Source organism: Streptomyces sedi (assembly GCF_006335015.1).
Lineage (GTDB): Bacteria > Actinomycetota > Actinomycetes > Streptomycetales > Streptomycetaceae > Streptomyces > Streptomyces sedi.
The window spans coordinates 1-56,289 of record NZ_VDGT01000001.1; the positions used below are offsets into that span (position 1 = coordinate 1).

Annotated in this window: 53 protein-coding genes, 1 tRNA gene and 2 pseudogenes (1 of these 56 only partly in view); 20 read left to right on the top strand and 36 right to left on the bottom strand. The window is 72.0% G+C overall.

The window, feature by feature from the left end; all coding sequences use genetic code 11:
- The 8 genes and pseudogenes from FH715_RS27990 to FH715_RS00035 all read left to right on the top strand — a co-directional run.
- Nucleotides 1–851: pseudogene (locus FH715_RS27990) on the top strand (hypothetical protein); the annotation flags it as partial.
- Nucleotides 852–1,091: 240 nt separating this feature from the next.
- On the top strand, nucleotides 1,092–2,042 hold the full coding sequence (locus FH715_RS00005) for a coiled-coil domain-containing protein (RefSeq protein ID WP_139639896.1): 951 nt from the start codon (nucleotides 1,092–1,094) through the stop codon (nucleotides 2,040–2,042).
- Between the two features lie 78 nt (nucleotides 2,043–2,120).
- A complete protein-coding gene (locus FH715_RS00010; protein WP_139639897.1) occupies nucleotides 2,121–3,053 on the top strand; it encodes an ATP-binding cassette domain-containing protein in 933 nt (310 codons plus the stop codon).
- 12 nt (nucleotides 3,054–3,065) lie between these two features.
- Nucleotides 3,066–3,824: an ABC transporter permease gene (locus tag FH715_RS00015; RefSeq protein WP_139640356.1), complete on the top strand. Its 759-nt coding sequence runs from the start codon at nucleotides 3,066–3,068 to the stop codon at nucleotides 3,822–3,824.
- 156 nt (nucleotides 3,825–3,980) lie between these two features.
- Nucleotides 3,981–4,409 (top strand): DUF7718 family protein, encoded by a 429-nt coding sequence (locus tag FH715_RS00020; RefSeq protein WP_139639898.1) that lies wholly within the window; start codon nucleotides 3,981–3,983, stop codon nucleotides 4,407–4,409.
- Nucleotides 4,399–4,812, top strand: a complete 414-nt coding sequence (locus tag FH715_RS00025) for a hypothetical protein (protein WP_139639899.1) — start codon at nucleotides 4,399–4,401, stop codon at nucleotides 4,810–4,812. Before FH715_RS00020 ends, FH715_RS00025 begins: the two co-directional genes overlap by 11 nt.
- A 210-nt stretch (nucleotides 4,813–5,022) precedes the next feature.
- Nucleotides 5,023–6,141 (top strand): ABC transporter ATP-binding protein, encoded by a 1,119-nt coding sequence (locus FH715_RS00030; RefSeq protein ID WP_139639900.1) that lies wholly within the window; start codon nucleotides 5,023–5,025, stop codon nucleotides 6,139–6,141.
- The gene (locus FH715_RS00035; RefSeq protein WP_139639901.1) at nucleotides 6,138–7,205 is read left to right on the top strand and encodes an ABC transporter permease; all 1,068 of its coding nucleotides are present in this window, start codon (nucleotides 6,138–6,140) and stop codon (nucleotides 7,203–7,205) included. The genes FH715_RS00030 and FH715_RS00035 overlap by 4 nt, the downstream gene beginning before the upstream one ends.
- 31 nt (nucleotides 7,206–7,236) lie before the next feature.
- On the opposite strand, the gene FH715_RS00040 is transcribed toward FH715_RS00035, so the two are convergent.
- A complete protein-coding gene (locus FH715_RS00040) occupies nucleotides 7,237–7,557 on the bottom strand; it encodes an ATP/GTP-binding protein (protein ID WP_139639902.1) in 321 nt (106 codons plus the stop codon).
- Nucleotides 7,558–7,842: 285 nt separating this feature from the next.
- Here FH715_RS00040 and FH715_RS00045 point away from each other — a divergent pair, with 285 nt between their 5' ends.
- Entirely contained in the window at nucleotides 7,843–8,937 is a 1,095-nt protein-coding gene (locus FH715_RS00045) for an LLM class flavin-dependent oxidoreductase (protein ID WP_139640357.1), read from the top strand.
- Here FH715_RS00045 and FH715_RS00050 read toward each other — a convergent pair.
- The 3 genes from FH715_RS00050 to FH715_RS00060 all read right to left on the bottom strand — a co-directional run bounded on the left by FH715_RS00050 (nucleotide 8,906) and on the right by FH715_RS00060 (nucleotide 11,969).
- On the bottom strand, nucleotides 8,906–9,298 hold the full coding sequence (locus FH715_RS00050) for an SCO5389 family protein (RefSeq protein ID WP_139639903.1): 393 nt from the start codon (nucleotides 9,296–9,298) through the stop codon (nucleotides 8,906–8,908). The genes FH715_RS00045 and FH715_RS00050 overlap by 32 nt on opposite strands.
- Before the next feature lie 299 nt (nucleotides 9,299–9,597).
- Complete coding sequence (locus FH715_RS00055; protein WP_139639904.1) at nucleotides 9,598–10,320, bottom strand: response regulator; 723 nt, start codon at nucleotides 10,318–10,320, stop codon at nucleotides 9,598–9,600.
- The gene (locus FH715_RS00060) at nucleotides 10,317–11,969 is read right to left on the bottom strand and encodes an ATP-binding protein (protein ID WP_139639905.1); all 1,653 of its coding nucleotides are present in this window, start codon (nucleotides 11,967–11,969) and stop codon (nucleotides 10,317–10,319) included. Before FH715_RS00060 ends, FH715_RS00055 begins: the two co-directional genes overlap by 4 nt.
- A gap of 186 nt (nucleotides 11,970–12,155) precedes the next feature.
- Here FH715_RS00060 and FH715_RS00065 point away from each other — a divergent pair, with 186 nt between their 5' ends.
- Nucleotides 12,156–13,625, top strand: coding sequence for a cation:dicarboxylate symporter family transporter (locus FH715_RS00065; RefSeq protein ID WP_139639906.1), 1,470 nt, complete (start codon nucleotides 12,156–12,158; stop codon nucleotides 13,623–13,625).
- Nucleotides 13,626–13,850: 225 nt separating this feature from the next.
- Nucleotides 13,851–14,525: an endonuclease NucS gene (gene nucS, locus FH715_RS00070; RefSeq protein WP_139639907.1), complete on the top strand. Its 675-nt coding sequence runs from the start codon at nucleotides 13,851–13,853 to the stop codon at nucleotides 14,523–14,525.
- Nucleotides 14,526–14,756: 231 nt separating this feature from the next.
- Here the strand turns inward: nucS and FH715_RS00075 are convergent, their stop codons facing one another.
- The 4 genes from FH715_RS00075 to FH715_RS00090 all read right to left on the bottom strand — a co-directional run bounded on the left by FH715_RS00075 (nucleotide 14,757) and on the right by FH715_RS00090 (nucleotide 19,572).
- Nucleotides 14,757–17,084, bottom strand: a complete 2,328-nt coding sequence (locus FH715_RS00075) for an ATP-binding protein (protein ID WP_139639908.1) — start codon at nucleotides 17,082–17,084, stop codon at nucleotides 14,757–14,759.
- A gap of 209 nt (nucleotides 17,085–17,293) precedes the next feature.
- Complete coding sequence (locus FH715_RS00080; protein WP_139640358.1) at nucleotides 17,294–17,587, bottom strand: STAS domain-containing protein; 294 nt, start codon at nucleotides 17,585–17,587, stop codon at nucleotides 17,294–17,296.
- Between the two features lie 307 nt (nucleotides 17,588–17,894).
- On the bottom strand, nucleotides 17,895–18,743 hold the full coding sequence (locus tag FH715_RS00085; protein WP_139639909.1) for a 3-hydroxyacyl-CoA dehydrogenase family protein: 849 nt from the start codon (nucleotides 18,741–18,743) through the stop codon (nucleotides 17,895–17,897).
- 112 nt (nucleotides 18,744–18,855) lie between these two features.
- Complete coding sequence (locus FH715_RS00090; RefSeq protein ID WP_139639910.1) at nucleotides 18,856–19,572, bottom strand: TetR/AcrR family transcriptional regulator; 717 nt, start codon at nucleotides 19,570–19,572, stop codon at nucleotides 18,856–18,858.
- A gap of 81 nt (nucleotides 19,573–19,653) precedes the next feature.
- Between FH715_RS00090 and FH715_RS00095 the strand changes: the two genes are divergently transcribed.
- From FH715_RS00095 to FH715_RS00105, 3 genes are all read left to right on the top strand, one after another.
- Nucleotides 19,654–20,436, top strand: coding sequence for an ABC transporter ATP-binding protein (locus FH715_RS00095; RefSeq protein ID WP_139639911.1), 783 nt, complete (start codon nucleotides 19,654–19,656; stop codon nucleotides 20,434–20,436).
- An 81-nt stretch (nucleotides 20,437–20,517) separates the two neighbouring features.
- Nucleotides 20,518–21,273: an ABC transporter permease gene (locus FH715_RS00100; RefSeq protein ID WP_139639912.1), complete on the top strand. Its 756-nt coding sequence runs from the start codon at nucleotides 20,518–20,520 to the stop codon at nucleotides 21,271–21,273.
- Between the two features lie 22 nt (nucleotides 21,274–21,295).
- Nucleotides 21,296–21,868, top strand: coding sequence for a cob(I)yrinic acid a,c-diamide adenosyltransferase (locus FH715_RS00105; RefSeq protein ID WP_139639913.1), 573 nt, complete (start codon nucleotides 21,296–21,298; stop codon nucleotides 21,866–21,868).
- A gap of 48 nt (nucleotides 21,869–21,916) precedes the next feature.
- Here FH715_RS00105 and FH715_RS00110 read toward each other — a convergent pair whose 3' ends face one another.
- Nucleotides 21,917–22,633, bottom strand: a complete 717-nt coding sequence (locus tag FH715_RS00110) for a hypothetical protein (protein WP_246108456.1) — start codon at nucleotides 22,631–22,633, stop codon at nucleotides 21,917–21,919.
- Nucleotides 22,634–22,805: 172 nt separating this feature from the next.
- Here FH715_RS00110 and FH715_RS00115 point away from each other — a divergent pair, with 172 nt between their 5' ends.
- From FH715_RS00115 to FH715_RS00125, 3 genes are all read left to right on the top strand, one after another.
- Complete coding sequence (locus FH715_RS00115; protein ID WP_139639915.1) at nucleotides 22,806–24,071, top strand: sensor histidine kinase; 1,266 nt, start codon at nucleotides 22,806–22,808, stop codon at nucleotides 24,069–24,071.
- Nucleotides 24,068–24,754, top strand: coding sequence for a response regulator (locus FH715_RS00120; RefSeq protein ID WP_139639916.1), 687 nt, complete (start codon nucleotides 24,068–24,070; stop codon nucleotides 24,752–24,754). Before FH715_RS00115 ends, FH715_RS00120 begins: the two co-directional genes overlap by 4 nt.
- A 243-nt stretch (nucleotides 24,755–24,997) precedes the next feature.
- Complete coding sequence (locus FH715_RS00125; RefSeq protein ID WP_246108457.1) at nucleotides 24,998–26,287, top strand: glycoside hydrolase family 18 protein; 1,290 nt, start codon at nucleotides 24,998–25,000, stop codon at nucleotides 26,285–26,287.
- 303 nt (nucleotides 26,288–26,590) lie between these two features.
- On the opposite strand, the gene FH715_RS00130 is transcribed toward FH715_RS00125, so the two are convergent.
- The 24 genes from FH715_RS00130 to FH715_RS00245 all read right to left on the bottom strand — a co-directional run bounded on the left by FH715_RS00130 (nucleotide 26,591) and on the right by FH715_RS00245 (nucleotide 51,272).
- Nucleotides 26,591–27,037 (bottom strand): DUF2550 domain-containing protein, encoded by a 447-nt coding sequence (locus FH715_RS00130; protein WP_097229330.1) that lies wholly within the window; start codon nucleotides 27,035–27,037, stop codon nucleotides 26,591–26,593.
- Between the two features lie 68 nt (nucleotides 27,038–27,105).
- Nucleotides 27,106–27,489 (bottom strand): F0F1 ATP synthase subunit epsilon, encoded by a 384-nt coding sequence (locus FH715_RS00135; protein ID WP_139639917.1) that lies wholly within the window; start codon nucleotides 27,487–27,489, stop codon nucleotides 27,106–27,108.
- Between the two features lie 222 nt (nucleotides 27,490–27,711).
- Nucleotides 27,712–29,166: a F0F1 ATP synthase subunit beta gene (atpD, locus tag FH715_RS00140; RefSeq protein WP_139639918.1), complete on the bottom strand. Its 1,455-nt coding sequence runs from the start codon at nucleotides 29,164–29,166 to the stop codon at nucleotides 27,712–27,714.
- 2 nt (nucleotides 29,167–29,168) lie between these two features.
- Complete coding sequence (locus tag FH715_RS00145) at nucleotides 29,169–30,098, bottom strand: F0F1 ATP synthase subunit gamma (RefSeq protein ID WP_139639919.1); 930 nt, start codon at nucleotides 30,096–30,098, stop codon at nucleotides 29,169–29,171.
- A 3-nt stretch (nucleotides 30,099–30,101) separates the two neighbouring features.
- Nucleotides 30,102–31,673 carry a F0F1 ATP synthase subunit alpha gene (gene atpA / locus FH715_RS00150; protein WP_139639920.1) on the bottom strand — a complete coding sequence of 524 codons (1,572 nt, stop codon included), beginning with the start codon at nucleotides 31,671–31,673 and terminating at the stop codon, nucleotides 30,102–30,104.
- Nucleotides 31,674–31,773: 100 nt separating this feature from the next.
- Nucleotides 31,774–32,598: a F0F1 ATP synthase subunit delta gene (locus FH715_RS00155; RefSeq protein ID WP_139639921.1), complete on the bottom strand. Its 825-nt coding sequence runs from the start codon at nucleotides 32,596–32,598 to the stop codon at nucleotides 31,774–31,776.
- Nucleotides 32,595–33,146, bottom strand: a complete 552-nt coding sequence (locus FH715_RS00160) for a F0F1 ATP synthase subunit B (RefSeq protein ID WP_139639922.1) — start codon at nucleotides 33,144–33,146, stop codon at nucleotides 32,595–32,597. The genes FH715_RS00155 and FH715_RS00160 overlap by 4 nt, the downstream gene beginning before the upstream one ends.
- A 37-nt stretch (nucleotides 33,147–33,183) precedes the next feature.
- A complete protein-coding gene (gene atpE, locus FH715_RS00165) occupies nucleotides 33,184–33,414 on the bottom strand; it encodes an ATP synthase F0 subunit C (protein ID WP_097229337.1) in 231 nt (76 codons plus the stop codon).
- A gap of 116 nt (nucleotides 33,415–33,530) precedes the next feature.
- Nucleotides 33,531–34,340: a F0F1 ATP synthase subunit A gene (gene atpB, locus FH715_RS00170; protein ID WP_139639923.1), complete on the bottom strand. Its 810-nt coding sequence runs from the start codon at nucleotides 34,338–34,340 to the stop codon at nucleotides 33,531–33,533.
- A 226-nt stretch (nucleotides 34,341–34,566) separates the two neighbouring features.
- Nucleotides 34,567–35,019: a Cg1360 family ATP-synthase-associated protein gene (locus FH715_RS00175; protein ID WP_139639924.1), complete on the bottom strand. Its 453-nt coding sequence runs from the start codon at nucleotides 35,017–35,019 to the stop codon at nucleotides 34,567–34,569.
- Between the two features lie 289 nt (nucleotides 35,020–35,308).
- Entirely contained in the window at nucleotides 35,309–36,655 is a 1,347-nt protein-coding gene (locus FH715_RS00180; protein ID WP_139639925.1) for an MraY family glycosyltransferase, read from the bottom strand.
- Between the two features lie 204 nt (nucleotides 36,656–36,859).
- Nucleotides 36,860–37,558, bottom strand: a complete 699-nt coding sequence (locus FH715_RS00185; RefSeq protein WP_139639926.1) for an arsenate reductase/protein-tyrosine-phosphatase family protein — start codon at nucleotides 37,556–37,558, stop codon at nucleotides 36,860–36,862.
- Nucleotides 37,555–38,202: an L-threonylcarbamoyladenylate synthase gene (locus tag FH715_RS00190; protein WP_139639927.1), complete on the bottom strand. Its 648-nt coding sequence runs from the start codon at nucleotides 38,200–38,202 to the stop codon at nucleotides 37,555–37,557. Before FH715_RS00190 ends, FH715_RS00185 begins: the two co-directional genes overlap by 4 nt.
- A 34-nt stretch (nucleotides 38,203–38,236) precedes the next feature.
- Nucleotides 38,237–39,076 carry a peptide chain release factor N(5)-glutamine methyltransferase gene (prmC, locus tag FH715_RS00195; protein ID WP_139640360.1) on the bottom strand — a complete coding sequence of 280 codons (840 nt, stop codon included), beginning with the start codon at nucleotides 39,074–39,076 and terminating at the stop codon, nucleotides 38,237–38,239.
- 124 nt (nucleotides 39,077–39,200) lie between these two features.
- Nucleotides 39,201–40,271 carry a peptide chain release factor 1 gene (gene prfA / locus FH715_RS00200; protein ID WP_139639928.1) on the bottom strand — a complete coding sequence of 357 codons (1,071 nt, stop codon included), beginning with the start codon at nucleotides 40,269–40,271 and terminating at the stop codon, nucleotides 39,201–39,203.
- A gap of 101 nt (nucleotides 40,272–40,372) precedes the next feature.
- Entirely contained in the window at nucleotides 40,373–40,597 is a 225-nt protein-coding gene (gene rpmE / locus FH715_RS00205; RefSeq protein ID WP_139639929.1) for a 50S ribosomal protein L31, read from the bottom strand.
- Nucleotides 40,598–41,058: 461 nt separating this feature from the next.
- The gene (locus FH715_RS00210; RefSeq protein ID WP_139639930.1) at nucleotides 41,059–42,183 is read right to left on the bottom strand and encodes an LCP family protein; all 1,125 of its coding nucleotides are present in this window, start codon (nucleotides 42,181–42,183) and stop codon (nucleotides 41,059–41,061) included.
- A 129-nt stretch (nucleotides 42,184–42,312) separates the two neighbouring features.
- Nucleotides 42,313–44,322 (bottom strand): transcription termination factor Rho, encoded by a 2,010-nt coding sequence (gene rho, locus FH715_RS00215; RefSeq protein ID WP_139639931.1) that lies wholly within the window; start codon nucleotides 44,320–44,322, stop codon nucleotides 42,313–42,315.
- 468 nt (nucleotides 44,323–44,790) lie between these two features.
- Complete coding sequence (gene thrB / locus FH715_RS00220; protein ID WP_139639932.1) at nucleotides 44,791–45,717, bottom strand: homoserine kinase; 927 nt, start codon at nucleotides 45,715–45,717, stop codon at nucleotides 44,791–44,793.
- A 217-nt stretch (nucleotides 45,718–45,934) separates the two neighbouring features.
- Nucleotides 45,935–47,017 (bottom strand): threonine synthase, encoded by a 1,083-nt coding sequence (gene thrC, locus FH715_RS00225; protein ID WP_211367343.1) that lies wholly within the window; start codon nucleotides 47,015–47,017, stop codon nucleotides 45,935–45,937.
- A 69-nt stretch (nucleotides 47,018–47,086) separates the two neighbouring features.
- On the bottom strand, nucleotides 47,087–48,388 hold the full coding sequence (locus tag FH715_RS00230) for a homoserine dehydrogenase (protein ID WP_139639934.1): 1,302 nt from the start codon (nucleotides 48,386–48,388) through the stop codon (nucleotides 47,087–47,089).
- Between the two features lie 142 nt (nucleotides 48,389–48,530).
- Complete coding sequence (lysA, locus tag FH715_RS00235) at nucleotides 48,531–49,922, bottom strand: diaminopimelate decarboxylase (protein ID WP_139639935.1); 1,392 nt, start codon at nucleotides 49,920–49,922, stop codon at nucleotides 48,531–48,533.
- A gap of 70 nt (nucleotides 49,923–49,992) precedes the next feature.
- On the bottom strand, nucleotides 49,993–50,766 hold the full coding sequence (locus FH715_RS00240) for a DALR anticodon-binding domain-containing protein (RefSeq protein ID WP_139639936.1): 774 nt from the start codon (nucleotides 50,764–50,766) through the stop codon (nucleotides 49,993–49,995).
- On the bottom strand, nucleotides 50,763–51,272 hold the full coding sequence (locus FH715_RS00245) for a response regulator (RefSeq protein WP_139639937.1): 510 nt from the start codon (nucleotides 51,270–51,272) through the stop codon (nucleotides 50,763–50,765). The genes FH715_RS00240 and FH715_RS00245 overlap by 4 nt, the downstream gene beginning before the upstream one ends.
- Before the next feature lie 157 nt (nucleotides 51,273–51,429).
- Here FH715_RS00245 and FH715_RS00250 point away from each other — a divergent pair.
- From FH715_RS00250 to FH715_RS28680, 3 genes and pseudogenes are all read left to right on the top strand, one after another.
- Nucleotides 51,430–51,501, top strand: a tRNA-Arg gene (locus FH715_RS00250).
- 159 nt (nucleotides 51,502–51,660) lie between these two features.
- Nucleotides 51,661–52,242, top strand: a complete 582-nt coding sequence (locus FH715_RS00255) for a hypothetical protein (protein ID WP_139639938.1) — start codon at nucleotides 51,661–51,663, stop codon at nucleotides 52,240–52,242.
- A 275-nt stretch (nucleotides 52,243–52,517) separates the two neighbouring features.
- A pseudogene (locus tag FH715_RS28680) lies at nucleotides 52,518–52,682 on the top strand (ATP-binding protein); the annotation flags it as partial.
- A gap of 32 nt (nucleotides 52,683–52,714) precedes the next feature.
- On the opposite strand, the gene FH715_RS00265 reads toward FH715_RS28680, so the two are convergent.
- The 3 genes from FH715_RS00265 to FH715_RS00275 all read right to left on the bottom strand — a co-directional run.
- Nucleotides 52,715–53,512 carry a class I SAM-dependent methyltransferase gene (locus FH715_RS00265; protein ID WP_139639939.1) on the bottom strand — a complete coding sequence of 266 codons (798 nt, stop codon included), beginning with the start codon at nucleotides 53,510–53,512 and terminating at the stop codon, nucleotides 52,715–52,717.
- Nucleotides 53,513–53,943: 431 nt separating this feature from the next.
- A complete protein-coding gene (locus FH715_RS00270; protein WP_139639940.1) occupies nucleotides 53,944–55,293 on the bottom strand; it encodes an NtaA/DmoA family FMN-dependent monooxygenase in 1,350 nt (449 codons plus the stop codon).
- 25 nt (nucleotides 55,294–55,318) lie between these two features.
- Nucleotides 55,319–56,289 carry the 3' portion of an LLM class flavin-dependent oxidoreductase gene (locus FH715_RS00275; protein WP_139639941.1) on the bottom strand. It continues 259 nt past the right edge of the window, so 971 of the gene's 1,230 nt are visible here — the last part of the coding sequence; its start codon lies off the right edge, out of view; it ends in the stop codon at nucleotides 55,319–55,321.

Genomic DNA, 56,289 nt, shown 5'->3' on the forward strand with positions numbered 1-56,289 from the left:
CCGAGGAAGCCGAACGGCTCCGCACCGAGGCCGAAGCAGTACTCGACGGCGCCCGCGAGGACGCCTCCCGCCGCCGCACCGAGGCAGCCGAACAGGCCGACCAACTGATCGCCGGCGCCACCGAGGAGTCGCAGCGACTGACCACCGAGGCGGAGAAGCGGGCCGACGGCATGGTCTCGGCCGCCCGCAAGGAGTCCGACCGCCTGCTGGCGGAGGCGAAGGCGAACGGCCAGGAGACGGTGGAACGCGCCCGCGCGGACGCCAACACGCTGCTGGAGGAGGCCCGTCGGGACGCCGCGGCGATCCGGGGGCGCGCCGAGGAGCTGCGCACGCGGGTCGAGTCCGAGGTCGAGGAGCTGCACGACCGGGCCAGGCGGGAGTCCGCCGAGCAGGCCAGGGCGGCGGGCGAGCGGGTCGACAAGCTGATGCGCGCCGCCGAGGAGCAGCGCGAGGAGGCCAGGGAGGCCGCCGCCAAGATCACGGCGGACGCCAACGCCGAGGCGGGCAAGGTCCGTGTCGCGGCCGTGCGCAAGGCCGAGGCGCTGCTGAAGGAGACGGAGCTACAGCGGACGGCGACCCTCGCCGAGGCGCGGGAGGCCCGCGTCCAGGCCGAGCGGGAGGCGACCCGCATGGTCGAGGAGGGCAAGCGTGAGCTGGAGCAGCTGGCCCGCAGGCGTGAGGACATCAACGCCGAGATCTCCCGCGTGCAGGACGTCCTGGAGGCGTTGGAGGGTTTCGAGGCGCCCAAGCCGTCCGGGTCCGCCAAGTCCGGCAAGGGGCAGCCCGGTTCGGTCACGGCCACCGCCGGCGCGGGCTCCGGGCGACCGGCGGGGAAGCGTCCCGGCGCCTGAGTCGCACGCGCGTGCGTGCGACCCACCGTCACGATGGGCGGAAGCGGCGAACATTCTCCACAGAGTGTTGAGATCCGCTCGAAGACACGCCGTTATGCCCCCTAGGATGAAGCCTCCGAGGCACGCACCCCGTTCCGAATCGACCGATGTTTCACCTTGGTTGGGAGCCAGGACCTCGAAGCGCAGAACGCCAAGCCCCGATCCCCTACTCACTCACCCGTCTGAATCGACAGGAACCCCATGAGCGACACTTCCTCTTCCCCATTCGGCTTCGAGCTCGTTCGGCGTGGCTACGACCGCGGGCAGGTGGAGGACCGCATCTCCAAGCTCGTCGCGGATCGCGACGGCGCGTTGGCGCGCATCACCTCCCTGGAGAAGCGGATCGAGGAACTGCACCTCGAAACCCAGAACGCCCAGGCCCAGATCACCGACTCCGAGCCCTCCTACGCCGGTCTCGGCGCGCGCGTCGAGAAGATCCTCCGCCTCGCCGAGGAGGAGGCGAAGGATCTGCGCGACGAGGCCCGCAGGTGGGCCGAGCAGCACCGTGAGCTGGCCGAGGGCGCGGCCCAGCAGGTCCGGAACGACGCCGAGGCGTACGCGGCCGAGCGCAAGGCCAAGGCCGAGGAGGACGGCGCCCGGATCGTCGAGAAGGCCGAGGGCGAGGCGACGGTGACCCGCGCCGACGCCGAGAAGGACGCCCAGGCCAAGCGCGAGGAGGCGGACGCCCTCTTCGAGGACACCCGAGCCAAGGCGGCGCAGGCCGCGGCCGACTTCGAGACCAACCTGGCCAAGCGTCGGGAGCAGTCGGAGCGCGACCTGGCCTCGCGTCAGGCCAAGGCCGAGAAGCGGCTGGCGGAGATCGAGCACCGTGCCGAGCAGCTGCGCCTGGAGGCGGAGAAGCTCCGCACGGACGCCGAGCGTCGGGCCCGCCAGACGGTGGAGACGGCGCAGCGTCAGGCCGAGGACATCGTGGCGGACGCCAACGCCAAGGCCGACCGCATCCGCAGCGAGTCCGAGCGCGAGCTGGCCGCCCTGACCAACCGCAGGGACAGCATCAACGCCCAGCTGACCAACGTCCGCGAGATGCTGGCCACGCTGACCGGCGCCCAGGTGGCCGCCGCGACGCTGGGCGACACGGACGACGGTGACGAGGGGCTGAGCCAGGGCGTTCCCGCCCAGCAGTCCCGCTGAGCCGCCGCTCACTCCAACGGGCCAGGGCCCGCCGCCGTCCACGGGCGGCGGGCCCTGGCCCGTCTTAGCGTCGTGGACATGATCGAGCTGTCGGGAGTGACCAAGCGGTACGGACTCAAGACGGCGGTGCGGGAGCTGACCTGTGTGATCAGACCTGGTCTGGTCACGGGCTTCCTCGGCCCCAACGGCGCCGGCAAGTCCACCACGATGCGGATGATCCTCGGCCTGGACCGGCCCACGGCCGGCCGCGCCCTGGTCGAGGGGCGGCCTTACGCGCTGCTGAGGGATCCGTTGACGGTGGTCGGCGCACTGCTGGAGGCCAGATCCGTCCATCCGGGGCGGACCGCCTACCACCATCTGCTGTGCCTGGCGCAGAGCAACGGCATCCCCAGACGGCGGGTGGGCGAGGTGCTCGACCTGGTGGGGCTCGGCGCGGTCGGCGCGCGGCGCCCCAAGGGCTTCTCGCTGGGCATGGGCCAACGCCTCGGTATCGCGAGCGCGTTGCTCGGCGATCCGCGCATTCTGATCTTCGACGAGCCGGTGAACGGACTCGACCCCGAGGGCATTCACTGGGTTCGGAATCTGATCAGGAGACTGGCGTCCGAAGGTCGAACTGTCTTTGTGTCGAGCCATTTGATGAGCGAAATGGCTCTGACCGCCGATCATTTGATCGTGATCGGGCAGGGGCAGCTGTTGGCCGACACCTCGATGGCCGGCTTTATCGAGGAGAACGCGCGTTCCTACACCCGCGTCCGCTCCCCGGACCGGGAGAAGCTGCTCGACGCGCTCTCCCACGCCGGGCTCGACGCGGCGCCCTCCGGGGCGCCGGGCGCCGAGGGCGCGTGGGAGCTGGAGGGCGACCGGACCGCGGTGGTCGGCGAACTGGCCGCCGAACGCCGCCTGGTCCTCCACGAGCTCGGCCACCACCGGGCGTCGCTCGAAGAGGCGTTCATGCGGCTGACCAGCCAGTCCGTCGAGTACCAGGCGCATGTCGGCGCCGAGGAGGGCTGAACGGTGTCCCCCATGCCCCGGGTCCTGCTCTCGGAGTGGACCAAGATCCGCACCGTCCGTGCCACGCTCTGGACCCTGGTCAGCGCGCTGCTGGTCACCGTGGTGCTGGGCGTGCTGATCAGCGTGCTGCTCAACAACACCTTCGACGACCTCTCCCGCGAGGACCGGGCGACCTTCGACCCCACCTTCATCAGCTTCTCCGGCACCCAGCTGGGGCAGCTGGCGATGATCGCGTTCGGCATCCTGGTCGTCGCCAACGAGTACAGCACCGGCATGATCCGCTCCTCCCTGTCGGCGGTGCCGGTGCGCGGTCAACTCCTCGCCGCCAAGCTGGCGGTGGCCACCGCGCTGGCGCTGGCGGTCGGGATGGTGACCAGCTTCGCCTCGTTCCTGCTGGGCCAGCTGGCGCTGGGCGACCACCGCACCGACCTCTCCGAGCCTGGCGTGCTGCGCGCGGTCTTCGGCACCGGCCTCTACATGGGGCTGATCGCGCTCTTCGCGATGGGGCTGACCTGGGTGCTGCGCAGCCCGCTGCTCTCCTTCGGGGTGCAGATCCCGTTCTTCTTCATGATCTCCAACATCCTGGCCAACGTTCCGGCGACCGAGAAGATCGGCCAGTACCTCCCCGACCAGGCGGGCTCCCGCGCGATGGCGGTCGTCGACACCGGCGACTGGCCCTACGGCCCCTGGACCGGCCTGCTCATCATGCTCGCCTGGGTCGCCGCCGCCGTCCTCGCCGGCTGGCTCGTCCTCCGCCACCGCGACGCCTGACCACACCGTCCCGCGAGTCCCCTCCCTGCCGGAGCCCCGAGTCGCCCCGGCAGGGCGGGGATTGACGTGCGACTCCGCAGCGCCACGTGGCCCGACGAACACTCACCGTACGACTTCGCCGTGTAGCATGACGCATACAGTGCGAGAGGGGGACCCTTGGCCAACAACGGCGGCAAAGGGCGCAAGTTGGCAAACATGGGCGTCGCGCCGAAGCCCCCTCTCTACTCGCCTCCAACCGTTCCGCCCGCGGACGAAGTCGACTACGCGATGGACCTCGACGGTGAGAACAAGCTCTACGTTCGCCTGAGGACGTACCGCGGGCGCATCGTCGACTTCGCGATCATGCAGCGGACCCTGTTGTACGAACGCTGGGAGGAGATCGCCCGGATCGACTGCTGCGGCGGGACGATCCACCGGCACCTCTTCAGCCGGGACGGAGAGATCCTGCTCGACCACGACCTGATCCGTGACATACCTCATGGTGAAGGTTCGTGGGCCGTGGTGGACGATGGATACCTACCCGCCCTCGACGAACTGCAAGAGCGCTGGGAGAGCAACCTACGGAGGTGGCGAGATGGCCGGTAGCGCCGATCTGCGCAAGAAGGCGGCGTTCGCCGTCGCGCGTGATCTCGCCAGGCCGGAGACACGCGAGCTGTTCGCCGACAACGGCTTCCCGTCCCAGTCCAACATCATCGTGACGCTGGAGTCCGACACCGTTGAAGAGGTGTTCGACCGCGTCCGACGCGACGCGCCCCCTGTCACGGTAGCGATCTACTGGCCTGCCACGGAACGACTTGAGTACACGAGCTTCAGGCCGGGCGACCAACTCGGCGACCGCGTCGCCGGCACGGAGGACGTGGGAGCCACGGCGACGATCGGAATGCTCTTCGACCACGTCGAGAGGCAGGACACCCACGGCTTCCGCTTCAACCTCGTGTGGGAGCGGCCCGCCATGAAGGTCGCACGCTTCGAGTCGGCGCTGCGCTGACGCCGGACGGCACACGCACGGCCGTCGACCAGCCCGGGTAGGACGACGTTCCCACCCGGGCCGTCGTACGTAAAGGCGGGTTTCCTCGGTGAGTTTGTGTACTCGTGAGCCTTTGATAATAGGGTCAGCCGAACGGGGGCGAGGCGTGGTTCTGCGTCGGGCCCCGGTGAGTGAACCCGAGACGGATCCCGAGACGCACTGGATGACAGGATGATCGAGGCAACCGGCCTGACCAAGAGCTACGGCTCGAAGACGGCCGTCTACAACCTGAGCTTCCGGGTGCTTCCCGGCAAGGTCACCGGGTTTCTCGGCCCCAACGGCGCCGGGAAGTCGACCACGATGCGGATGATCCTGGGTCTGGACGCCCCCACCGACGGGTCGGTCACCATCGGCGGCCACCAGTACCGGGAGCTTCCCAACGCCCCGCGGCTGGTCGGGGCGTTGCTGGACGCCAACGCCAAGCACGGGGGGCGCAGCGCGCGGGCCCATCTGCTGTGTCTGGCGCAGCTCTCGGGGATTCCGGCGCGGCGCGTCGACGAGGTGCTGGACGTGGTGGGGCTGACGCAGGTGGCCCGGAAGCGTTCCAAGGGCTTCTCGCTGGGCATGGGCCAGCGACTGGGCATCGCCGCGGCCCTGTTGGGCGACCCCCAGGTGCTGCTCTTCGACGAGCCGGTCAACGGGCTCGACCCGGAGGGCATCCGCTGGGTGCGCGAGTTGATGCGGAGGTTGGCGAGTGAGGGACGGACGGTGTTCGTCTCCAGTCACCTGATGAGCGAGATGGCTCAGACCGCCGACCATCTGATCGTGATCGGTCGGGGCCAGCTGATGGCGGACCTGCCGGTGCGCGCGTTCATCGAGCAGAACTCCACCGGCTTCGCGCGCCTGCGCACGCCCGACGGGGACGAGGCGGGGCGCGAGAAGCTGGTGCGGGTGCTGGCCGAGGCCGGCGGCCAGGTCCAGGCCGAGCCCGAGGGGACGCTCAAGGTGACGGGCGTCGAGCTGCCGCGCATCAGCGAGTTGGCGCACGCGGCCGACGTGCGGCTGTGGGAGCTGTCGCCGCACCACGCCTCGCTGGAGGAGGCGTACATGCGGATGACGCAGGGCGCGGTCGACTACCGCTCCAGCGAGGACCAGCGTTCCGGGCTCCAGGGGCCGCCGCAGCAGGCGCCGGGCGGCTGGCAGCAGCCGGTGGGGCCGCAGGGCGGCTACGCCCCGCCGCCACCGGGCGCCGGCTTCGGCGCGCCCCCGCCGGCGCACGCCGCCCCGCCGCACCCGCCGCACGCCGCCCACCAGGCCGCCGCCCCGTACCGCCCCGAGGACGCCCGATGACGACTCCCCCGCCGCCCCCGCACGTTCCCCAGCAGCAGCCCGGTCCGCCCCCGCACACGCCGCAGCCACCGCCGCAGGCCGACGCGGGGCAGCAGCCGTTCCCTCCGCAGGCGCCGCCGCAGGCTTACGCGCAGCAGCAGCCGTTCCCGCCGCAGCAGGTTCCCGGGCAGCGGCAGCAGGAGCCGGGGCACGCGGGGCCGCCGCAGCAGGCGCCGGTGGTCGCCTCGTCGCTCCCGATGGTGAACACGCATATCGGACACGCGCTGCTGTCCGAGTGGACGAAGATCCGCACCGTGCGTTCCACGGTCTGGACGTTGGCGCTGACCGTGCTGCTGACGGTCGGCATCGGGTTGATCTTCGCCGCGGCGCTGAGCGGCGAGGACTTCGTGGGGATGCCGCTGCTGGGCGGCGGGTTCTTCGGCCTGATGTTCGGCCAGCTCTGTGTGATCAGCCTCGGGGCGCTCGTGATCACCTCCGAGTACGGCACGGGCATGATCCGGACCACGCTGACCGCCAGCCCCCGGCGTGCCCGGGTGCTGATCGCCAAGGGGCTGGTGTTCTTCTCGCTCTCCTTCGCCGTCACGCTGGCCGCGACCGCGCTGACCGCGCTGATCCACTCCTCGATGCTGGGCGACCAGACCGTCCCCGTGTACGAGTACGACAACCCCGACATGGAGGGGTCGATCGAGAACGGCGAGATCGTCGCCTCAAGCGGCCACTGGGTCGACGCGACCGTGGGCGCCTCGCTGTACGTGGCGCTGCTCGGTCTGTTGGCGCTGGCCGTCGGCGCGCTGCTGCGGCACTCGGCCGGGGCGATCAGCACCATGCTGGGCGTGGTGCTGGTGCCGCTGATCGCCGCGCTGTTCATGGTCGGCGAGAGCCTGGCGGACCTGCGGGAGGCGCTGATCGAGTACTCGCCGTTGAACGGGCTGGCGACGATGTTCCACATCCCGATGACCGGCGAGACGACGGACTCCGGCTGGCCGCTGCTGGGGCTGCTGGCCGCGGTGACGGCCGGCGCGACGATCGCCGCGGTGGCGCGGCTGACCACCACCGACGTCTGACGCGCGCGACCGGGCCGGTCGGGAGACCGGCTCAGTAGCGCGGCGCGTTCCGGGACCGCGGGGGCCTCACGCCCCTGCGGTCTCTCGCGTTCCAGCAGGCACGGTGCCAGTGCCTGCGGTCCTCCACCGCGCCCATCCTCGGCCAGCTCACCACGTGCGGGACGCCCGGCGGGATCTCCTGGTCGCAGCCGGGGCAGCGGTAGTGCTTGGCCGCCGCGGCGCCGGTGACCCCGCGCACCACCCACTCCTCGCCGCGCCACTCGTCGGTGCGCTCCAGACCGTACTCGCGGGGACCCTCACCGCCCGTTGAGGGCTGCTGACGACCGCGGGGGCGGTTGCGACGGGGGGACACGGAACACCTCGACCTGGCTCGGCGGTTCGGCTGGCGGGCACGGCCGGCCCCGCGGTCACACGCCGGAGGGCGCGGACGAGCACAGGAGGGCCGGGCGGCGCAAACGAGTTTACGCGGGGCCCTCGCCCGCCCTCCCGACGATCAATTGATGATCATCGGAAAAACCTGCCGCCGTCCCGTGCCTTTGGCACGTGTCACGCGTTAAGGCCCATGGGGACACCCGGAACCAGGCAGGTCACGGCGAGCCCGTCCGGGCGCGCGAGGAGGGCGGAAGCGATGACGACCATACGGATAGGGACATTTGTGCTGGCCGGTCAGTTTCCGGGGCAGGGCCAGCGGGAGGCACTCGACCGGGCGGTGCGCTCCGCCGAGACGGCCGACGAGGTCGGGCTGGACGCCGTCTGGCTCGCCGAACACCACTTCGTTCCCTACGGCCTGTGCCCTTCGGCGACCACCCTGGCCGCCCTGCTGCTCGGCCGCACCCGCCGGATCGGGGTCGGGACCGCGATCAGCGTGCTCTCCACCCAGCACCCGGTGGCCCTCGGCGAGCAGGCGACGCTGCTGCACCTGACGTCCGGGGGCCGGTTCACCCTCGGCGTGGGGCGCGGCGGCCCCTGGGTCGACCTGGAGGTCTTCGGCACGGGCCGGGAGGCGTGGGAGCGGGACTTCCCCGAGTCGCTCGACCTGCTGCTGCGCTGGCTGACGCAGCCGGCGGTGGACGCTGACGGGGAGCGCTATCGCTTCCGTTCGGTGCCGGTGGTGCCCAGGCCGGGCGAGGAGTCGGCCCCGCCGCCACCCGTCGTGGTGGCGTGCACCTCGCCGGCGACCGTGCGCCTGGCGGCGCGGCGCGGGCTGCCGATGCTGCTGGGGATGCACATCGGGGACGCGGAGAAGGCGGAGATGGTGGCGCTGTGGCGGTCCACGGCCGCGCAGGCGGGGCTGCCGCCGGAGGCGGTGCGCGCGGCCGACCATGTGGCGGCGGGCGTGGGGCAGGTCGGGGACAGCCAGTCGGAGGCCGTGCAGACGCTGCGCCGTTCGCTGCCCGGCTGGCTGCGGCAGGGCCTCTCGGCGCACCAGACGCTGGACGGCGGTCCGCGCGCCATGCGCGACCCGCGCGCCTACACCGAGCTGCTGTGCGAGCTGCACCCGGTGGGCGACCCCCAACTCTGCGCGGACCGCCTGGCGTTGACCAGCGAGCGCACGGGCATCACCCGCTTCGCGCTGATGGTCGAGGGCTCGGGGGAGACGGCGGCGACGGAGCGGAACGTGCGCCGGCTCGCGGAGGACGTGCTGCCGCTCCTCCCCGGACACGCGGGGAAGGAGGCGGCAGCGACCGGGGTCTCCGTGCTCAGCAGTCGCGCAGTACCGGGGACTGGTTGAGGATCTGACCGCGGATGGAGGTGAACCGGGTGTGCCGCTCGTCGCTCGACGTGTCGAGCGGGAAGACGGCGACCCGGTGGCAGTTCTGGAAGGCCAGACGGACGCCGAAGTGCCGTTCGAGGGCACCCCTGATGGCGTCGCTGGCGAGGGCGCGCAGCAGCTGTCCGCGCGCCTGTTCGTCCGGTGGTGGTGTGGTGTTGTCGGCGAACTCCCCGCCGTCGACCTGGAGTCGGGTGACCAGACTGCTGATCATGTCCCAGGCGAAGGGCAGGGAGGTGCGGACGCAGTCGACGAACTCCTTCTCGTCGACCTCGCCCCGCTCGGCCTGTTCCAGTAACGCCGGTGAGACATCGAGCGACATGGGTTTCTCCTCTCGCGACCCCCGTCGGGGTCAGGCGCGGACTGGCCCGAGGGATGCCACCGTCCCCACACGGCTCAGACGTGCGGACGGCCACCCCCCTTGGGCCCGTCTTCCGGCTCGCCGTGGGCTCGCCCGGCGCCCGGGGGCGCAGGGGGGAACGCGGAGCTCACGAGATCCGAAGGACGGACGTAAGTCACGTTAGGCCGCGCGACCGGTGGTGTCAGTGGATTGGGCACATAACTGGCCACTGTCGAATCCGCAGAATCTTCCTCATACCAGGCGCCGTTGACCTCACCCGGTTACCACTCCGCCACCCCATGCTCACCCTCCTCATCCAGCCAGCGGTAGCACAGCTCCGGTCGGCCCACCCCGCCGTAGCGGGGCGCACGGAGGGCGCGCGCGGTCGCCACCAGATGTTCCAAATACCGTCGTGCGGTGATCCGTGAGACCCCCACGCGCTCCGCGGTGACCGTCGCGGTCAGCCCCTCGGGGGCGGCGCGCAGCGCCTCGATGACCGAGGCGAGCGTGGGTTGGCTCAGCCCCTTGGGCAGCGCGGCGGACACCGGGGAACGCAGCGCCGCCAGCGTCCGGTCCACCTCCTCCTGCCCGCCGGCCTCCCCCACGGCCTGCCGGAACGCCGCGTACCGCACCAGCCGGTCACGGAGCGTGGCGAAGGTGAACGGTTTGAGGACGTAGTGCACGACCCCGAGCGAGACGCCCTCCCGCACGCCCGTCAGATCACGGGCCGAGGTCACCGCGATCACGTCCACGGCGTGCCCGGCACCGCGCAACGCCCGCAGCAGCCGCAGCCCGTGACCGTCCGGGAGATACAGGTCCAGCAGCATCAGGTCCACCCCGGTGGTGGCCAGCAGCCGCGCCGCCTCGGCGCCGGAGCGGGCGACCCCGCTCACGACGAATCCCGGCACCCGCTCCACATAGCCGCGGTGTGCCTCGGCGGCCAGCGGCTCGTCCTCGACGACGAGCACCCGCACCGGCGCGGGTTCGCCCCCTGCCCCGGTCACGCGCCCCCCACCCGCAGCGGCAGCCGGACGGTGAAGCGCGCCCCGCCCGTCGTGGCGCGGGAGACCTCGACCGTTCCCCGGTTGCGGCGGACGGCCTGGCGCACCAGGGCCAGGCCGACGCCGCGCGGTCCGCGCGCCCGGTCCCCGGCCGGCTTGGTCGACCAGCCCCAGTCGAAGGCGGCCTCCGCGCTCTCCGCGCGCAGCCCGCCGCCGGAGTCGCTCACCTCCAGCAGCAGTTCACGCGCGTCGGCGCGCGCCCTGACCCACACGCGTGCGCCGGCGCGTGGATCGCTCTCACGGGCGCTCTCGGACACCGCGCGCTCCCGGGTGGACTCCATCGCGGCCTCCATGGCGTTGTCGATCAGATTGCCCAGGATGGTCACCAGGTCGCGCGGCGGCAGCGCGCGGGGCAGCACCCCGTCGTCGATCCGGCTGTCCTCGGTCAGCAGCAGCTCGACGCCGCGCTCGTTGGCCTGGGACACCTTCCCCAGCAGCAGCGCGGCGAGGACCGGTTCGGCCACCGCGTCCACCACGCGGTCGGTCAGCGCCTGCGCCAGCTCCAGCTCGGCGGTGGCGAACTCGACGGCCTCGTCCGCCCGTCCCAGCTCTATCAGCGCCACCACCGCGTGCAGCCGGTTGGCGGCCTCGTGCGCCTGGGCGCGCAGCGCGTCGGTGAACGCCAGGGCCGAGTCGAGCTCACCGGCCAGCTCCTGCAGCTCCGTGTGATCGCGCAGCGTCACCACCGTGCCCCGCCTGCTGCCGCCCGAGACCGGCGCCGAGTTGACGACGAGCACCCGGTCCTCGGTGACCCGCACCTCGTCCTCCAGGGGCCCCTCGGCCCGCAGGGTGGCGACCAGTTCGGGAGAGAGGTCCAGCTCCTCGGGGGTCCGGCCCACCGGCTCGTCGGGCAGCCCGAGCAGCTCCAACGCCGCGTCGTTGGCCAGCGCGATCCGGCCAGTCCCGTCCAGCAGCAACAGCCCCTCCCGCAACGCGCGCAGCGTCGCCTGGTGGTAGTCGTAGATCCGGCTCAATTCGGCCGCGTTCATGCCGTGGGTGTGTCGACGCAGCCGGGCGTTGACCGCCCAGGTGCCGAACGCGCCGAGCGCCAACGCCCCGCCCGCCACCATCAACAGGCCGCTGACCTGGTCCGCGACCCGACGCCCTATGGTCTCGACGGCCAGTCCAGCGCTCACCAGCGCCACGATCTCGTCGTCCGCCCAGACGGGGGTCACCACCCGCATCGAGGGGCCGAGGGTGCCGGTGTAGGACTCGGTGAAGGTCTCTCCACGAAGGGCCGGCTCAGTGTGGCCGATAAACGACTCTCCGATCAGCTCCGGATTGGGGTGGGTGAGCCGTTCCCCGTCGGGACGCATGATGGTGACGAACGTGATGCCGGTGTCCCGGCGCACCTGCTCGGCATAGGGCTGGAGCGCGGCGCTCGGGTCGTCCGAGCCGAGCGCGGAGAGCACGGAGGGGGCGTCCGCGATGGTCCGCGCGACCACGGTCACCTCGGTGCGCGCCGCCTCCTGCGCCTGGTCCCGGGTGTTGAGATACGTGAAGACCGCGCAGCCGGCGACGACCAGCGTCACCAGCAGGACCTGCATGGCGAAGAGCTGGCCGGCCAGCGAGCGCGGACGGGGGAGAGCCATAGCGCACAGTGTGCTCAGCCGGGACGTTGACCGAAAGCCACGGGACCGGCCGGAGCCCGGCGGAATCCCCGTTTCGCACGAACTCAATGAACGCAAGGGTGACCGACGTCACGTTCGGTTGGATAGTCGCGAGAGTTTCAGGCCGACCGCTCCGACAGGCCGACTCCACGACGACGAGGAGAACCCGTGGCTGCCAAGCCCACCGCCAACGCCCCCGCCTCCCCGGGGCCGAGGAAGCGGCGCGACCGCACGCACTATCTGTACATATTCGTGATCGTGGCGGTGGTCGCCGGCGTCACGCTCGGCATGGCCGCCCCCGACGTCGCCGTCGAGCTGAAACCGCTCGGCACCGGCTTCGTCGACCTGATCAAGATGATCATCTCGCCCGTCATCTTCTGCACCATCGTCCTGGGCATCGGCTCGGTGCGCAAGGCCGCCAAGGTGGGCGCGGTGGGCGGTCTCGCCCTCGGCTACTTCATGGTGATGTCGGCGTTCGCGCTGATCATCGGCCTGCTGGTGGGCAACGTCCTGCACCCCGGCTCCGGACTGGACATCACCGAGGCCACCCGGGAAGCCGGCGTCGCCCAGGCCGAGGGCGCCAGTGAGTCCACCGTCGACTTCCTGCTGGGCATCATCCCCACCTCCTTCGCCTCGGCGTTCACCGAGGGCGAGGTGCTCCAGACGCTGCTGGTCGCGCTGATGACGGGCTTCGCGCTCCAGACGATGGGCCGCGCCGGCGAGCCGGTGCTGCGCGGCGTCCAGCACCTCCAGAAGCTGGTCTTCCGCATCCTGGCGATGATCATGTGGGCCGCCCCGGTCGGCGCGTTCGGCGCGATGGCCGCCGTGGTCGGCGAGACGGGCGCCGGCGCGCTGCGCTCGCTCGCGGTCATCATGATCGGCTTCTACATCACCTGTGTGATCTTCGTGGTGCTGGTGCTGGGCCTGCTGCTCTGGGTGGTGGCCCGGATCAACATCTTCTCCCTGCTGAGGTACCTGGGCCGGGAGTTCCTGCTGATCCTGTCGACCTCCTCCTCGGAGTCGGCGCTGCCGAGGCTGATCTCCAAGATGGAGCACCTGGGCGTCAGCAAGCCCGTCGCCGGCATCACCGTGCCGACCGGCTACTCGTTCAACCTGGACGGCACCGCGATCTACCTGACCATGGCCTCGCTCTTCATCGCCGAGGTGATGGGCGACCCGCTGTCGGTGGGCGAGCAGATCAGCCTGCTGCTGTTCATGGTCATCGCGTCCAAGGGCGCCGCAGGCGTCACCGGCGCCGGCCTGGCCACCCTGGCCGGCGGGCTCCAGTCGCACCGGCCCGAACTGCTCGACGGTGTCGGCCTGATCGTGGGCATCGACCGCTTCATGAGCGAGGCCCGGGCGCTGACCAACTTCGCCGGCAACGCGGTGGCCACCGTGCTGGTCGGCACGTGGACCAAGGAGCTGGACCGGGAGCGCGCCACCGAGGTGCTGGCCGGGCGGCTGCCGTTCGACGAGTCCTCGATGACGGACGACCACGGGCACGGCGGCGGTGACGACGCCGACGCGGAGGCCGACGAGGCAGCGGGCGGCGGCGCGGGCGCCGAGGGCCGGCTGGCGAAGCAGCCGGGCGAACGGGATGAGGCGGCCCCCTCCGCCGAGGAGTCCAAGGCCCACTGAGGGCCGCCCGCCGCGGAGTTGACACCGCCCGCGGGCAGGAGAGGCCGGAGCGCCGGCCGGTGGCACCGTTCCCACGGGGCCGCCGGCCGGCGGCGGTCGCTCCGGGGCCCTCGCGGGAACGGGGCGCGGGTTCGAGGGGCAACTCGCGGGCGCGGGGCGGCTGTCGCCCCCGGGGAAGGCGGGAACGGTGGTGTGGGTGTCGGTGCGACGATCTAGGCTGCCCTCATGCGTCTTGTCATCGCTCGCTGCTCGGTCGACTACGCCGGCCGACTCACCGCTCATCTGCCCATGGCCCCGCGACTCGTCCTGGTCAAGGCCGACAACTCGGTCTCGATCCACGCCGACGACCGCGCCTACAAGCCGCTGAACTGGATGTCGCCGCCGTGCACCCTCAAGGAGGACGAGACGGAGGACGGCGGCCGGGTCTGGACGGTGGTCAACAAGGCGGGCGAGAAGCTGATCATCACCATGGAGGAAGTTCTCCATGACTCCTCGCACGAGTTGGGCGTCGACCCGGGGCTGATCAAGGACGGTGTGGAGGCGCATCTCCAGGAACTGCTGGCGGACCGGATGGAGACGCTCGGCGAGGGCTGGACCCTGATCCGCCGGGAGTTCCCGACGGCGATCGGCCCGGTGGACATCCTGGGTCGCGACGCCGACGGCGCCACGGTGGCCGTGGAGATCAAGCGACGCGGCGAGATCGACGGCGTCGAGCAGCTGACCCGCTACCTGGAGCTGCTCAACCGCGACCCCCATCTCGCGCCGGTGCAGGGCCTGTTCGCGGCCCAGGAGATCAAGCCGCAGGCCAGGACGCTGGCCACAGACCGGGGCATCCGCTGCGTGACCCTGGACTACGACGCGCTGCGCGGCATCGAGGACGACAAGCTGCGCCTGTTCTGACCGCGGAGCGCGGAGGCGCGGGGCGCGGTCGACTACGGTCCGCACCGGTGCGGTGGGTGGTCGTCCGCGCCCCGCCACGGATGCACCGCGCCGTTCCCCGCGCCCCCAAGCCGCCCACCGGCAGTCAAGGGGCGCGGGGAACTGCGCGAGCAACCCACCACCGGGGCCAGGCCGACAACCCACCCCGACCGGCAAGGTCGGTAGTCGGCCAACCGCGCCCCCGGCCAGGGCCTAGCGCACCGTGGCCGAGGCTCCGTGAGAAGAGGTGACCGTGGCCGTGGGCGTGGGCTCGCCGGCCGTCGGGGAGGCGTCCGGGCCGCCGTCGTCCCCCTCGGTCGGCGGGTCCTCCGGGTCCTCCGTGGGCGGGTCCGGGTCCGGGTCCTCGGTCGGCGGGTCGTCCGTCGGGGGGTCCTCCGGGTCGTCCGTGGGCGGGTCCGGGCTCTCCGTCGGCGGGTCGGTGTCGCCGCCACCGCCACCGCCGCCGCCGTTCTGACCGCCGCCGGCGCCGTCGTCCGATCCGCCGGACTCCGAGGGCGTCGGGTCCTCGGTGGTCGGGTCGGGCGGTGGGGGCTGCTCGGTCGTCGGGTCCTCGGTCGGCTCGGGGGTCGTCGGCTCGTCCGAGGTCGGGTCCTCGGTGGGCTCCTCCTCCTCGGTGGCCGGTCCCTCCTTCTCGGTCTCCTCGACGGTCGGGGCGTCCTCCTCGCTGGTCGCCGGGTCGTCGCGGGTGACGTTCTCCGTGTCGTCCTCCGGGTCGCCCGAGGTCAGGCCGAGGGCGACGACGGTGCCGAGGACCGCGGCGAGCAGCGCGCCGGCGCCGGTGGCGACCGCGTTGCGGCGGTTGCCCCGGGTGAACATCCGGCGCAGCGTGGCGCCCGACTCCTCGGGCGAACGCCCCCTGATGGTCAGGGTCAGCTCCGTCTGGCCGGGCGGCTCGGGGGCGCGCAGCCCGACGGGGGTCTCGTCGCCGTTCACCTCGGGCGGCGGCTGCTGGGTGACGGCCGCCTGGGCACCGAACGGCGGGGTGTGGGCGGGCGGCTGCGCCGGCGCCCTGGTCAGGTCGTCCACCAGCGTCAGGGCACGACGGCCGGCGACCGCGCCGCCGGCGTCGGAGAGCACGCCGCGCAGCGCCGTCGACGCCTCCAGCTCGACGCGGGCGCGCGCCAACTGCCCCTCGCAGATGGCGAGCACGCCCAGCTCGTGGTGGAAGTAGGCCTCCTGGGCGACGGCCCCGCTGGCCCTCGCGGCCTCCTGGCCGGTGCGCAGGGCCCGCTCCCAGGCGCCCCAGCGCAGCCCGGCGGCCAGCAGCGGGGCGGTGCGGCGCACCAGCTCCGTGGTCTCGGTGTGCAGGGAGGCCTGCTGGGCCGCGCGCAGCGCGGCGAGCACCACGTCGGCCTGGGCGACGACCTCGTCGGCCGAGGTGCCGGACTCGGCGAGCCACCATGAGTAGTGCCGGGTGAGCGCGGCCGTCCTGGCGGCGCCCTCGGCGGCCAGTTCCGAGCCCTCGAACGCGGCCGTCGCGGCCGGCTCCAGCCTGCGCCGGCGGCCGACCCGGGTGAGCAGCCCGCAGTCGTCCAGCTCGGTGTGGGCGGTGGCGGCCTCGGCGTCGCCGGTGAGCGCGGGCAGCGCCGCCGGGTCGGGCAGCTCGCCGCCGAGCGCCAGGCCGATGCGCAGAAGCTCCCTCGCACCGTCGGATATCGAGGCGGCCAGCGTGGTGACCAGCGCGTCGACCGAGGGCAGCGGCCCACGGCCGTCCAGCGCCCGGTACCGCAGCACGGCGCCGGCCTGCACGAAGTGGCGCGGCAGTCCGCCGCCGGCGCGGCCCAGCTCGTCGGCCCACTCGGCCTCGGCCGCTGTCAGCTCGCGGGCGACCGCGAGGGCCAGCAGCCGGCGGCCGGCCTCCGGGCCGATGCCGGCGACCGGCTCGTCAGCGACGCCGGAACTGGCCCCGGGCGCCGGCGCCTCCGGGCGCTGGGCCAGCAGGAAGGCGCACTCGGGCGTCGCGTTCAGCAGCTCGTCGAGGGCGGCGCCGCCGAACTCCACGTCGTCGAGCACCACCACGGCGCCGACCTCGCGCAGCGCGGAGCTCAACTCGGTCGGGCCCGGCCGGTAGTTGGCCACCTGGTGGACGGCCGCGTACAGCTCGTGCAGCAGGTCGCGCGGGGTGCGTCGGTGGCCGCTGAGGCGCACCACCCCGTCGGGGGCGAGCGTGGCGCAGTCCTCGGCGACGGCGGCCAGCAGCGCGCTGCGTCCCGCGCCTGACGGGCCGGTCAGCCGAACGGAACGGCCGCTGGCCAGCAGCGAACGGAGCCGGGCGCGCTGCTCCTCGCGGTCGAGTAGCGGCGGTCCCGGCTCGGGCTGGCCGGCGCCCGTGGCGGCGGTGCGGCGGGGGGCGGGTGGTCTGCGCCCGGGCGGGCAGGGCACGATCTCGCTGCCGTCCACGGGGTTGATGGTGAGCAGGAAGTCACCCGCGACCAGCCAGGTCGCCCGCTCCGACCCGTCGCCCGCGCCGCTGTGCTGCGCTGGCCGGTCGGCGGGCTGCGAGGGGTGGTTGAGGTCCATGGGTCAGAATCTCTCGGCAGTGAGTGCGGCGACGCCGCCCGATGATGGTGCCCACGCTACCTGTGGGGTGTGACAGAACGAACCTCGGTACCGCTAATTCCGTGAGCGGTGGCTCCCGTTGACCGCGTCGCGTGGGGCGAGGGCGCGGGCCGGTGCGGCGACGGCCGGGGGCCGTCCTTCGGGTTTCCCGACGCCGGAGGGCGGGCGGGTCAGGAGGCGATGGTCAGCACCCGGTGCAACCGTGCTGCGACCAGCACCCGCCACATCCGGGGCGGCACGTCGCGCAGCACCAGCCGCCGGCCGGCGCGTCCGGCCCTGCGGTGGACGCCCATGATGACGCCGAGCCCTGTGGCGTCCCAGGCGTTCAACCCGGCGATGTCCAGCACCAGGTCGCCCTCGCCCGAGTCGACGGCGTGGTGCAGCGCGACCCTGGCGTCGGCCGCGCTGTGCACGTCGAGCCGGCCGCCGACGACCAGCGCGGCGGCGTCGCCGGTGATCCGCAGGCAGGGGCCGTCGGTCGAGGGCGCCGGGGGTTGGGAGAGGGCGGAAAGCAGGGTGCGCGGCCTGGCGCGCCGGCGGTCCTCCTGGCGGCGCCGGCCCTCCGCGGGCGCGCCCGCCGAACTGGCTGTGCTGATGAGTGCGTTGATGGTGGCGATGGCTCTTCCGTCGCTCTTTCGGTGTCGGTGCGTGTGGGGGTGAGGGGACAACGATGTCCCGGGGACGGCGTGGCCGGGGTGCGGCGGCTGCCGTTTCGGCGCCGGGCGGCGGGTGACCGCGCCGGTGCGGGGTGTGGCTGGGCCGGGCGTCGGGTCAGTGGGGGTAGAAGCCCTGGCCGGTCTTGCGGCCGAGACTGCCGGCGTCGACCATCCGCCGCATGATCTCGGGCGGGGCGAACTTGCCGTCGGAGGACTCGCGGTGGATGTTCTCCGTGGCGTGCAGCAGCACGTCGACACCGGTGAGGTCGGCGGTGGCCAACGGGCCCATCGCGTGGCCGAAGCCCAGGCGGCAGGCGGTGTCGATGTCCTCGGCCGTGGCGACGCCGGACTCGTAGAGGCTGACGGCCTCCATGACCAGCGCGGTGATCAGCCGGGTGGTGACGAAGCCGGCGACGTCGCGTTCGACGACGATGACGGTCTTGCCCGTCGACTCGGCGAACTCCTTGGCGAACGCCAGGGTCTGGTCGCTGGTCAGGTGGCCGCGCACCAGCTCGCAGAGCGGCATCAGCGGCACCGGGGAGAAGAAGTGGGTGCCGACCACGCGGTCGGGGCGTTCCGTCGCGGCGGCCAGCTTGGTGATGGGGATGGCCGAGGTGTTGGAGGCCAGCACGGTCTCGTCCTTGACCAGGCCGTCGAGGGTGCGCAGCAGTTCGCGCTTGGTGTCGGCGTCCTCGAAGACGGCCTCGACCACGAGGTCGGCGTCGGCGGCGGCGTCGAGGTCGGTGGTGGTGGTGATCCGGGCCAACGCGGCGTCGGCGTCGGCCTGGGCGACGCGTTCCTTCTCGACGAACTTGGCCAGTGAGGTCTCCACCGCTCGTCGCCCCCTGGCGAGCGCGTCCTCGGTGAGGTCGCGCAACACCACGTCCCAGCCGGCCTGGGCGGCGACCTGGGCGATGCCGGAGCCCATCAGACCGGCACCAACGACGGCGAGCTTCCTGGCCACGAGTGATCTCCCTTGATACACGGCGACTCCGGGGAGACTAGACCCTAGCGGCCACGGGCCGTTCGTGGGGGGAGAAGAGACACGCGTCACGACCGGTGGCCCCCGCCCGCCGTCAGCGGGTGGAGCGGCGGCAGCGGAACTCCTCGTCGTCGGAGGGGGCCGGCCGCGGACGCCCACCCGGCTGGGCACTCTCGTCGAGGGGGCGGCGGGCGAAGTCCCGCACCTCGTCGCTGAGCAGCCGTTCGCTGAGGTCCAACCTCCGCAGCAGGTCCGCCCGCAGCTCCTCCACGTCGTGCCCGGCGCGGTACGCGTGGCGCACGGTCTGGTGCAGGTTGGCGTGCACGGCCATCAGGTGGGCGGCGACCAACTCGGGGAGTGGGTCGCCCGGCTCACTTCCGGTCTCCTGGGCGAGGGTGCGGCCGAGTTGGGCGGTCGTCTGGTACTGCATCCCCATCAGCCGCGCCAGCAGCGAGTGGGAGCCGGTCACCACGGCGACGAACCGGTCGAACCCGTCGACCATGCCCAGGTTGACCGGACGGCGGTCGATGTCCTCCCGCAGCCCGTCGAGGACGGCCTCGGCGGCGGACTGGCCCGGCGCCCGGTCGCGCACCCGGGCCGAGGGGCGGTCGACGGTCTCCTCCTCGCGGTCGAAGAAGAGGTCCTCCTTGGCCGGGAAGTAGTTGTAGACCGTGTTCACCGAGACCTCGGCGGCTTCGGCCACCTCGGCGACGGTGACCGCGTCGAAGCCGCGCTCCATGAACAGCCCGGTGGCCACGTCCGAGATGTGCTGTCTGGTCTGCCGCTTCTTGCGCTCCCTCAATCCGGTCATGCGGGGCATCGTAGCGTTTCTTGACCAACTGAAAACTTGGGGCGATTGCATTTTTGCAGAGCCTCTGATTTTCTGGCGCCCATGACAGCGATCCTCAGCACGCACGACCTGGCGCTGACCTTCCCCACCAAGAAGGGACCGGTCGAGGCCGTCCGCGGCATCGACCTGACCGTGGAGCAGGGCGAGATCCTCGGCTTCCTCGGCCCCAACGGCGCGGGCAAGAGCACCACCCTGCGGATGCTCACCACCCTGCTCCCGCCCACCCGGGGCACGGCCACCGTCGCCGGCCACGACCTGGCCACCGAGCCGCGCGCCGTGCGGCGGAAGATCGGCTACGTCGCCCAGTCCGGCGGGCTCGACCCGCAGGAGCGGGTCCGCTCCGAACTGGTGCTCCAGGGCCGCTTCTACCGGCTCAGCCGCGCCGAGGCCGAGGCCAGGGCCGAGGAACTCGCCGTCGACCTCGACCTCACCGAACTCCTCGACCGCACCTGCGCCGAACTCTCCGGCGGCCAACGGCGCCGGCTGGACATCGCCATGGCCCTGACCCACCGGCCCGCGCTGCTGTTCCTGGACGAACCGACCACGGGGCTCGACCCCGGCAGCCGCGCCGACCTGTGGCAACTGGTGCGCCGCATCCGCGACGAGGGCACCACCGTCTTCCTCACCACCCACTACCTGGACGAGGCGGACGCCCTCGCCGACCGGCTGGTGGTCGTCGACCACGGCGAGATCGTCGCCGAGGGCACCCCGAGGGCCCTCAAGGAGCGCTACGGCGGCTCGCCCGAGGCGACCCTCCAGGACACCTTCATCGCCATCACCGGCCACGGACCGCGCCGCGAGGAGTCCGCGCCCCTCGCCGTGTGACCCCGGAGCCGCCCCCGCGTCCCGCACCGCCCGATCCCAGCCCGCCGAAAGGCCCAGCCCACCATGCGCACCACGCCCACCATGACCGCCGTGTTCGCGGACTCCCTCCTCGTCTTCGAACGCTACGCGCGCCAGACCCTGCGCTCACGGATCAACCTGATCTTCGGACTGATCCAGCCGATGCTCTTCCTCGGCTTCTTCGGCCCCCTCCTCCGGGACGTCCCGCTGGGCCGCGAGGGCGACTCCTGGCAGATCCTCGTACCCGGCCTGCTGGTCCAACTCGCGCTCTTCAGCTCCGCCTTCGCCGGCTTCGGCATCCTCATCGAGAAGCAGCACGGCATCATGGAACGCATGCGGGTCACGCCCGTCAGCCGCACCGCGCTGCTGCTCGGCAGAACGCTGCGCGACGTCGCCCTGCTGGTGGTCCAGTCGCTGATCCTCGTGCTGGCCGGTGTCGCCTTCGGGCTGCGGGCGCCCGTGCTCGGCGTGCTGATCGGCTTCGTCCTCGTCGCCGTGCTGGCCGCCTCGCTCGCCTCGCTCTCCTACGCCTTCGCCATGCGGGTGAACAGCCCCCAGGAGTTCGCCCCCGTGATCAACTCCATCAACCTGCCCGCGATGCTCCTCTCCGGCATCCTGCTGCCGATGGCGCTGGCCCCCACCTGGCTGGACGTGATCTCACACTTCATCCCCTTCCGCTATCTCGTGGACGGTGTCCGCGCCGCCTTCGTCGGCGACTACGGCGACAGCGCGCTGGCCACCGGCGCCCTCGCCGCCCTCCTGCTCTCGGCCGCCTCCCTCACCCTCGGCATCCGGCTCTTCCGCCGGGCCGGCGCCTGACCCCGCCCAGTAGGCTCCCGGCATGGTCAACCTCACCCGGATCTACACCCGTACCGGAGACAGCGGCACCACCGCCCTGGGCGACATGAGCCGGACCGCCAAGACCGACTCGCGGATCTCCGCCTACGCCGACGCCAACGAGGCCAACGCGGCCATCGGCACGGCCCTGGCACTCGGCCACCTCCCCGAGGAGGTCGCCACCGTGCTGGTGCGCGTACAGAACGACCTCTTCGACGTCGGCGCCGACCTGAGCACCCCGGTCGTGGAGAACCCCGAATACCCGCCGCTGCGCGTCGAACAGAGCTACATCGACCGGCTGGAGGCGGACTGCGACCACTTCCTCGCCTCGCTGGAAAAGCTCCGCAGCTTCATCCTCCCCGGCGGCACGCCCGGCGCCGCCCTCCTCCACCTGGCCTGCACGGTGGTCCGCCGCGCGGAACGCTCGACCTGGGCCGCCATGGAGGAGCACGGCGAAACCATGAACCCGCTCACGGCCACCTATCTCAACCGGCTCTCCGACCTGCTCTTCATCCTCGCCAGGTCCGCCAACAAGGAGACCGGCGACGTGCTCTGGGTCCCCGGCGAGAACCGCTGACGCCCCCGCCCCGCCCGGAGGCGCCGGAAGGCCCCGCGGCCGGGAGGCTCACCTCCCGCGCTCCGCGTCGGACCGACGCCACACCCCGGGCGGGGTACCACCGCCGGGAGAGCCGCCGAAGCTCTCGGGCCCGCCGGGGCTCCCCGACCGCCGGCCCGCGTCCGGGGCCCGCCAGACCACCTCCGGCGGCTCGTCACCAGCCGGCGCCGCCCCGGAAGCCGCCTGCTCCTCCCCTTCCTTGGGGCGCTTCGGCCAGAGCGTGTACGACAGGGCGATCAGCCCGTGGATACCGAGCGCCCGCAGCGCCATCCACTGCGCCGCGACCATGCCCTCGTCCGCCTCGGGCCCGGATATGTACCACCGCAGCAGCTGCGCGACGGCCACCGCTATCAGCACCGACACCAGCGTCAGGCCCCACAGCCGCCACTCGTGCCGCGCCCTGGCCGCGCCGTACCTCGGCGGCTTCGCCGGCCTCGGCGCCCCGCCGAAGCGGTGCGCCGCGTGACCGTCCGCCCAACGCACGAGGTAGTGCCCCCAGCCGACCGTGAACCCCAGATAGAGCACGGCCAGGCTGTGCCCCGCGCTCATCTCCCCGCCGTCCCGCAGGTCGATCGCCGTCACCGTCAGCAACAGCACGTCGATCAGCGGAACTCCGAGCAGCAGCGCCCCGCCCAGCCGCCGCCTCCGCAGCAGATAGCGCACCGTGAGGCCACCGGCCAACACCAGCCAGAAGGCCACCTCGGCCGCCAGGATCAGGCCCACCATCATCGCCTCGTACCCCCCTCGGACTCTCCGGTCAGACGTTCCCCTCCAGGGTCGCCCACCCATCCCCCTCGCACGTCACCCTCGGTGACGATTCCCTGACCGGCGCCTGCATCCTTCGATGTAGATCCGACGACGGTCCCGCCGAACCCCCCGCCCGTGCTCGAATGTCTCCATGGCACGACTGTCCCCACCGGCCCGACCACACCGCGACGATCTGTTGATCGCGCTGGTCGGCCTGGTCACGGGCCTGACCGCCATCGCCTTCGATCTGTACGCCTTCCACCCGGAGCAGACCGCCGCCGTCCTGCGTCTGCCGGCCCTGCTGGTGATCTGCGCCGCGGAGGTGCTGCGTCGCGTCATGCCGACGACGGCACTCGTCGGCGCGGTCCTCGCCCTGTTCGGCGACGCCCTCTCCGGCGGCTCGCTGCCGGTGCTGGTCATGTTCTCCGACGTGGTCTACGCGGCGGTGCTCTACGGCCCCGCCCGCTTCGGCCGCTCCTTCGTCTCCGGCACGACGATGTTCAGCGCCGCCGGCACGGTCGCCCTCGTCGTCTGGCTGCGCGAGCCGGAGGCGCTGATCCTCGGCGCCGGCCTGGTGGGGATCCTGACGGCCCCCGCATGGGCGGGGCTGCTACTGCGCGAGCACCGGGACACGGCGGCGGCGGAGCGGCTCCGCGCCGAGCAGACGGCGCTTCTCGCCGAGATGGACAGGACACAGGCCGTCGCGTCCGAACGGGCCAGGATGGCCAGGGAGTTGCACGACATCGTCGCCAACCACCTGTCCGCCATCGCCATCCACTCCACCGCGGCGCTCTCCCTCAACAAGCCGGAGGCCACCGCGCAGGCCCTGACCGTCATCCGGGAGAACAGCACGCAGGGCCTCACCGAGATGCGCCGGCTCATCGGCATCCTGCGCGAGGAGGACTCCGAGCAGCGCCACCCCGAGGCCAACCCCACGCTCGACGGCCTGGACGTGCTGCTGGACCGCGCGGCCAGGGGCGACGCCTCGGGCGAGCTCAGCTTCGTCAGCCGCGACGAACGCGAGGCCGGCCTGTCGCTGCCGGCCCCCGTCGAGCTGGCCGCCTACCGCATCGTCCAGGAGTCCCTGACCAACGCGGTCAAGCACGCCGCCCCCGGCCAGGTCGAGGTCCACCTCGGCCACCGGTCCGAGCGGCTGACGGTCACCGTCACCAGCCCCTACCGCACCGACGCCGCCTCCCGCGCCCCCGGCTCCGGCTCCGGCCTGGTGGGGATGGCCGAGCGGGTCGAGCTGCTGCACGGCAGCTTCGACGCCGGCCCGGTCGCCGAGACCACCGACACCGGCCTCTGGCGGGTCGCCGCCGAGCTTCCCCTCTCCGAAGTCTCCGAACGCGGCGCGGGCACCGAGCGCGGCGCGGGCGCCGAACGTTCCGAACCCCCCGAAGGACGCTCCTCATGACGATCCGGGTGCTGGTCGCCGACGACCAGGCGGCCGTCCGCCAAGGGCTGGTGCTGATCCTGCGCAGCGTCGACGACATCGAGGTCGTCGGTGAGGCGGCGGACGGCGAGGCGGCGGTCGCGCTCGCCGCCGAGCTGCGCCCCGACCTGGTGCTGATGGACATCCAGATGCCCCGGCTCGACGGCGTCTCCGCCACCCGCCTGATCGTCGAGCGCCGGCTCGCCGAGGTGCTGGTGCTGACCACGTTCGACTTCGACGAGTACGTCTTCGGCGCCCTGCGCGCCGGAGCCGGTGGCTTTCTGCTCAAGGACAGCGACACGGACACGTTGATCACCGCCGTCCGCACGGTCGCCGCCGGCGAGGGGCTGATCGCCCCGGCGGTGACGCGCCGGCTGATCGCGGAGTTCGCGAGGAACGCGCCGGGACCGCCGGCGCCCGTCCCCTCCCCCGCCGCCGGTCGGCTGAAGGAGCTGACCCCGCGCGAGCGCCAGGTACTGGCCCAGGTCGGCGCCGGCCTGTCCAACGCGCAGATCGCCGAACGCCTCTCCATGGCCGAGGCCACGGTGAAGACCCATGTCAGCAGGATGCTCGGCAAGTTGGCCCTGACGAACAGGGTGCAGGCCGCGGTCCTCGCCCGGGAGCTGGACCTTCAGGACTCCCCTCACCGGGACACCCACCGCTGACCGCCCTCGGGCCCGCCCCGCGACACCCGCCGCCGCCCCACCGGCCCCAACCCGCCTTTGGTACAGACCTATTGACCCGTGGTCCAGACCACTCTACTCTCACGGGCACACGCCGAGCACGCCCTTGAGAGAACCCCGTCAGTCCGCTGGCGGCCCCACGCCCCCGGAGGTCACTGACCACCGCGTGCTCCCCGTGGAGACGAAGTCACCCCCACCGTCTCTTCTCCGACATCGGGAGTCTCCTTGAGATCATCCAGTACCGTCGAGCACCGCCGGCCGCGCCGGATGCGCCGGCTCATCACCGTTCTTGCCGCCCTCGCGATCCCCGCCGGCGGCCTGGTCGCCCTCACGTCGACCGCCGGGGCCGACGAGCCGGCCTCCCCCGAGATCGTCGCCTCCGAGCCGACCGCGGCCGGCGACGTCCGCCTCGGGTACTTCACCGAGTGGGGCGTCTACGACCGGAACTACCACGTCAAGAACATCGTGGACTCCGGCTCCGCCGACCAGATCACCCACATCAACTACGGCTTCGGCAACGTCGTCGGCGGCGAGTGTACGGTCGGCGACTCCTACGCCGCCTACGACCGCGCCTACACCGCCGAGGAGAGCGTCAGCGGAGAGGCCGACACCTGGGAGGACGGGGCCCTCCGCGGCAACTTCAACCAGCTGCGGCAGCTCAAGGAGCAGTACCCGGACATCAAGGTGCTGTGGTCCTTCGGCGGCTGGACCTGGTCGGACGGCTTCACCGAGGCCATGCAGAACCCCGAGGCGTTCGCCCAGTCCTGCTACGACCTGGTCAACGACCCCCGCTGGGAAGGCGTCTTCGACGGCATCGACCTGGACTGGGAGTACCCCAACGCCTGCGGTCTGACCTGTGACGAGTCCGGGCCCGAGGTCTTCGGCGACATGATGAGCGCGTTCCGCGGCGCCTTCGGCGACCAGCTCGTCACCGCGGCGATCACCGCCGACGCCTCCGACGGCGGCAAGATAGCCGCCGCCGACTACGCCTACGGCGCGGAGCACGCGGACTATCTCGCCGTGATGACCTACGACTTCTTCGGCGCCTTCGACGCGGACGGTCCCACCGCCCCCCACTCGCCGTTGACCAGCTACGACGGCATCCCGCAGGAGGGCTTCACCAGCGAGGACGCCATCGCCGCGCTCCAGGCCCAGGGCGTGCCCTCGGAGAAGCTGCTCCTCGGCGTCGGCTTCTACGGCCGCGGCTGGACCGGGGTCTCGGAGGCCGAGCCGGGCGGCAGCGCCACCGGCCCCGCGCCCGGCAGCTACGAGGACGGCATCGAGGACTACAAGGTGCTCGCCGAGTCCTGCCCCGCCTCCGGCACCGTCGCCGGCACCGCCTACGCCCACTGCGGCGAGAACTGGTGGAGCTACGACACCCCCGAGACCATCACCGAGAAGATGGCCTGGGCCAACGAGCAGGGTCTGGGCGGAGCCTTCTTCTGGGAGTTCTCCGGTGACACCTCCGACGGCGCCCTGCTGGACGCCATCGACAGCGGCCTCGGCGCCGCCTGACCTCCAGCGGTAGACACACCCCGGCGGGGTGGCACCGGCTCAGGCCGGCGCCACCCCGCCGTCGCCGTCTCCACGGGACGCCCCGGCACGGAGCGGGGAACGCAGGGAACGGACAGCGGCGGCGGACGGCGGCGGACGAGCCCCCGGCGGCGAGCGGGGCGCCCCGAAGCGGGAACACCCCTCGGTCAAAAGCCCCCGAACACGAAAAGAGACCCGTCGCGACGGGTCCCGAACCACCGCGCGAGCGGTGACGACGACACACACCAGAGCGGACGGCAACCGCGCGGCAGGGCCGCCGTTCCGTCAGGCCACGTTGACGCGCTGCCCCGGCGGAGCCGCCTCCAGCCACGCCAGGAAGCCGGTCAACGCGTCCTCGCTCATCGCCAGCTCCACGTCGAGTCCGTCCTGCCGACAGCTGAGCACCACCGCCCCCGGCAGCAGCGCCAACTCCTCGTCCCCCGCCGGCAGCCGCCGCTCCCGCACCTCGATGCGCTCCCGATGCAGCGCCTGCCGGGGACGCGGCGCGTAGGAGAAGACGCGGAACCACTCGACCCGGTCCCCGTTGTAGCGGGCGACTCCGTACCGCCAGCCCTTGCCCGGCGAGGTGCCGGACGGCGGCGGGGTGAAGCGGGCGCTACAGTCAAAAGTGCCGCCGGAGCGTTGGATCACCCGGCGGCGCAGCCCGAAGGCGAAGAGTCCGATCACCAACAACAACAGGATCGCGCCCAACACGGTCAAGGCGAGGACCATCTCGACCGACCTCCTCGCCTCGTGCGTCCGTCCCGGCTCTCACCCGGGCGCGATCGCTCCGTCTTCTCTCAGCGCTCCGCCGCCGCGGCCTGCAACCGGACCGAGGCCCGGCGCTCCGCCTCGGCGTCCTCGTCCGCCTTCGCCTGCTCCAGCGAGCGCTCCGCCCGCTGGACGTCGATCTCGTCCGCCAGCTCGGCCACCTCGGCGAGCAGCGACAGCTTACCGTCCGTGTAGGACAGGAAGCCTCCGTGGACGGCGACGACCACCGTGCCCTCCCCGGTCTCGCCGGTGGTGCGGATGGTCACCGGGCCCGAACGCAACACGCCGAGCACCGGCTGGTGGCCCGGCATGATGCCGATGTCGCCCACGGTGGTGCGCGCGATCACCAGGCTGGCCTCGCCGGACCAGACCTTGCGGTCGGCGGCGACCAGCTCGACGTGCAGCTCAGCCACGATGGCTCCTGTTCACCTGGATCTTCACCTGGAATATCCCTGAATGGTCACTGGCTTGGTCTCCGGAGGCCGTCGAGGAGAGTCCCGACGGGCCCCGGTCGAAGAATAGGCTCCGGCCCCGAACGCCCGTGGGACGGGGGTCCGTCCCACGGGCGACCATGTTCGGCCCGGGCGAACGGGCCGCGCCGCGCGGCCGGCGAACCGACGCGCGGCGCGTCACCGTCAGTTGACGCCCAGCTGCTTGGCCTTGGCCTTCAGGTCGTCCAGGCCACCGCACATGAAGAACGCCTGCTCGGGGAAGTGGTCGTAGTCACCGTCCGCGATGGCGTTGAACGCCGCGATGGACTCGTCCAGCGGAACGTCCGAACCGTCCATGCCGGTGAACTGCTTCGCCGCGTGGGTGTTCTGCGACAGGAAGCGCTCGATCCGACGGGCCCGGCTGACGACCAGCTTGTCCTCCTCGCCCAGCTCGTCGATGCCGAGAATGGCGATGATGTCCTGGAGGTCCTTGTACTTCTGGAGGATCCCCTTGACCCGCGAGGCGCACTCGTAGTGGTCCTGCGAGATGTACCGCGGGTCCAGGATGCGGGAGGTGGAGTCCAGCGGGTCGACCGCCGGGTAGATGCCCTTCTCCGAGATGGGCCGGGAGAGCACCGTGGTCGCGTCCAGGTGGGCGAACGTGGTCGCCGGCGCCGGGTCGGTGAGGTCGTCCGCGGGCACGTAGATCGCCTGCATCGAGGTGATCGAGTGGCCACGGGTCGAGGTGATGCGCTCCTGGAGCACACCCATCTCGTCGGCCAGGTTGGGCTGGTAGCCCACCGCGGACGGCATCCGGCCCAGCAGGGTGGAGACCTCGGAACCGGCCTGGGTGAAGCGGAAGATGTTGTCGATGAAGAACAGCACGTCCTGCTTCTGCACATCGCGGAAGTACTCCGCCATGGTCAGACCGGTCAGCGCCACCCGGAGCCGGGTGCCCGGGGGCTCGTCCATCTGGCCGAAGACGAGGGCGGTCTGCGGCAGCACGCCGGACTCCGCCATCTCCTCGATCAGGTCGTTGCCCTCACGGGTGCGCTCACCCACGCCGGCGAAGACGGAGACGCCCTCGTGCAGCTTCGCCACACGCATGATCATCTCCTGGATGAGGACCGTCTTGCCGACGCCCGCACCACCGAACAGACCGATCTTGCCGCCCTTGACGTAGGGGGTCAGCAGGTCGATGACCTTCAGGCCGGTCTCGAACATCTCGGTCTTCGACTCAAGCTGGTCGAAGGCCGGGGCCTTGCGGTGGATCTCCCAGCGCTCGGTGATCTCCGACTCGGCCTCGGGCTCGTTGAGGATGCGGCCCAGGGTGTTGAAGACCCGGCCCTTGGTGACGTCACCGACGGGCACCGAGATGCCGGCGCCGGAGTTGGTCACCACGGCCTGGCGGACCAGGCCGTCGTTGGGCTCCAGGGCGATCGTGCGCACCAGGCCCTCGCCCAGGTGCTGCGCGACCTCCAGGGTCAGCGTCTTGGTCGCGCCGTCGTTGGCCGGGTCCGCGATGTCCACGGTCAGCGCGTTGTAGATGTCGGGCATCGCGTCGACGGGGAACTCCACGTCGACGACCGGGCCGCGAACCTGCGCGACCCGCCCGGTCGGCAGGTCCTGCTTGGGGGCCGCCTCAGCAGCAGTAGTCATGGTTAGCGTTCACTTCCCGCGGTCGCGTCGGCCAAGGCGCTGGAGCCACCGACGATCTCAGAGATTTCCTGGGTGATATCGGCCTGGCGGGCCGCGTTGGCAAGTCGCGTCAGCGACTTGATCAAGTCCTCGGCGTTGTCCGTCGCCGACTTCATCGCCCGCCGGGTCGCGGCGTGCTTGGAGGCGGCCGACTGGAGCAGGGCGTTGTAGACGCGGCTCTCCACGTAACGCGGAAGCAGCGCGTCCAACACATGCTCGGGCGAGGGCTCGAAGTCGTAGAGCGGGTGCGTCCGCTCACCCTGCTGGAAGACCTCGGCCGAGTCCTCGGCGCTCTTCTCCAGCCGCAGCGGCAGCATCCGGCGCTCGACCGGGGTCTGCGTCATCATCGACACGAACTCGGTGAACGCGATGTGCAGCTCGTCCACCCCGCCCTCGTCGGTGTCCTGCCCGATCGCCTCGATCAGCGGGGCGGCCACCTCCTTGGCGTCGGCGTAGGTCGGGTTGTCGGTGAACCCGGTCCAGGACTGCTTCACCGAGCGTTCCCGGAAGGCGTAGTAGGAGACGCCCTTGCGACCCACGATGTAGGTGTCCACCTTCTTCCCCTCAGCGGTCAGCTGACTGGTCAGGTGTTCACCCGCCTTGATGGCGTTGCTGGAGTAGGCGCCCGCGAGACCGCGGTCGCTGGTGATGATCAGGACCGCGGCCCGCCGAGGCCGCTTGGCCTCCGTGGTCAACGGGTGCTTGACGTCGGCGCCCTCGGCCACCGCCGTGACGGCGGAGGTGAGTTCGTCGGCGTAGGGCGTCGAGGCGGCCACCTTCCGCTGGGCCTTGACGATCCGCGAGGCGGCGATCATCTCCATCGCCCGCGTGATCTTCTTGGTCGCGGTGACCGACTTGATGCGCCGCTTGTATACGCGCAGCGAGGCAGCCATGGATCAGTCCTCGCCCAGCAGCTTGCCGTCCGCGGTCTCGAACTGCTGCTTGAACTGGAGAACGGCGTTCCGGATGGCCTCGACGGTGTCGTCGGACATCTTCTGGCCCTCGCGGATGCTGGTCATCAGGTCCTTGCGCTCCCGACCGAGGTGGTCGAGCAGTTCGCGCTCGAAACGGCGGATGTCGCCCACCGGGATGTCGTCCATCAGGCCGTTGGTGCCGGCCCAGATGGAGACGACCTGGTTCTCGGTGGGGAACGGGCTGTACTGCTCCTGCTTGAGCAGCTCGACCATCCGTCGACCGCGCTCCAGCTGGGTCTTGGAGGTGGCGTCCAGGTCGGAACCGAAGGCGGCGAACGCCTCCAGCTCGCGGAACTGGGCCAGGTCCACACGGAGCGAGCCGGTGATCTGCCGGATCGCCTTGTGCTGCGCGGAGCCACCCACCCGGGAGACCGAGATACCCACGTTCAGCGCCGGCCGCTGGCCCGCGTTGAAGAGGTCGGACTCCAGGAAGCACTGACCGTCGGTGATCGAGATCACGTTGGTCGGGATGAACGCGGAGACGTCGTTCGCCTTGGTCTCGACGATCGGCAGGCCGGTCATCGAGCCGGCGCCCATCTCGTCGGAGAGCTTGGCGCAGCGCTCCAGCAGCCGGGAGTGCAGGTAGAAGACGTCGCCCGGGTACGCCTCACGGCCCGGCGGGCGGCGCAGCAGCAGGGAGACGGCGCGGTAGGCGTCGGCCTGCTTCGACAGGTCGTCGAAGATGATCAGCACGTGCTTGCCGTCGTACATCCAGTGCTGGCCGATGGCCGAACCGGTGTACGGCGCGATGTACTTGAAGCCCGCCGGGTCGGAGGCCGGGGCCGCCACGATCGTGGTGTACTCCAGCGCGCCGGCCTCCTCCAGGGCGCCGCGCACGGACGCGATGGTGGAGCCCTTCTGGCCGACCGCGACATAGACGCAGCGGACCTGCTTCTCCGGGTCACCGGAGCGCCAGTTGTCGCGCTGGTTGATGATCGTGTCGATGGCCAGCGCGGTCTTGCCGGTCTGCCGGTCGCCGATGATCAGCTGACGCTGACCGCGGCCGATCGGCGTCATGGTGTCGACCGCCTTGTAGCCGGTCTCCATCGGCTCGTGCACCGACTTGCGCTGCATGACGGAGGGAGCCTGGAGCTCCAGGGCACGCCGCCCCACCGTCTCGATCTCGCCCAGCCCGTCGATGGCGTTCCCCAGCGGGTCGACGACCCGGCCGAGGTAGCCGTCGCCGACCCCGACGGAGAGCACCTCGCCGGTGCGGCGCACCTGCTGGCCCTCCTCGATGCCGCTGAACTCACCGAGGACGACGACGCCGATCTCGCGCTCCTCAAGGTTGAGGGCGAGACCGAGGGTGCCGTCCTCGAACTCCAGCAGCTCGTTCACCATGGCCGAGGGCAGTCCCTCGACCTTCGCGATGCCGTCACCGGCAACGCTGACCGTCCCGACCTCTTCCCGCGAGGCCGCGTCCGGCGTGTACGACTGGACGAAGTTCTCCAGTGCGTCCCGGATCTCATCCGGCCGGATCGTGAGCTCCGCCATCTGGGTTCCCTGCTCTCCTTGTTGGGCCCGTAAGTTCTTCCGCTACGGCCCAACCCGGGCCGCTGGTCCTGCTTGTTGAGTTGGTGTGCGCGGCGCGCGATCAGCCCGCCATGCGGCGGGTGACCTCGTCGAGCCGGTCGCTGATCGTGCCGTGGATGACGTCGTCCCCGATCCGCACCGAGATCCCGCCGAGGACCGAGGGGTCCACGTCGAGGTTCAGCTGGACCTGCCGGCCGTAGATACGGCCGAGGGCGGCGCCCAGACGGTCCCGCTGCGCGTCGCTGAGCGGCACCGCCGAGGTGACCTGGGCGACCGAGCGGTCGCGCCGGGCCGCGGCCAGCACGCTGAGCGCGTCGAGCCCACTGTCCAGGCTACGTCCCCGCGGATATTCCACGAGGCGGACGACCAGGCGGAGCGTGGCCTCCCGCGCCCGGCCGCCCAGCAGCCGGCGAACCAGCTCGGTCTGGGCGGCGACGGCACGCTCACCACGGTCCTTGCCGCTGAGCGCGGCGCGCAGCTCGGGCGAGGTGGCGACGATCCGGCTGAACCGGAAAAGCTCGTCCTCCACCGAGTCCAGGCTGCCGTCCCGCTCGGCGACGATCAGGTCGGCGATGTCGGCCAGCTCCTCGACCGCGTCCACCAGGTCACGCGAAGCGGACCAGCGGGAGCGGACCATGCCTGAGACCAGGTCGACGGCCTCGCCGCCCACCTGCCCCGACAGCAGCCTGCCCACAAGCTCCGCCTTGGCCTCGCCGGCCTGCGCCGGGTCGGTCAGCACCCGGCGCAGCGAGACCTCGCGGTCCAGCAGACCGGTGACGGCGGCCAGTTCGTCGGCCAGCGCGGCGACGTTCACGCCGGTGCTGTCGACCAACGTGTCCAGCCGCTCCCGCGCGGCGTCCAGCGCCTCGCGGCTCGCTCCCATCATCGGGTGGCCTCGGTTCCCGCCTCGGCCTTGGCCTCCAGCTCGTCGAGGAAGCGGTCGATGGTGCGGCTCTGCCGGGCGTGGTCCTCAAGGGACTCCCCGACCAGCCGACCCGCCAGCTCCACGGCCAGCTTGCCGACATCCTGGCGAAGCGTCTCGGCCGCCTGCTTGCGGTCGGCCTCGATCTGGGTGTGGCCGGCGGAGATGATCTCCTCGCGCTGGCGCTGCCCCTCCTCGCGCATCTCGGCGATGAGCGAGGCGCCCTGCTCCTTGGCCTCCTGACGGAGCCTGGCCGCCTCGTGACGGGCCTCGGCGAGCTGCTCCTTGTAGCTTTCGAGCGTCTGCCGCGCCTCGGCCTGGGTCGCCTCGGCCTTCTCCATGCCGCCTTCGATGGCTTCCCGCCGCTCATCAAGCGCCTTGTTGATGGCCGGCACGAGCTTCTTGTAGAAGACGAAGAAGATGATTCCGAAGCAGATCAGCCCGATGACGATCTCAGGCACCACCGGCACCACAGGGCTCTGCGGTTCCTCCGCGGCCAGTTGCATCAGCATGGTGGACCCTTCCTCGGTAGTGGCTTGAGTGCTTGCGTCAGCCGCCGAGGGCGAAGGCGAGCACGAAGCCCATCAGCGCCAGGGCCTCGACGACGGCGAAGCCGAGCAGCATGTTCTGCCGGATGACACCGGTGGCCTCGGGCTGACGGGCGATGGCCTGGACACCGTTACCGAAGATGATGCCGATACCGACACCGGGGCCGATGGCCGCGAGGCCGAAGCCGATGGTGTTGACGCTGCCTTCAACTGCGGCGAGAGCTGCGGACATGTCCGTTGTTTCCTTCTCTGTGGTGACCCGGTGGGGGAATGTCCACCGGAGTGCGTTGCGGATCTTGGGGGCATCGGGCGCCGCTCACGGGTGACCGGCTCGCCCTGGGGCCTCTCTCAGTGCGCCTCTTCGAGGGCCTGGGAGATGTAGGAAGCGGTCAGCACCGTGAAGACGTATGCCTGGAGCGCCTGGATGAACATCTCGAAGACCGTGAGCATCAGCGTCATGATCAGCGAGGTGGCCGAGTAGAACGTACCGACGACGGTACCCAGGGTGTACCAGGTGCCGATGATGAAGACCAGCAGCAGCAGGTGTCCCGCGAACATGTTCGCGAAGAGCCGGACGGTCAGCGTCAGCGGCCGGATGAAGATCGCGGAGACGAACTCGATGGGCGTGAGGATCACGTAGATCCCCTTGGGCAGCCCACTGGGGACGCAGAGGTTGCGAATGCCGCCGACCAGGCCGTTGGTCTTGAACGTCAGGTACATGTAGGTGCACCAGACGATCAGCGCGAGAGCCGCGGGATAGGCGATGATCGAGGTCGCCGGGAACTGGGAGAACGGGATGATCGCCCAGATGTTCATGATCCAGACGAAGAAGAACAGCGAGACCAGCATCGGGACGAAGGGTTCGCCCTTCTTGCCCATGGTCTCCTTGGCGATGCCCCGGCGCACGAAGTCGTAGAGGACCTCGGCGAGCAACTGGAACTTCCCCGGCACGACCTTCGGCTTGGCGAAGGCGGCCCAGAAGAACCCGATGATGATGACGGTGCTCAGGAACACCAGCGCCATCGGCTTGTTGACCTCGAACGAACCGATGGTGAACAGCGGTTCGAAGATGAACGACCACTCGGACGGTGCGGGGAAGCCACAGTCGTCGAAGAGATGGCAGTCGGTCTCGAAGGCGAGCACCTGGTCATTACTCACCGCGAGACTCCCTCGGCGTGACGCATGGATACGGCTACCTCGATGTGTCGGCGTGGCGGCATACCACGGAGCGGCACTGGACTAGGTGTGACGGAGGGAAGGCCGGTCCGCGCTCGCGGAGCTGTCCCCGGCACCGCGTGCGCCACCTGTGGGCCGCCCTCCGGCGACGGACGATAGCAGCACGGAAGGGCGGTGATTATGCAGCCCCCCGGCTCACCGTGGCTGGTCATGCCGGACCGCCCGGCGTGACGGTGGACCGCTCGGCGTCGGCGGCCTCTGGCTTCCGGTCCACCTCGACGTACAGGGTCTTGACCCGGAGGTGGCCGCGGACCTGCCCGGCCAACCAGACGGCGGCGCCCACCAGGACGCCGATCGCGAAGGCCTGCCCGTCGAGGAAGTCCGCGTCCCTCAGCAACAGCAGCAGCACGAGCAAGAGGCCCATCTGCGTGGTGTAGATCAGGAAGGCGGCGCCGAAGAACAGGTCGGGCCAGCGCTGGCCCACGTGGTTGAGCGACAGCAGCCCGATACCGAAGAACGCGGCGGCGACGAACACGCCGAACGCGACACCGCCGGCCCCCCGTCCCCCGGCCACGAACGCGGCGACCGCGGTGGCCAGGACACCTACCGTGGCAGTGGGAAGCGCGGCGCCGCGGATGATCCGGGCGTCGTTGGACTGCATGGAAGTGTTCTCCGACGGGCTTGGGGACTGTCGTCGTTGACGAGCGGTTTCGCACCCGGCCGTTGGGCCTCGATGCCGGGTTTCGTGAACGCTATCACAAACTTTTTGATGAGGTCTTTACTCGAACGTGTGCAGGACCTCACACCGTTGGGAGTATGCCCGGCGCGCCGAAACCCCGTGACGGCGGGGTCCTGCTAAGGCCTGCCGGCGAACGACGGGGACGCGCCACACGGTGAGTTGACGGGGTGCGCCCCGGCGGCGAGGCCGGTCGTCCGGCGTACGGGAGAGGTCAGGAGTGGGTGTCGATCTTGCGGCGGGGCGCGAAGCGCTGACGGCCGCCGACCGCCGTCGCCCCGTGCGGCCCGGAGGAAGCCCGCGGCCCCGCCGCGCCCTCGGCGGCCGGCTCCCCCGCCTCGCCCGCGGCGTCCGGCTTCGCCGGAACGGCGCCGCCGGAGGCCGCCTCGCGCCGCGCCCGGTAGCGGTACCGCGGTGGCACGATCCGCTCCGCCCAGGCCGGCGCCCTCGGAGTGAACCGGGGCAGCAGCAACGCCACCAGCCCCACCCCGGAGAGCACCACGACCAGCGGCACCACCCACGCGTTGGCCCCCACCGAGTAGCCCACGGCGCCGAACGCCACCAGCGCCGACCAGAAGTACATGATCAGCACCGCGCGGCTCTGCGAGTGCCCGATCTCCAGCAGCCGGTGGTGCAGGTGCCCCCGGTCGGCCGCGAACGGCGAGCGGCCGTTCCACGTCCGCCGGACGATCGCCAGCACCAGGTCGAGGAAGGGCAGCACGATGATCGTCAACGGCAGCAGCAGCGGCATGTAGACCGGGACCGTCTCGGTCACCGCGTTCCGCTCCGAGCCGGAGAAGAGGGAGAGCGCGTCCGGGTCCACCTGCCCGGTCACCGAGACCGCGCCGCCCGCCAGGACAAGACCCAGCAGCATCGAACCCGAGTCGCCCATGAAGATCCGCGCCGGATGGACGTTGTGTGGCAGAAAGCCCAGACAGATCCCGACCAGCACCGCGGAGAACAGGGTGGCCGGCGCCGCCGCCTCGATGCCGTAGCCGTACCAGATGCGGTACGTGTACAGGAAGAACGCCAGCGCCGCGACGCACACCATGCCGGCCGCCAGGCCGTCGAGCCCGTCGACGAAGTTGACCGCGTTGATCGTGATCACCACGATCGCCACCGTCAGCAGCGTGCCCTGCATCGGGGTCAGCGCGACCATGCCGACGCCGGGGACCGGCAGCCACAGGATCGTCAGCCCCTGGAGCACCATCACGCCGGCGGCGATCATCTGGAGCCCCAGCTTGATCAGGGCGTCCACGCCGTACTTGTCGTCCAGGACGCCGACCACCCAGATCAGGGCGGCGCCCGAGAGCAGCGCCCTGGGCTCGTCGGAGAGGCGGAACACCTGGCCGACGTTGGTGAGTTGGGAAGCGACCAGCAGCCCGGCGCAGAGCCCCCCGAACATCGCGATGCCGCCCAGTCTCGGGGTCGGCTCGCGGTGCACGTCCCGCGCCCTGATCGGAGGCATGGCGCCCCAGGCGATCGCGAACTTCCGCACCGGCCCGGTCAGCAGGTAGGTGACGGCCGCCGCGACGCAGAGCGTCAAGAGGTATTCGCGCACAAGCTGCCCCAGAGATCTCGCTGGACTACCGCGCAACACCCTCTCATGTCCGCACCGTGGTCAAGCGCCCACCGAGACTACGCCCGACCACGTCAAACCCACGTAAGCACACGGCGAATCGGACCTCCACGCCCAAGCCGCGCCTTTCGCTCGCGCCCTTCGCTCACGCCCTTCACACACACCCTTCGCGCCCCGGGGCGCGCCTCAGCGCGCCCCCACGCGACCGTCCGGCGTCGACACCCCGGTCAACGCGGTGACCACCGGGTCGAGCGCCGTCCTGATCTCCTCGCCCACACTGCGGAAGTACGGCAGCGGAGCGCCGTACGGGTCCTGCACCTCGTCCGCCTCCACGCTCGGCGCCAGCAGCCAGCCGCGCAGCGCCGCCGCCGCCCGCGCCAGCGCCCTGGCGCGCACCACCAGCGACTCGGGCGAGGCCGCGACCGGCAGCGTCGCCAGGTCGATCGCCCGCACCAGCCGGGTGAACTCCTTGAGCGTGAACGTGCGCAGCCCGGCCGAGTGCCCCATCGAGATCACCTGCGCGCGGTGGTCCCGGGTCGCGGTCAGCACCAGGTCGGCCCGTATCACGTGCTCGTCGAGCAGCTCGCGGCCGAAGAAGCCGCCCGGGTCGGCCCCGTACTCCGCGAGCAGCTCGGCGGCGTGCTCCTCCATGGGCGCGCCCTCGTGCCCCCAGGTGCCGGCCGACTCCACCACCACGCTCCTGGCGCCCTCGCCGAGCCTCTCGACCAGCGCCTGCCGGGTGAGACGTTCGGTGATCGGGGAACGGCACACGTTCCCCGTGCTGACGTGCAGGATGCGGAACACCGGCGTCCCCAGGGCCGGTTCGGCGAAGGCGCGTGGCGCGGCTATGCCCGGGTCGGGAGGGCCCTCAGCGGACGCCGTCAATGCGCGGACTCCAGATCGGGTACGACCTTGCGCAGCTCCTCCTCGCTCACCGCCCCGGCGCGCAGCAGCACCGGCACCTCTCCGGTGACATCGACGATGGAGGACGGCACGTTGTCCGGCGTCTCGCCGCCGTCGAGGTAGACAGCCACCGAGTCGGCGAGCATCTCCCTGGCCTCGTCGCAGGTGCTCGGCGCCGGGCGGCCCGTGAGGTTGGCGCTGGAGACGGCCATCGGGCCGACGTCCTTGAGGAGTTCGAGCGCGACCGGGTGCAGCGGCATCCGCACGGCAACGGTGCCGCGGGTCTCCCCCAGGTCCCAGTTGAGCGACGGCTGGTGGCGCGCGACCAGCGTGAGGGCGCCCGGCCAGAACGCGTCGACCAGCTCCCAGGCCAGCTCGGAGAAGTCCGTCACCAGCCCGTGCAGCACCGTCGGAGAGCCGACCAGCACCGGCGAGGGCACACCCCGGCCACGCCCCTTGGCGGCCAGCAGGTCGGCCACCGCGTCGGCGTTGAAGGCGTCGGCGCCCACGCCGTAGACCGTGTCGGTCGGCAGGACCACCAGGTCACCCCGGCGAACGGCCGAGGCCGCCTCGCGCAGCCCGTGCCCGCGGTCGACCTCGTCCGCGCAGTCGTAACGCCGTGCCATCACACTTGCTCCTCTCGCGGTGCGCGACCGCGGGTCATCGGGCCACCCGCCGCGCGGTGGCGAACCGCGGGCGCTTGTTGAGGTCCGGGTGGTCCGCCGCGTCGGCCCAACCACGGTCCTCGGTGAAGATCCACGGGACCTGCCCGCCCTGGGTGTCGGCGTGCTCCACGACGACCATCCCGCCGGGCCGCAGCAGCCGGCGCGCCGCCCGCTCAAGGCCCCGGATGGTGTCCAGCCCGTCCTCGCCGGAGAACAGCGCCAGCTCCGGGTCGTGGTCGCGCGCCTCGGGCGCCACGTGCTCCCACTCGCCGAGCGGGATGTAGGGCGGGTTGGAGATCACCAGGTCGACCTGCCCGGTCAGCTCGGGCAGCGCCTCGCGGGCGTCGCCGTGGTGGAGCACCACCCTGCTGCCCTCGACGTTCCTGCGGGCCCACAGCAGCGCGCGTTCGTCCAACTCGACGGCGTGCACCCGGGAACGCGGCACCTCCTGCGCCAGGGCCAGCGCGATCGCGCCCGAGCCCGTGCAGAGGTCGACGATCAGCGGCTCGGCCACGTCCATCGCGCGGACCGCGTCTATCGCCCAGCCGACCACCGACTCGGTCTCCGGCCTGGGCACGAAGACGCCGGGCCCCACCTGGAGTTCGAGGTAACGGAAGAACGCGCGCCCGGTGATGTGCTGGAGCGGCTCCCGCGCCTCGCGGCGGGCCACCGCCTCCCAGTAGCGGGCGTCGAACTCGGCGTCGGCGACCGAGTGCAGCCGCGACCGCTCCGTGCCGTGCACGTGCGCCGCCAACTCCTCGGCGTCGAACCGGGGCGAGGGCACGCCGGCGTCCGCGAGCCGCTGCGTCGCCCTGGCCACCTCGGCCAGCAGCACCGAACGCCCGCCGGCCGGGGGCTGCGGGCCGCCCGTCGACGCCTGGGTCGACGCCCCGGCCTCGGAAGCCCCGGCCTCGGAACCGGAGGAACCGAAAGAAGCAGTCACATCGCCCACCCTACGTTCACTGCGCGGCGGCCAGCTTGGCCGCCGAGTCGGCGTCCACGCAGGCCTGGATCACCGCGTCCAGCTCGCCGTCGAGCACGCGGTCGAGGTTATACGCCTTGTAACCCACCCGGTGGTCGGAGATCCGGTTCTCCGGGTAGTTGTAGGTGCGCACCCGCTCCGAACGGTCCACGGTCCGCACCTGGCTGCGGCGCGCGTCGGACGCCTCGCGGTCGGCCTCCTCCTGGGCGGCGGCGAGCAGCCGGGCGCGCAGGATGCGCAGCGCCTGCTCCTTGTTCTGGAGCTGGCTCTTCTCGTTCTGGCAGGAGACCACGATGCCGGTCGGCAGGTGGGTGAGGCGGACGGCGGAGTCCGTGGTGTTGACCGACTGCCCGCCGGGCCCCGAGGAGCGGTAGACGTCGACCCGCAGGTCGTTCTGGTTGATCTCCACGTCGACGTCCTCGGCCTCGGGCAGCACCAGCACGCCGGCCGCCGAGGTGTGGATGCGGCCCTGCGACTCGGTCGCCGGCACCCGCTGCACCCGGTGCACCCCGCCCTCGTACTTCAGCCGGGCCCACACGCCCTGCCCCGGCTCGGGGTTGCCCTTCGTCTTCACCGCGACCGAGACGTCCTTGTAGCCGCCCAGGTCGGACTCGTTGCCGTCGATCAACTCGGTCTGCCAGCCGACGCGTTCGGCGTAGCGCAGATACATCCGCAGCAGATCGCCGGCGAACAGCGCGGACTCGTCGCCGCCCTCGCCCGCCTTGATCTCCAGGATGACGTCCTTGTCGTCGCTCGGGTCGCGGGGCACGAGCAGCAGCCGCAACTCGTCGGTCAGCTCCTCCCTGCGAGCCGTGAGGCTCTTCACCTCGGCGGCGAAGTCCGGGTCCTCGGCCGCCAGTTCGCGGGCGGTCTCGATGTCCTCGCCGGTCGCCAGCCACCGCCGGTAGCCGCGGACGATCGGGGTCAGCTCGGCGTAGCGCCGGCCGTAGCGGCGAACGGCCGCCTGGTCCGCGTGGACCGAGGGGTCGGCGAGCCGTCGTTCGAGGTCGGCGTGTTCGCCGATCAGTTCCTCGACCGCCTCGAACATGGTGGGTCGCTCCTGGAGTGTGGGACCGGGTGTGGGGACGCGAAAGGCGCCGGTCCGGCCGCCGTGGTGCAGGAAGCGGCCGGCCGACGCCGACGGGGTCGCTACTTGCGGTTCGACCCGGCGTTCTTGCCGAAGCGCGCCTCGAACCTGGCCACCCGACCACCGGTGTCGAGGATCTTCTGCTTACCGGTGTAGAAGGGGTGGCACTCCGAGCAGATGTCGGCGCGGATGCTGCCGCCGTCGACGGTGCTGCGGGTGGTGAACGACGCGCCGCAGGTGCAGCTGACCTGGGTCTCGACGTACTCCGGGTGAATGTCGCGCTTCAAGGCTTCTCCTAGGGTTCGGGAGGGCCGCCGGGTCGGCGCGCGGAATGCGCGCCGTGAACCGGGACCGACGCTCCAGTCTGCCAGCACTGGCACGTGTCGACCAAAACGGGGTCGGCAACGCGGATATTCCCTGCCGGGAGGGCTCGGGAGCACCCCACCCGCGCGTGATCGACCACGCCAGCCCGCACCAGGGGCGCGGGGAACTGCGCGAGCGACCCGACGCCGGGCTCACGCCGACACCCCACCCCGCCACGAAGCTCCGTAGTCGACCGCGCCCCGCCACCCAGCATTCGCGCCGTTCCCCGCGCCCCCAAGCAGGCCGTCACCTACCGAGCGCGAACCCACGCCTGACCGACCACGCCAGCCCACACCAGGGGCGCGGGGAACTGCGCGAGAAACCCACCACCGGGCTCACGCCGACAACGAAACCGGAACCGCCCCGGCACAGCTGTCGCACCCCCTCAGCTCCGCAGGACCCCGTTTCCGCCGCCCTCCTCCGCCGCCGAGTCGCGGATCGCCGAGCGGGGCACCGGGCGGTCCTCGCGCAGCGCGTCCCAGACCTGGCGGGACTGCTCGGTCAGCGGCGCGACCCGGTTGGGGTCGGCGGGGTCGTAGCCGACGGGCAGCGTCACCATCTGCGTCGCGTCGGGGCCTATGTCCCCCAGGGTGCGGGTGAGGTCGACGAGCTTGCGGACGGAGGCCAGGTCGGAGTCCGTGGTGAGCGACGAGGTCGCCGTGTCGGCGAGGTCGTAGAGCCGCTTCGGGTTGCCCACCAGGTCCACGCCGTCGACCTGGCTCATCAGGGAGCGCAGAAACGACTGCTGGAGCTGGATGCGGCCCAGGTCGCTGCCGTCCCCGACGGCCTTCCTCGTGCGCACCAGCGCCAGCGACTCGCGTCCGCTGAGGGTGTGGGTGCCGGCGGACAGCCGCAGATGGCTGTCGCTGTCCTCGATCGCCTCGTTGGTGGTGACCTCGACCCCGCCCAGCGCGTCGACGAGCCGCTCGAAGCCGGCGAAGTCGACCTCCAGGAAGTGGTCCATCCGCAGCCCGGTCATCGCCTCGACGGTCTTGACCGCGCAGACCGGGCCGCCGACGCCGTACGCCTCGTTGAACATGGTGCGTTCCACCGCGGGCGCCTCGCCGCCGCCGTCGGCCCTTTCGCACGCGGGGCGCGGCACGATGGTGTCCCTGGGGATGGAGACGACGGTGGCCGCGTCGTGGTCCTCGTTGACGTGCAGGATCATCGCCGTGTCGGAGCGGGCCTCGCCGTCCGGGTCGTCGCCGCCGAAGGCGCCGTTCTCGCCGGTCCTGGTGTCGGAGCCGAGGACCAGCACGTCCGTCGAGCCGTTGTCGCTGTCCTCGGGGCGGTCACCGCCGAGGGCCTCCTCGATGTCTATCTGGGAGATGTTCCCGTCGAGCTTGAGGTAGAGCGCGGTGCCGGCGGCGCCCGCCAGGACGGCGAGGACGACGGCGGTGACCAGCGCCGCCCGGACCAGGCGGCGGCGACGGAACGCTGACGGCGGAGGGTCGTGCGGTTCCTCCTGGTCGGAGACCGCGTCGGGCCCTTCGCCCGTTGGAGGGACCATTCAGCCATTGTGCCCCTTTTGACCGGGAACCGCTTCTTCGGCCCGGAACGGCGAGGGCCGGTGCCCCCGCCTCCCGCCGTGTGGCGGGGAGCGGGGGCACCGGCCCGTGTCGACCTGACGCGCGGCCGGTCAGTCCCCGTTGCCCGGGGTCGGCGTCGTCTTCTGGATCTGCATCAGGAACTCGGCGTTGGACTTGGTCTTCTTCATCCGGTCCAGCAGCAGCTCCATGGCCTGCTGCTGGTCGAGCGCGTGCAGCACCCGGCGAAGCTTCCAGACCACGGCCAGCTCCTCGGAGCCCATCAGGATCTCCTCCTTCCGGGTCGCGGAGGCGTCCACGTCCACGGCGGGGAAGATCCGCTTCTCGGCGAGCTTGCGGTCGAGCTTGAGCTCCATGTTGCCGGTGCCCTTGAACTCCTCGAAGATCACCTCGTCCATCCGCGAGCCGGTCTCGACCAGCGCGGTGGCCAGGATGGTCAGCGAGCCGCCGTCCTCGATGTTCCGGGCGGCGCCGAAGAACTTCTTCGGCGGGTAGAGCGCCGCGGAGTCCACACCGCCGGAGAGGATGCGCCCGGAGGCCGGGGCCGCCAGGTTGTAGGCGCGGCCGAGGCGGGTGAGGTTGTCGAGCAGCACCACCACGTCGTGCCCCAGCTCCACCAGCCGCTTCGCCCGCTCGATGGCCAGCTCGGCGATGGTGGTGTGGTCCTCCGACGGCCGGTCGAAGGTCGAGGAGATGACCTCGCCCTTGACCGCGCGCTGCACGTCGGTGACCTCTTCGGGACGCTCGTCGACCAGGACGACCATCAGGTGGCACTCGGGGTTGTTCGTCGTGATGGCGTTGGCGATCGACTGCATGATCGTGGTCTTGCCGGTGCGCGGCGGTGCCACGATCAGGCCGCGCTGGCCCTTGCCGATCGGGGTGATCAGGTCGATGATCCGGGTCAGCAGGGCGCTGGGGTCGGTCTCCAGCCGCAGCCGCTCCTGCGGGTAGAGCGGGGTGAGCTTGTTGAACTCGGGACGGCCGCGGCCGGAGTCGATGCCCATCCCGTTGACCGAGTCCAGCCGCACCAGGGCGTTGAACTTCTCCCGGCGCTCGCCGTCGCGCGGCTGCCGCACCGCGCCGGTCACGTGGTCGCCCTTGCGCAGGCCGTTCTTGCGGACCTGGGCGAGCGAGACGTACACGTCGTTGGGGCCCGGCAGATAGCCGGAGGTGCGCACGAACGCGTAGTTGTCGAGGATGTCGAGGATGCCCGCGACGGGGATCAGCACGTCGTCGTCGTTGATCTGCGGCTCGACGACCTCGTCGCGTCCGCGACGGCCCCTCCGGTCCCGGTAGCGACCGCGGCGACCGCGGCGACCGCCGTCGAAGTCGTCGTCGCGGTTGTCGCGGTTGTTGTCGCGGTTGTCGCGGTCCCTGCCGCCGTCCTTGTCGCGGTTGCGCCCGCCGCCCTGGTTGTTGTTCTGGCCGCCCTGGCGGTCGCCGCCCTGGTTGTTCTGGCCCTGGCGCTCGCCCTTGCCGCGGCGCTCGCGCTTGCCCTGGCGGTCGGAGCCGGCCTCGCCCTTGCCGCCGTCGTTCCGGCCGCCGTCGCCGCCCTTGCCCTCGTGGCTCTTGCCGTCGTGGCTCTTGCCGTCGTTGCCGGGGGCCTCGGACCTGGCGTTCTCGCCCTTGCCCTCGGAGGCGCGGGGCGCGCGGCGCTCCTTCTCGGCCGGCTCGGCGGAGCCCTTCGGCTCGGCGGCCCTGGCGGCCTTCGGCGCCTCGGGCTGGTTCTCGGCGGGCTGGCCGGGGATCTCGATCTGGCCCTCCTCGCCCGTGCGGGCCCGGGAGGTGCTGCGGCGCTTCGGCTTCTCGGCCGGGGCGGACTCGGCGCGCTCCGCGGCCTGGCCGCCGGAGCCGGCGGCCTGCTTCTCCTTGATCACCTCGATCAACTGGCTCTTGCGCATCCGCGCGGTGCCCCTGATCCCGAGCTGGGAGGCGACCTGCTGCAATTCAGCCAGGACCATCCCGTCGAGGCCCGTACCAGAACGCCGGCGTCGGGGAGCGGCGGAGGCGGCGGGAGCGTCCGTGGCGGACGCGGTGGCAGCACCGGAAGTCTTGTCGGCGCTGTCGGCACTCACGCCCATCAGATCGGTGGTGTCGCTCACTAAGGGTCCTTCCCTGGAGCGGACGTCGGCCTGTCTGGCTCGGCGACCGGTCGTGCTGTCCGGCTGCGGCCCCTTCGCTGAGGTCCGGCCGGTGCGGTAAACCCGCCTGTTCGATCACGGCGGAAGATCAATGCGTGGTGGTACGCGGGGATCGACGAGACACGTCGAAGAAACGTTGAACCGTCGAACCGGCGTACCGGTTCCGGAGCGTGCTCGGCGCTACCAGGCAGGCTGCTCAGGCAGATGAGGGAGGCTCCCGGAAGAAGATCGGTCCCACGATACGGAACCCGGATTCCGCACGCATTCTGTGTGACGCCCGACAGAACGGTACGTGCGGACTTGAGATTAACACTACCGGATACTGCCTTCATTCCCCCTCTCCGCGGTTCTTCACGTGCGTTTCCCCGAGCGCGCCGGCGTATGCGCGGACGTGCCCGTCCGCCGCGCGCCGGGCGCCGCACGGGCGCCTCACGCGGCGGCCCCGGCCAGCGGGAGCACCGAGGCGCCCGCGGTGTCCAGGGAAAGTCGGTTGGCCGCCCAGCCCTCGCCGGCCAGCAGCGCGCTCTTGTCGACCTGGGCCTCGTCGGCCAGCGCCAGGACCGTCGGCCCCGCGCCCGAGATGACCGCCGGCACGCCCTCGGCGCGCAGCCGCCCCACCAGCTCCATGCTCTCCGGCATCGCCGGCGCGCGGTAGTCCTGGTGGATCCGGTCGTCCGTGGCGGGAAGCAGCAACTCGGGGCGCCTGGTCAGCGCCTCGACGAGCAGCGCGGCGCGACCCGCGTTGACCGCCGCGTCGGCGTGCGGAACGGCGCGCGGCAGCAGCCCGCGCGCGGTCTCGGTGGCGAGCGGGCGCGCCGGCACGAACACCAGCGGGACCACGGTCGCCGCGGGCTCCATCCGGATGGCGCGCACCGCCCCCGACTCGCCCCAGGCCAGGGTGAATCCGCCGAGCAGACAGGCCGCCACGTTGTCCGGGTGGCCCTCGATCTCGGAGGCCAGCTCCAGCAGCGCCACATCGTCCAACTTGGCCTCGCCGCCGGTCGTCACGGCCCGTGCGGCGACCAGTCCCGCGCAGATCGCCGCCGAGGAGGAGCCGAGGCCGCGCCCGTGCGGGACGCGGTTGGCGCAGACGATCTCAAGTCCCCTCGGCTGCCCGCCGAGCGCGTCGAACGCGGTGCGCAACGTGCGGACCAGCAGGTTGGATTCGTCGCGCGGGACGGAGTCGGCGCCCTCCCCCGCGATGTCCAGGTGCAGCCCGGATTCGGCGACCCGCACCACCACGTCGTCGTAGAGACCGAGCGCCAGGCCCAGGGCGTCGAAGCCGGGGCCGAGGTTGGCGCTGGTGGCGGGCACGCGGACGCGGACCGCGGCGGCGCGGAAGGCGGGATGGGCCATCGCTCGATGACTCTCCTTGGTGAGATGTGCGGCGCGTGTCCCCTGCGGACACGCGGCACACGGGAGCACACGGCGGCGCGTATCGGACGGTGGACCACTCGGGCGCGTACGGCCACGAGTGGCTGACCACTCCGGGACGAATACCAGCCTATCGAAGGAAGGTTCAGACGCGATACAGGGCCGTCAGGTGTCGCGGAACACGGGGCGTGCCGGCGCGTCAGGCCAGGCCAAGCCGCTCGGCGGCGGCGTCGGCGTCCACCGGGACCACGATGGGCCGGGGCGCGCCGGCCACCGCCCAGTCGGGGTCCTTCAGCCCGTTGCCGGTGACCGTGCACACCACGCGCTGCCCGCGCTCCAGGCCGCCGGCCTCGGCCGTCTTCAGCAGCCCGGCGACCGAGGCGGCCGAGGCCGGCTCGACGAAGACGCCCTCGCGGGAGGCCAACAGCCGGTAGGCGGACAGGATCTGACGGTCGGTCACCTCGTCGATGAAGCCGCCGGACGCGTCCCGCGCCGCCTCGGCCTGCGTCCAGGAGGCGGGGTTGCCGATGCGGATCGCGGTGGCGATGGTGGTCGGGTCCTTCACCGGCTCGCCGCGCACGATCGGGGCGGCGCCGCTGGCCTGGAAGCCCCACATCCGGGGGGTGCGGGTGGCCAGCCCGTCGGCCGCGTACTCGCCGTACCCCTTCCAGTAGGCCGTGATGTTGCCCGCGTTGCCCACCGGCAGCACGTGGATGTCGGGGGCGTCGCCGAGGCGGTCGACGACCTCGAAGGCCGCGGTCTTCTGGCCCTCGATGCGGGCGGGGTTGACCGAGTTGACCAGCGCCACCGGGTACTTCTCCGACAGGCCGCGGGCCAGTGTCAGGCAGTCGTCGAAGTTCCCGTCGACCTGGAGGATGCGCGAGCCGTGGACCAGCGCCTGGCCCATCTTGCCCAGCGCGATCTTGCCCTGCGGCACGAGCACCGCGCAGACCATCCCGGCGCGCACCGCGTAGGCGGCGGCCGAGGCGGAGGTGTTGCCCGTGGAGGCGCAGATCACCGCCTGGGCGCCGGCCTCCTTGGCGTGCGAGATGGCCATGGTCATCCCGCGGTCCTTGAAGGAACCGGTCGGGTTGGCGCCCTCCACCTTGAGGTACACCTCGCACCCGGTGCGCTCGGAGAGCGTCTCCGCCGCGACCAGCGGGGTGCCGCCCTCGCCCAGCGTGACGACGGGTGTCCGCCCGGTCACCGGGAGCCGGTCGCGGTACTCCTCGATCACGCCGCGCCACTGCCCGTTGGCGCGGGTGGATGCGTTCATGCCCATCTCATTCCTTCTGCTCGCCCCGGGGAAGGCTTCCCGTGGGGTGGATTGCGCTGTGCACGGTGTCGCCGTTCACTCACCCTCGACGTACATGATGCTGGCCACACCGTGCACCGTGTCCAGCCCACGCAGCGCCTCGACGGTCGCGCCGAGCGCCGCGTCCGGCGCCCGGTGGGTGACGACGACCAGCTCGGCCTCGCCGTCCTTGCCGCTCTGCCGGACCGTGTCGATGGAGACCCCGTGATCGGCGAAGACCTGCGCACACTGGGCCAGGACGCCCGGTTTGTCCATCACGTCGAGGCTGATGTGGTACCGGGTGACCACCTCGCCCATCGGGCGGACCGGCAGCCGCGCGTACGCCGACTCCCCGGGGCCGCGGCCCCCGTTGAGCTTGTTGCGGCAGGCCGCGACCAGGTCGCCCAGGACCGCCGACGCGGTCGGCGCGCCGCCGGCGCCGGGGCCGTAGAACATCAACTGCCCGGCCGAGTCGGCCTCGACGAAGACCGCGTTGTACGCCTCGCGCACCGAGGCCAGCGGATGGCTGAGCGGAATCATCGCCGGGTGCACCCGGGCAGTCACCGAGCGTCCGTCCTGGGACCGTTCGCAGATGGCCAGCAACTTGACCGTGCGGCCCATCGCGCGGGCGCTGGCGATGTCCGAGGCGGTGACCTCGGTGATCCCCTCGCGGTGCACGTCGTCCAGGCTGACCCGCGAGTGGAAGGCGATGCCGGCCAGGATCGCCGCCTTAGCCGCCGCGTCGAAGCCCTCCACGTCGGCCGTCGGGTCGGCCTCCGCGTAGCCGAGCGCCGACGCCTCGGCCAGCGCCTCGCCGTAGCCGGCGCCGGTGGACTCCATCCGGTCCAGGATGAAGTTGGTCGTGCCGTTGACGATGCCCAGCACCCGGTTGACCCGGTCGCCCGCCAGCGACTCGCGCAACGGCCGCAGCAGCGGGATGGCGCCGGCGACCGCCGCCTCGAAGTACAGGTCAGCGCCGTGCCGTTCGGCCTCCGCGTACCGCGCCGGGCCGTCCTGGGCGAGCAGCGCCTTGTTGGCCGTGACCACGCTCGCGCCGTGCGCGAAGGCACTGTCGATGAGCGTCCGGGCCGGCTCGATGCCCCCGATCAGCTCGACCACCACATCGATGTCGCCCGAGGCCACCAGACCGGCCGCGTCCGTGGTGACCAGCTCCGGCGGCACCGTCTCGCGCACCCGGTCCGGGCGACGCACCGCGACCCCCGCCAGCTCGACGGGCGCGCCGACCCGGGCCGCGAGGTCGTCCGCCTGCGTCAGCAACAGCCGGGCCACCTGCGAACCGACCACGCCGCAGCCAAGCAGCGCCACCCTCAACGGGCGCGACGAGCGAGTGCCCACCATTCGACCAGCCTTTCAGCTCACTCGGAACTACCAGTCTCACGCACCGGGGCCACGCCGCCCCGCCACGTTCACCATGCGGACGTGATCAACCGGGGAGTGGTCCGGGAAGTGGTCGCCCGCCGGCGGCGGGCGACCGCCCCGCTCACCCCACGTCCAGCCGCAACAGGTCCTCCTCCGTCTCCCTGCGGATCAGCGGACCCGCCATCCCGCCGGCCACCGCGACCACCGGCGGGCGCGGCGTGTGGTTGTAGTTGCTGGCCATCGACCGGCAGTAGGCGCCGGTGGCCGGCACAGCGACCAGGTCGCCGGGCGCCACGTCGGAGGGCAGATAAGCGTCCCTGACCACGATGTCACCGCTCTCGCAGTGCTTGCCCACCACCCGCACCAGCAGCGGAGGCGCGGCGGAGGCCCGGGAGACCAGCGCCACCGAGTACTCGGCGTCGTAGAGCGCGGTCCTGATGTTGTCCGACATCCCGCCGTCGACGCTCACATAGGTGCGCAGCCCCTCCAGCGGCTTGACCGTGCCCACCTCGTACAGCGTGAACGCCGTCGGCCCCACCACCGCGCGCCCCGGCTCCACCGACAGACGCGGCAGCGCGAGGCCGGCCGCCTCGCACTCGCGGTGGACGATGTCCCGCAGCGCCTTGGCGATCTGGTGCGGCTCGGCCGGGTCGTCGTCGGGGGTGTAGGCGATGCCGAGGCCGCCACCGAGGTCGATCTCCGGCAGCTCGACGCCGTGCCGGTCCCGCACCTCGCGCAGCAGCCCGACGACCCGGCGGGCCGAGACCTCGAAGCCCGCCATGTCGAAGATCTGCGAACCGATGTGGGAGTGCAGCCCGACCAGTTCGAGGCTGTCGGCGGCCAGCACGCGGCGCACCGCCTCCAGCGCGGAGCCGTCGGCGAGCGCCAGGCCGAACTTCTGGTCCTCGTGCGCGGTCGCGATGAACTCGTGGGTGTGCGCCTCGACGCCGACCGTCACCCGGATCTGCACCCGCTGGCGCACCCCGTGGCGGCGGGCGACCTCGGCCACCCGCTCGACCTCCTGGAACGAGTCCAGCACCACGCGGCCGACGCCGGCCGCCACCGCGCGCTCGATCTCGGCGACGGACTTGTTGTTGCCGTGCAGCGCGATACGCTCCGGCGGCATCCCGCCGGCCAGCGCGGTCGCCAGCTCGCCGCCGGTGCAGACGTCCAGATTCAGCCCCTCCTCGCGCAGCCAACGGACCACGGCGCGCGAGAGGAACGCCTTCCCGGCATAGAACACGTCCGCGTCCGGCGCGAAGGCGTCCCGCCAGGCACGGCAACGGGCGCGGAAGTCGGCCTCGTCGAGCACGAACGCGGGGGTGCCGAACTCCTCGGCCAGCGCGCGGACATCCATCCCGCCGACGGTCACGACGCCGTCGGCGCCACGGTGCACGGTGCGTGCCCAGACCTTCGGGTCCAGGGCGTTGAGGTCGACCGGGGGCGCCGAATAGTGGCCTTCGGGCAGCACGTCGGCATGGCGGGGGCCTGCGGGGTGGGCGGAACGACTCATGGGGTGACTTTCCTCGGATCTTCCTCGGATCTGGCGGGCCGCGCCTCGTTTCGGGGGTGCCCCGGAGGGTTCACAGCCGCTCGGGAGAGCTGATGCCCAGGGCGGTCAGGCCGTCGGCGAGCACCGTCCCGGCGGCCTGGGCGAGGGCCAGCCGGGCGCGGTGGACGGCCCCGGGTTTCTCGTCCCCCGTCGGGAGCGTGGGGCGGGCGGCCTCGACCGTCAGCAGGGCGTCGGCGATCGCGGTCAGCCGGGAGGCCGGGCGACCGCCGTCGCCGAGCGCCGTCAACAGCTCGCGTTCGGCGGGCAGTTCGAACGGGGCGGCGCCGGGGTCGGCGACCACGCCGAGGTCCGCGCCCGCGCGGACCAGGCCCGCGCAGCGGGCGCGGGCGTACCGCACCAGGAACAGCGGGTTCTCCTCGCGCTGGACCAGCAGCCCGCCCGCCGGGTCGCCGCCGGCGACGGCCGCCCAACGGGCGGCGTCCGCGGCGGGGTCGTCGGGAGGGCCGGGGGCCGGCGGGGCGGCGAGAACGGCGCGCAGCAGGGCGGCGTCGGCGTCGGTCGCCAGCGCGATCGTCAGAAAGCCGCCGCCCGTCACGTCGACACCGGCGACGCCCGGCTCCGCGGCCAGCCGCCGCCGCAGCAGCGCGGCGACCTCGGGCGCGGGCAGCCCCGCGGGGCCGGCGAGCCGCAGCGCGATCCCGGTCGACCAGACATGGGCGCCCACGTGCCGGGGCGGGCGGCGCAGCGCGGCCCGTTCGGGCAGCTCGGCGACCCGCAGCTCACCACCGTCCACCGCGTCGCGCACGGAGCGCAGCACGGCGTGGGAGAGCTGGGTCGGCGTCACGGAGCAAGCGTACGAGAGGCGGGGGCGCACTCGGCCAGCGGTTTCACCAACTGGACGACCCGCCGCCTGCCCTCGACGCAGAACCACTTGACCAGACCGACCAGTTCGGCCGGCTCGAACGGCTTGCTCAGCACGGCGTCGATCCCGCCACCCGGCGGCGCGTCCGGGCCTTCCCCGTCGCGTGCGCCGGGGGCGCGCGCCAGCCAGGGCGGCGGCCCCGCACCCGGCGGCCGGGGGTCGACGCTGGCCGACACCAGCAGCAACGGGATGTGCCGCGTCCTGCGGTCCAGCCGCAACCGGTCGACGGTACCGAGACCGTCGAGCCGGGGCATCGCCAGGTCCAGAGTGATCACGTCCGGTCGGAACCGGTGCACCCGCTCCAGGCACTCGGCGCCGTCGCAGGCGGTCATGACCTCGAACCCGTCAAGTTCGAGATTGACCCTGATCAGCTGCCGGATGACCTGGCTGTCGTCCACCACCAGCACCCGGCCGGGAGCGCCTGGCACGAAGCCAGCGTAAGCGCGTACCACCGCCGCCGTCCGGCCTTTCCGGCAACTTCTACCCGGGAGTACTCGCCTCCGCACCCACGTGCGGAAACAACCGGTGCGAGCCACCCCGACCGAGCTGGTAGTGTTCTCTCCGTCGCCAACCAAGGCGCCAAGCGCCCCCGTAGCTCAGGGGATAGAGCAACGGCCTCCGGAGCCGTGTGCGCAGGTTCGAATCCTGCCGGGGGCACCCAGAACGAGGGAACGGTCTACGGTTTCCTGACGAGTTCGGGTGCTGGCGTTTCGCCGCTTTACCTTCTTCCTTCCCTTATCAGGCTCCGCCCTGACGGCACCGGCCATGTCCGCTGCTCATCGGCTTCGAGAGCGCCCGGCGGCAAGGAGGGGACGGGTGAAGGACCACGAGATCATTCCGTCGTTCGCTGGCCAGGAGCACGTCTCGCTCACCGTCGGCCACGCCCCGGCCCGCGTGGTCGCCATCGCGCACGAGTACGGCTACGCCCTTGACGACTACCTCATGACGGTCCGACCCGTGCGGTACCGGATGAGGTTCGTCCGCGACGACAGCGAGGAAGCGCGACGCCGCGCGGCCTGGGCGGACTACCACTACCGCGCGTCCGGCGCCTGGTGGGCTTCCTGCTGGCCGACCCCGCCGCCCGCCTCTGGCGTCTCCCCGGACGATGCCGCCGCTTACCGCATCGCCGTCCACCAGCAACGGCACCACCCGTGGCGGCAGCTGCTCCTGGCCTTCGGCGTCCTGATGTCCCTCACCCTCATCGGGGCCTGGGCCCTCGCCAAGGTGTCGGCCCCCGCCGCGGTGCTCCTGCCCCTGGTGGCGGCGGGGCTCGGCGGCTGGCTCATGACGTGGAGTCGACGCAAGGCGCGGGCCGCGCTCCCCGCACACGTCGCTCGCCTTGAACAGTTCGAACGCCAGCGGGTCCACCCCTCGGATGAGCGGCCCGAAGGACGCTGATCACGCGCGTCCCGGTCGCAGACCAGGACCCGCCTCCGCACCGAGCGGCTGACTGAGCTCTCCCTCCACGCCGTCCTCCCCACATGCGCGCCTCCGGCCCGGCGCAAGCACCCGTGGAAGGCGAATGCGGTCCGTCCGGTATCACCGCCGAGAAACCCCCGCGCAGCCGAGCACGACAGGCCACGACGCCTCGCGGAACCCGAGAAGAGTTGCGGAGCCGACAGTATCGCTGCCGGTACTTTCTCCGTGTCGCGGATGATGTCGCTACGACGGGATCTCCTCTCGACGCCCATGACCTGGCCGCCCCGCACAAGCACAGGGCCGCGCTCACCGACGAACCGATCCCGCTTGTCGCGGCCTCCCGAAACGGCACCGCCTGTTCCGGCCTTCAGGCGGTCTTCGGGCCGGACGAACTTCTCAGGGCATGGCGGCCCCGCTGATCCCCTGATCCTCTGATCCCCGAAGACCCCGTTCACCCCGGCGTCGGCGGGTGCGTCACGCGGATCTTGGACTGACCGTGCGGGAGTGCCTCCCAGTCGTCCATGAAGCGCGCCGTCAGGCCGTGGTGGGCGGCGAGGGTGGTGAGGGTCTCGGTGCGGTAGTAGAAGTCCTCGCGCAGCACGTGGTGTTCCTCGCCCTCCGTGCGGTCGAAGGTGAAGTCGAACCAGCCGCCCGGCGCCAGGAGGCGGCCGACGTGGGCGAGGCACTCCTCGATCACGGACAGCGGCGAGTGGGAGAAGACGCTGTGCGCGTGGACCACGTCGAACGCGCCGTCGGGCAGGAACCCCAGCCTCAGGTCCCGGACGGGCGTCAGGGTCGGCAGCCGTTCCTGGAGGCCCTGTTCCCGGAGGGTGTCCTGGGCGGCGAAGAGGATGTCGGGGGAGATGTCGACGCCGTAGTAGTGGCCCGGCTCCAGGTACTCGATGAACCGCCAGCCGGCGCGCAGGTTGCCGCAGCCGATCTCCAGGAGGCGGTGTTCCGGGCGCAGCCCGTGGCCGACCAGGTAGTCGAACTGCATCTGTCCGAGCGCCAGCCACCGCTCCCGGCTGCGTCCGCCCACGGCCAGGTCCGGGTCGCGGCGCGTGTCCGAACGCATCACCTCGCGGTAGTAGGCCACATGGTCCGCCGAGCGGCGCCACAGCCAGGCGTCGCGGACGGTGCGGCGCAGATGGCGTGGCACCCGGCCGGGGTGGCGCAGCGCGTAGGCCACGCGGTGGCCGAGGGAGGCGCGGTTGGCCCTCAGCTTCTCGATCCTGGGCTTCTGCGGCATGGCTGGCTCGTTCTTCCTCGGGGAACCCTGTCCCCAGGAGTCTCACGACCCGCGCCGCCGCGCACGTCGGACGCCCGGCCGGCCCCTCCTGCCCCGCCGGGCCATGCCGATGTCGGCTGACCGGATGACGCGGGCCCGGGGGCGGGCTTGTATACGTGGGGGCGAGCCCGGACGAACGGGTGAACGGACGGGCGAACGAGCGGGCGCGCGGGCGCGCGGGCGCGCGGGCGCGCAGGGGAGCGAACGGTGGGGACGCGGTGACGGGGAACGGTACGGGGCCCGACCCCGACGCACGCTGGCTGGCCGCCGCCCGGGCCGGCCGCGACCGCGCTACGCCCCGGCCGCCGCGACGCGGCCCGCGCCCGGCAGGCCGGCGGCACGCTGACCGTCGACTCGGCCCCGGGCGCGGGAACGGTGGTCACCCTGTCGTGTCACAGCCCCAGGTTGTCGCGGAGCGTGGTGCCCGTGTACTCGGTGCGCAGGGCGCCGCGTTCCTGGAGGAGGGGGACGACCCGGTCGACGAACTCGTCGAGGCCGGTCGGGGTCAGATGGGAGCCGAGGATGAAGCCGTCCGAGCCGTCGTTCTGGACGAACGCGTCGATGAGGTCGGCCACCTGCCGTGGCGTGCCGACGAAGTCGGTGCGGCCGAAGACGTGGAGGGCCAGCTCGCGCAGCGAGTAGTCGTGCGCCTCGGCCAACGCGCGCCACTCGGCGACGGTCTGGTGGGCGTCCTGGTGGAGGCGGGCCCGCCCCTGGATGACGGGCGGCCCCTCGGGGTCGGGGTCGATGTCGGGCAGCGGCCCGTCGGGGTCGTACCCGGAGAGGTCCCGGTTCCAGACGGCCTCCAGCAGGATCTGCGCGGTCTGTCCCGTGACCTGCTGGCGGGCGATGTGCCGGTGCCGCTCGACCGCGTCCGCCTCGGTGTCGCCGAGGACGAAGGACGCCGACGGCAGGATCTTGACCTCGCCGGGCGCGCGCCCGGCGAGGGCGGCGCGGCGCTGGATGTCCCGGTAGAACTCCTGGGCCTCGTCGAGGTGGCGGTAGGGCGAGAAGATGGCGTCGGAGCGCCGGACCGCGAAGTCCCGGCCGCCGGGCGAGACCCCTGCCTGGAGGATCACCGGCCGGCCCTGCGGCGGGCGCGGGGTGGTGAAGTGACCGGATATGTCGAACTGGTCGCCCTGGAAGGAGAACGCGCCGAGCTCCGTTCCGTCCTCGGGCCGCCTGAGGAAGCGTCCGCTCTCCTTGTCGGCGACGATCGCCTCCTCGCCCCAGGCGTCCCACAGCCGGTGCGTCGCCGCCAGGAACTCGTCGGCCCTGACGTAGCGGTCGTCCCGGTGCAGATAGCCGCCGCGTCGGAAGTTCTGTCCGGTGAAGGCGTCGAAGGAGGTGACGACGTTCCACCCGGCGCGCCCGCCAGAGAGATGGTCCAGGCTGCCCAGCTGGCGGGCCAGCTCGTAGGGTTCGTTGAAGGTCGTGTTGAGGGTGCCGACCAGGCCCAGGTGTTCGGTGACGGCGGCCAGGGCGGCCAGCACCGGGAGGGTGTCGGGGCGGCCGACCACGTCCTGGTCGAAGACCCGCCCCGACCGTTCGCGCAGCGCGAGCCCCTCGGCGAGGAAGAAGAAGTCGAACTTGCCGCGTTCGGCCGTCCTGGCCAGGTGCTCGAACGACGAGAACGCGATCTGGCTGCCGGCCTCGGGGGCCGACCAGACGGTGTGGTGGTTGACGCCGCTGAGGAAGGCGCCCAGGATGATCCGCTTGCGCGGCCGTGCCGACTCGGTCATGGGTGGTCTCCGTCCAGTCCTGGGGTCAACGGGCGGTCGTCGCGTAGCGGTTGGCCGGGCGCGGGAGGCCGAGGCGGGCGCGCAGGCTCTCCGGCGCGTAGGTGCCGCGGAAGACTCCGCGCCGCCGCAGCTCGGGCACCAGCGCGCCGACGACCGCTTCGAGGTCGTCGGGCAGTACGGCGGGGCGCAGCCGGTAGCCGGTCAGCCCGGCGCTCCGCCACTCCAGCAGGGTGTCGGCCAGCTCCGAAGCGGTGCCGACGAAGATCGGCGCGTCGCTGGTGAACGGCTCCCCCGCCCGCTCGGCCAGCCGCGCCGCGCGGGCCTGGGCGGCGGCCCTGGTCTCGCCGAGGAGGACCACGACGTCCCCGAAGACGTGGAGCCGTTCCTCCCCGCGTCCGGCTTCCTCCTGCGCGGCACGGATCTCCGCCACCACGGCGCGCGCCTGGTCCGCGTCGTGCGGGGTGGCGTAGACGATGTCGGCCGAGCGGGCGCCGAGCCGGTAGGGCACGCTGCCGTGGCCCAGCAGCGTCACCAGCGGTTGGCCCTGCGGTGGGCGCGGCACGATGCCGGGGCCACGCACCCGGAACCAGCGGCCGTCGAAGTCGACGGTGTGCAGCCGGGCGCGGTCGATGAAGCGCTCGGTGGCGGCGTCCCTGATCTCGGCGTCGTCCTCCCAGCTGTCCCACAGCCGGCGGGCCACCTCGACGAAGTCGCCGGCCTCGGCGAAGTGTTCCTCGATGAAGGCCCTGGCCTCGGGACTGTCGTCGGTGTACTGGACGTGGCCGACGGGCCGACGGCCGAAGTGCGGGTTCTCCGCGGGGCGTGACGCCTGCACCCGCCAGCCGGCACGGCCGCCGCTGACGTGGTCCAGGGTGGCGATCGCCTTGGCCACGTGGAACGGCTCGGTGTGGGTGGTGGTCGCCGTCGGGACCAGCCCGATGTGGCGGGTCAGCGGGGCGATCCGGGAGGCGACGAGTACCGCGTCGAGCCGGCCGC

Bases quoted from the DNA above. Each gene is read 5' to 3' on its own strand.
- FH715_RS00005 (WP_139639896.1), top strand. From the start codon at position 1,092: ATGAGCGACACTTCCTCTTCCCCATTCGGCTTCGAGCTCGTTCGGCGT.
- FH715_RS00010 (WP_139639897.1), top strand. From the start codon at position 2,121: ATGATCGAGCTGTCGGGAGTGACCAAGCGGTACGGACTCAAGACGGCG.
- FH715_RS00015 (WP_139640356.1), top strand. From the start codon at position 3,066: ATGCCCCGGGTCCTGCTCTCGGAGTGGACCAAGATCCGCACCGTCCGT.
- FH715_RS00025 (WP_139639899.1), top strand. From the start codon at position 4,399: ATGGCCGGTAGCGCCGATCTGCGCAAGAAGGCGGCGTTCGCCGTCGCG.
- FH715_RS00030 (WP_139639900.1), top strand. From the start codon at position 5,023: ATGATCGAGGCAACCGGCCTGACCAAGAGCTACGGCTCGAAGACGGCC.
- FH715_RS00035 (WP_139639901.1), top strand. From the start codon at position 6,138: ATGACGACTCCCCCGCCGCCCCCGCACGTTCCCCAGCAGCAGCCCGGT.
- FH715_RS00050 (WP_139639903.1), bottom strand. From the start codon at position 9,298: ATGTCGCTCGATGTCTCACCGGCGTTACTGGAACAGGCCGAGCGGGGC.
- FH715_RS00060 (WP_139639905.1), bottom strand. From the start codon at position 11,969: ATGGCTCTCCCCCGTCCGCGCTCGCTGGCCGGCCAGCTCTTCGCCATG.
- nucS (WP_139639907.1), top strand. From the start codon at position 13,851: ATGCGTCTTGTCATCGCTCGCTGCTCGGTCGACTACGCCGGCCGACTC.
- FH715_RS00075 (WP_139639908.1), bottom strand. From the start codon at position 17,084: ATGGACCTCAACCACCCCTCGCAGCCCGCCGACCGGCCAGCGCAGCAC.
- FH715_RS00090 (WP_139639910.1), bottom strand. From the start codon at position 19,572: ATGACCGGATTGAGGGAGCGCAAGAAGCGGCAGACCAGACAGCACATC.
- FH715_RS00095 (WP_139639911.1), top strand. From the start codon at position 19,654: ATGACAGCGATCCTCAGCACGCACGACCTGGCGCTGACCTTCCCCACC.
- FH715_RS00100 (WP_139639912.1), top strand. From the start codon at position 20,518: ATGACCGCCGTGTTCGCGGACTCCCTCCTCGTCTTCGAACGCTACGCG.
- FH715_RS00105 (WP_139639913.1), top strand. From the start codon at position 21,296: ATGGTCAACCTCACCCGGATCTACACCCGTACCGGAGACAGCGGCACC.
- FH715_RS00110 (WP_246108456.1), bottom strand. From the start codon at position 22,633: ATGGTGGGCCTGATCCTGGCGGCCGAGGTGGCCTTCTGGCTGGTGTTG.
- FH715_RS00115 (WP_139639915.1), top strand. From the start codon at position 22,806: ATGGCACGACTGTCCCCACCGGCCCGACCACACCGCGACGATCTGTTG.
- FH715_RS00120 (WP_139639916.1), top strand. From the start codon at position 24,068: ATGACGATCCGGGTGCTGGTCGCCGACGACCAGGCGGCCGTCCGCCAA.
- FH715_RS00130 (WP_097229330.1), bottom strand. From the start codon at position 27,037: ATGGTCCTCGCCTTGACCGTGTTGGGCGCGATCCTGTTGTTGTTGGTG.
- atpD (WP_139639918.1), bottom strand. From the start codon at position 29,166: ATGACTACTGCTGCTGAGGCGGCCCCCAAGCAGGACCTGCCGACCGGG.
- FH715_RS00145 (WP_139639919.1), bottom strand. From the start codon at position 30,098: ATGGCTGCCTCGCTGCGCGTATACAAGCGGCGCATCAAGTCGGTCACC.
- atpA (WP_139639920.1), bottom strand. From the start codon at position 31,673: ATGGCGGAGCTCACGATCCGGCCGGATGAGATCCGGGACGCACTGGAG.
- FH715_RS00155 (WP_139639921.1), bottom strand. From the start codon at position 32,598: ATGATGGGAGCGAGCCGCGAGGCGCTGGACGCCGCGCGGGAGCGGCTG.
- FH715_RS00160 (WP_139639922.1), bottom strand. From the start codon at position 33,146: ATGCTGATGCAACTGGCCGCGGAGGAACCGCAGAGCCCTGTGGTGCCG.
- atpE (WP_097229337.1), bottom strand. From the start codon at position 33,414: ATGTCCGCAGCTCTCGCCGCAGTTGAAGGCAGCGTCAACACCATCGGC.
- FH715_RS00175 (WP_139639924.1), bottom strand. From the start codon at position 35,019: ATGCAGTCCAACGACGCCCGGATCATCCGCGGCGCCGCGCTTCCCACT.
- FH715_RS00190 (WP_139639927.1), bottom strand. From the start codon at position 38,202: ATGGCACGGCGTTACGACTGCGCGGACGAGGTCGACCGCGGGCACGGG.
- prfA (WP_139639928.1), bottom strand. From the start codon at position 40,271: ATGTTCGAGGCGGTCGAGGAACTGATCGGCGAACACGCCGACCTCGAA.
- FH715_RS00210 (WP_139639930.1), bottom strand. From the start codon at position 42,183: ATGGTCCCTCCAACGGGCGAAGGGCCCGACGCGGTCTCCGACCAGGAG.
- thrB (WP_139639932.1), bottom strand. From the start codon at position 45,717: ATGGCCCATCCCGCCTTCCGCGCCGCCGCGGTCCGCGTCCGCGTGCCC.
- thrC (WP_211367343.1), bottom strand. From the start codon at position 47,017: ATGGGCATGAACGCATCCACCCGCGCCAACGGGCAGTGGCGCGGCGTG.
- FH715_RS00230 (WP_139639934.1), bottom strand. From the start codon at position 48,388: ATGGTGGGCACTCGCTCGTCGCGCCCGTTGAGGGTGGCGCTGCTTGGC.
- lysA (WP_139639935.1), bottom strand. From the start codon at position 49,922: ATGAGTCGTTCCGCCCACCCCGCAGGCCCCCGCCATGCCGACGTGCTG.
- FH715_RS00265 (WP_139639939.1), bottom strand. From the start codon at position 53,512: ATGCCGCAGAAGCCCAGGATCGAGAAGCTGAGGGCCAACCGCGCCTCC.
- FH715_RS00270 (WP_139639940.1), bottom strand. From the start codon at position 55,293: ATGACCGAGTCGGCACGGCCGCGCAAGCGGATCATCCTGGGCGCCTTC.